Origin of the sequence: Nocardia sp. NPDC020380, from assembly GCF_044386975.1 — a bacterium.
Classification (GTDB): domain Bacteria; phylum Actinomycetota; class Actinomycetes; order Mycobacteriales; family Mycobacteriaceae; genus Nocardia.
Genome location: NZ_JBIRVQ010000008.1, coordinates 285719 through 341894 on the forward strand (window position 1 = coordinate 285719; position 56176 = coordinate 341894).

54 protein-coding genes, 1 tRNA gene and 1 pseudogene (2 of these 56 cut by a window edge) are annotated in these 56176 nt (G+C 68.6%); 29 read left to right on the forward strand and 27 right to left on the reverse strand.

Going from position 1 to position 56176, the window contains the following annotated elements; translation table 11 throughout:
- The 3 genes from ACH438_RS23790 to ACH438_RS23800 all read left to right on the forward strand — a co-directional run.
- Positions 1-859, forward strand: the 3' portion of a protein-coding gene (locus ACH438_RS23790) for a condensation domain-containing protein (protein WP_397008717.1). It extends 650 nt beyond the left edge of the window; 859 of the gene's 1509 nt are visible here — the last part of the coding sequence; its start codon lies off the left edge, out of view; the stop codon is at positions 857-859.
- 3 nt (positions 860-862) lie between these two features.
- Complete coding sequence (locus tag ACH438_RS23795) at positions 863-1093, forward strand: hypothetical protein (protein WP_397008719.1); 231 nt, start codon at positions 863-865, stop codon at positions 1091-1093.
- 66 nt (positions 1094-1159) lie between these two features.
- Positions 1160-2584, forward strand: coding sequence for a sensor histidine kinase (locus ACH438_RS23800; RefSeq protein WP_397009154.1), 1425 nt, complete (start codon positions 1160-1162; stop codon positions 2582-2584).
- Here ACH438_RS23800 and ACH438_RS23805 read toward each other — a convergent pair.
- The gene (locus ACH438_RS23805; protein ID WP_397008721.1) at positions 2498-3223 is read right to left on the reverse strand and encodes a response regulator transcription factor; all 726 of its coding nucleotides are present in this window, start codon (positions 3221-3223) and stop codon (positions 2498-2500) included. The two genes, ACH438_RS23800 and ACH438_RS23805, sit on opposite strands and share 87 nt — an antisense overlap.
- 89 nt (positions 3224-3312) lie before the next feature.
- Here ACH438_RS23805 and ACH438_RS23810 point away from each other — a divergent pair, with 89 nt between their 5' ends.
- Positions 3313-4017 carry a phosphatase PAP2 family protein gene (locus ACH438_RS23810; RefSeq protein WP_397008723.1) on the forward strand — a complete coding sequence of 235 codons (705 nt, stop codon included), beginning with the start codon at positions 3313-3315 and terminating at the stop codon, positions 4015-4017.
- On the opposite strand, the gene ACH438_RS23815 is transcribed toward ACH438_RS23810, so the two are convergent.
- From ACH438_RS23815 to ACH438_RS23825, 3 genes are read right to left on the reverse strand one after another with little or no spacing between them, the layout of a single operon-like run.
- Positions 3965-4876, reverse strand: coding sequence for an alpha/beta fold hydrolase (locus tag ACH438_RS23815; RefSeq protein WP_397008725.1), 912 nt, complete (start codon positions 4874-4876; stop codon positions 3965-3967). The two genes, ACH438_RS23810 and ACH438_RS23815, sit on opposite strands and share 53 nt — an antisense overlap.
- Before the next feature lie 42 nt (positions 4877-4918).
- Complete coding sequence (locus tag ACH438_RS23820; RefSeq protein WP_397008727.1) at positions 4919-5998, reverse strand: amidohydrolase family protein; 1080 nt, start codon at positions 5996-5998, stop codon at positions 4919-4921.
- A gap of 2 nt (positions 5999-6000) precedes the next feature.
- Positions 6001-6855 (reverse strand): alpha/beta fold hydrolase, encoded by an 855-nt coding sequence (locus ACH438_RS23825; protein WP_397008729.1) that lies wholly within the window; start codon positions 6853-6855, stop codon positions 6001-6003.
- Between the two features lie 84 nt (positions 6856-6939).
- Here ACH438_RS23825 and ACH438_RS23830 point away from each other — a divergent pair, with 84 nt between their 5' ends.
- Complete coding sequence (locus ACH438_RS23830; protein WP_397008731.1) at positions 6940-7518, forward strand: TetR/AcrR family transcriptional regulator; 579 nt, start codon at positions 6940-6942, stop codon at positions 7516-7518.
- 30 nt (positions 7519-7548) lie between these two features.
- Here ACH438_RS23830 and ACH438_RS23835 read toward each other — a convergent pair whose 3' ends face one another.
- The 3 genes from ACH438_RS23835 to ACH438_RS23845 form a co-directional block, all read right to left on the reverse strand.
- Positions 7549-8994: an FtsW/RodA/SpoVE family cell cycle protein gene (locus tag ACH438_RS23835; protein ID WP_397008733.1), complete on the reverse strand. Its 1446-nt coding sequence runs from the start codon at positions 8992-8994 to the stop codon at positions 7549-7551.
- Positions 8991-10040 carry a hypothetical protein gene (locus ACH438_RS23840; protein ID WP_397008735.1) on the reverse strand — a complete coding sequence of 350 codons (1050 nt, stop codon included), beginning with the start codon at positions 10038-10040 and terminating at the stop codon, positions 8991-8993. Before ACH438_RS23840 ends, ACH438_RS23835 begins: the two co-directional genes overlap by 4 nt.
- 70 nt (positions 10041-10110) lie before the next feature.
- The gene (locus ACH438_RS23845) at positions 10111-10473 is read right to left on the reverse strand and encodes an ArsR/SmtB family transcription factor (protein WP_397008737.1); all 363 of its coding nucleotides are present in this window, start codon (positions 10471-10473) and stop codon (positions 10111-10113) included.
- Between the two features lie 111 nt (positions 10474-10584).
- Here ACH438_RS23845 and ACH438_RS23850 point away from each other — a divergent pair, with 111 nt between their 5' ends.
- Entirely contained in the window at positions 10585-12585 is a 2001-nt protein-coding gene (locus ACH438_RS23850; RefSeq protein WP_397008739.1) for a heavy metal translocating P-type ATPase, read from the forward strand.
- Positions 12586-12709: 124 nt separating this feature from the next.
- Entirely contained in the window at positions 12710-13540 is an 831-nt protein-coding gene (locus ACH438_RS23855) for a DUF2254 family protein (protein WP_397008741.1), read from the forward strand.
- On the opposite strand, the gene ACH438_RS23860 is transcribed toward ACH438_RS23855, so the two are convergent.
- From ACH438_RS23860 to ACH438_RS23875, 4 genes are read right to left on the reverse strand one after another with little or no spacing between them, the layout of a single operon-like run.
- Complete coding sequence (locus ACH438_RS23860; protein WP_397008743.1) at positions 13494-15719, reverse strand: hypothetical protein; 2226 nt, start codon at positions 15717-15719, stop codon at positions 13494-13496. The two genes, ACH438_RS23855 and ACH438_RS23860, sit on opposite strands and share 47 nt — an antisense overlap.
- On the reverse strand, positions 15716-16993 hold the full coding sequence (locus ACH438_RS23865) for a hypothetical protein (protein ID WP_397008745.1): 1278 nt from the start codon (positions 16991-16993) through the stop codon (positions 15716-15718). The genes ACH438_RS23860 and ACH438_RS23865 overlap by 4 nt, the downstream gene beginning before the upstream one ends.
- A 1-nt stretch (position 16994) precedes the next feature.
- A complete protein-coding gene (locus ACH438_RS23870) occupies positions 16995-17141 on the reverse strand; it encodes a hypothetical protein (RefSeq protein WP_397008747.1) in 147 nt (48 codons plus the stop codon).
- Positions 17142-17147: 6 nt separating this feature from the next.
- Entirely contained in the window at positions 17148-18362 is a 1215-nt protein-coding gene (locus ACH438_RS23875; protein WP_397008749.1) for a protein kinase, read from the reverse strand.
- Between the two features lie 174 nt (positions 18363-18536).
- Between ACH438_RS23875 and ACH438_RS23880 the strand changes: the two genes are divergently transcribed.
- Positions 18537-18612 (forward strand) — tRNA-Ala (locus ACH438_RS23880).
- Positions 18613-18804: 192 nt separating this feature from the next.
- Here ACH438_RS23880 and ACH438_RS23885 read toward each other — a convergent pair.
- Positions 18805-19251 (reverse strand): excisionase family DNA-binding protein, encoded by a 447-nt coding sequence (locus tag ACH438_RS23885; protein WP_397008751.1) that lies wholly within the window; start codon positions 19249-19251, stop codon positions 18805-18807.
- Positions 19252-19761: 510 nt separating this feature from the next.
- On the opposite strand from ACH438_RS23885, the gene ACH438_RS23890 reads away from it, so the two are divergent.
- A complete protein-coding gene (locus tag ACH438_RS23890) occupies positions 19762-20640 on the forward strand; it encodes an oxaloacetate decarboxylase (protein ID WP_397008753.1) in 879 nt (292 codons plus the stop codon).
- Positions 20640-21626 carry a bile acid:sodium symporter family protein gene (locus tag ACH438_RS23895; protein WP_397008755.1) on the forward strand — a complete coding sequence of 329 codons (987 nt, stop codon included), beginning with the start codon at positions 20640-20642 and terminating at the stop codon, positions 21624-21626. The genes ACH438_RS23890 and ACH438_RS23895 overlap by 1 nt, the downstream gene beginning before the upstream one ends.
- 31 nt (positions 21627-21657) lie before the next feature.
- Here ACH438_RS23895 and ACH438_RS23900 read toward each other — a convergent pair whose 3' ends face one another.
- The gene (locus ACH438_RS23900; RefSeq protein WP_397008757.1) at positions 21658-21858 is read right to left on the reverse strand and encodes a hypothetical protein; all 201 of its coding nucleotides are present in this window, start codon (positions 21856-21858) and stop codon (positions 21658-21660) included.
- Between the two features lie 112 nt (positions 21859-21970).
- Complete coding sequence (locus tag ACH438_RS23905; protein WP_397008759.1) at positions 21971-23353, reverse strand: sensor histidine kinase; 1383 nt, start codon at positions 23351-23353, stop codon at positions 21971-21973.
- Between the two features lie 162 nt (positions 23354-23515).
- On the opposite strand from ACH438_RS23905, the gene ACH438_RS23910 reads away from it, so the two are divergent.
- The 5 genes from ACH438_RS23910 (at position 23516) to ACH438_RS23930 (ending at position 28928) form a co-directional block, all read left to right on the forward strand.
- Positions 23516-24124, forward strand: a complete 609-nt coding sequence (locus tag ACH438_RS23910) for a hypothetical protein (RefSeq protein WP_397008761.1) — start codon at positions 23516-23518, stop codon at positions 24122-24124.
- Complete coding sequence (locus tag ACH438_RS23915) at positions 24085-24798, forward strand: ABC transporter ATP-binding protein (RefSeq protein ID WP_397008763.1); 714 nt, start codon at positions 24085-24087, stop codon at positions 24796-24798. The genes ACH438_RS23910 and ACH438_RS23915 overlap by 40 nt, the downstream gene beginning before the upstream one ends.
- Positions 24795-25502, forward strand: coding sequence for an ABC transporter ATP-binding protein (locus tag ACH438_RS23920; RefSeq protein WP_397008765.1), 708 nt, complete (start codon positions 24795-24797; stop codon positions 25500-25502). Before ACH438_RS23915 ends, ACH438_RS23920 begins: the two co-directional genes overlap by 4 nt.
- Positions 25496-28156 (forward strand): FtsX-like permease family protein, encoded by a 2661-nt coding sequence (locus tag ACH438_RS23925; RefSeq protein ID WP_397008767.1) that lies wholly within the window; start codon positions 25496-25498, stop codon positions 28154-28156. The genes ACH438_RS23920 and ACH438_RS23925 overlap by 7 nt, the downstream gene beginning before the upstream one ends.
- An 82-nt stretch (positions 28157-28238) precedes the next feature.
- Positions 28239-28928, forward strand: coding sequence for a response regulator transcription factor (locus ACH438_RS23930; protein WP_397008769.1), 690 nt, complete (start codon positions 28239-28241; stop codon positions 28926-28928).
- Positions 28929-29169: 241 nt separating this feature from the next.
- On the opposite strand, the gene pstA is transcribed toward ACH438_RS23930, so the two are convergent.
- From pstA to ACH438_RS23955, 5 genes and pseudogenes are all read right to left on the reverse strand, one after another.
- Positions 29170-30051: a phosphate ABC transporter permease PstA gene (gene pstA, locus ACH438_RS23935; protein WP_397008771.1), complete on the reverse strand. Its 882-nt coding sequence runs from the start codon at positions 30049-30051 to the stop codon at positions 29170-29172.
- A 1-nt stretch (position 30052) separates the two neighbouring features.
- Positions 30053-31123: a phosphate ABC transporter permease subunit PstC gene (gene pstC / locus ACH438_RS23940; RefSeq protein ID WP_397008773.1), complete on the reverse strand. Its 1071-nt coding sequence runs from the start codon at positions 31121-31123 to the stop codon at positions 30053-30055.
- 73 nt (positions 31124-31196) lie between these two features.
- Positions 31197-31588: pseudogene (locus tag ACH438_RS23945) on the reverse strand (substrate-binding domain-containing protein); the annotation flags it as partial.
- 62 nt (positions 31589-31650) lie between these two features.
- Positions 31651-32436: a phosphate ABC transporter ATP-binding protein gene (locus ACH438_RS23950; protein ID WP_397008775.1), complete on the reverse strand. Its 786-nt coding sequence runs from the start codon at positions 32434-32436 to the stop codon at positions 31651-31653.
- Between the two features lie 261 nt (positions 32437-32697).
- Complete coding sequence (locus ACH438_RS23955) at positions 32698-33609, reverse strand: alkaline phosphatase family protein (RefSeq protein WP_397008777.1); 912 nt, start codon at positions 33607-33609, stop codon at positions 32698-32700.
- Between the two features lie 365 nt (positions 33610-33974).
- On the opposite strand from ACH438_RS23955, the gene ACH438_RS23960 reads away from it, so the two are divergent.
- From ACH438_RS23960 to ACH438_RS23980, 5 genes are read left to right on the forward strand one after another with little or no spacing between them, the layout of a single operon-like run.
- On the forward strand, positions 33975-35030 hold the full coding sequence (locus tag ACH438_RS23960) for an ABC transporter substrate-binding protein (protein WP_397008779.1): 1056 nt from the start codon (positions 33975-33977) through the stop codon (positions 35028-35030).
- A 2-nt stretch (positions 35031-35032) separates the two neighbouring features.
- Complete coding sequence (locus ACH438_RS23965; protein ID WP_397009156.1) at positions 35033-36793, forward strand: ABC transporter permease; 1761 nt, start codon at positions 35033-35035, stop codon at positions 36791-36793.
- Positions 36790-37923, forward strand: coding sequence for an ABC transporter ATP-binding protein (locus ACH438_RS23970; protein ID WP_397008781.1), 1134 nt, complete (start codon positions 36790-36792; stop codon positions 37921-37923). The genes ACH438_RS23965 and ACH438_RS23970 overlap by 4 nt, the downstream gene beginning before the upstream one ends.
- A 40-nt stretch (positions 37924-37963) precedes the next feature.
- Entirely contained in the window at positions 37964-38728 is a 765-nt protein-coding gene (locus tag ACH438_RS23975) for a COG4280 domain-containing protein (RefSeq protein ID WP_397008783.1), read from the forward strand.
- Entirely contained in the window at positions 38725-38922 is a 198-nt protein-coding gene (locus ACH438_RS23980) for a hypothetical protein (protein ID WP_397008785.1), read from the forward strand. The genes ACH438_RS23975 and ACH438_RS23980 overlap by 4 nt, the downstream gene beginning before the upstream one ends.
- A 75-nt stretch (positions 38923-38997) precedes the next feature.
- On the opposite strand, the gene ACH438_RS23985 is transcribed toward ACH438_RS23980, so the two are convergent.
- Positions 38998-39552 (reverse strand): Chromate resistance protein ChrB, encoded by a 555-nt coding sequence (locus tag ACH438_RS23985; protein WP_397008787.1) that lies wholly within the window; start codon positions 39550-39552, stop codon positions 38998-39000.
- Positions 39553-40541: 989 nt separating this feature from the next.
- On the opposite strand from ACH438_RS23985, the gene ACH438_RS23990 reads away from it, so the two are divergent.
- Positions 40542-41099: a hypothetical protein gene (locus ACH438_RS23990; protein ID WP_397008789.1), complete on the forward strand. Its 558-nt coding sequence runs from the start codon at positions 40542-40544 to the stop codon at positions 41097-41099.
- Entirely contained in the window at positions 41096-41305 is a 210-nt protein-coding gene (locus ACH438_RS23995) for a transcriptional regulator (protein WP_397008791.1), read from the forward strand. The genes ACH438_RS23990 and ACH438_RS23995 overlap by 4 nt, the downstream gene beginning before the upstream one ends.
- An 86-nt stretch (positions 41306-41391) precedes the next feature.
- On the opposite strand, the gene ACH438_RS24000 is transcribed toward ACH438_RS23995, so the two are convergent.
- Together ACH438_RS24000 and ACH438_RS24005 are read right to left on the reverse strand one after the other, a co-directional pair.
- The gene (locus tag ACH438_RS24000; protein ID WP_397008793.1) at positions 41392-42180 is read right to left on the reverse strand and encodes a BTAD domain-containing putative transcriptional regulator; all 789 of its coding nucleotides are present in this window, start codon (positions 42178-42180) and stop codon (positions 41392-41394) included.
- Between the two features lie 83 nt (positions 42181-42263).
- Positions 42264-42650 carry a hypothetical protein gene (locus ACH438_RS24005; RefSeq protein ID WP_397008795.1) on the reverse strand — a complete coding sequence of 129 codons (387 nt, stop codon included), beginning with the start codon at positions 42648-42650 and terminating at the stop codon, positions 42264-42266.
- A 299-nt stretch (positions 42651-42949) separates the two neighbouring features.
- Here ACH438_RS24005 and ACH438_RS24010 point away from each other — a divergent pair, with 299 nt between their 5' ends.
- On the forward strand, positions 42950-44071 hold the full coding sequence (locus tag ACH438_RS24010) for a sensor histidine kinase (protein ID WP_397008797.1): 1122 nt from the start codon (positions 42950-42952) through the stop codon (positions 44069-44071).
- The gene (locus ACH438_RS24015) at positions 44068-44754 is read left to right on the forward strand and encodes a response regulator (RefSeq protein WP_397008799.1); all 687 of its coding nucleotides are present in this window, start codon (positions 44068-44070) and stop codon (positions 44752-44754) included. Before ACH438_RS24010 ends, ACH438_RS24015 begins: the two co-directional genes overlap by 4 nt.
- Here the strand turns inward: ACH438_RS24015 and ACH438_RS24020 are convergent.
- Positions 44725-45453 (reverse strand): SDR family NAD(P)-dependent oxidoreductase, encoded by a 729-nt coding sequence (locus ACH438_RS24020; protein WP_397008801.1) that lies wholly within the window; start codon positions 45451-45453, stop codon positions 44725-44727. The genes ACH438_RS24015 and ACH438_RS24020 overlap by 30 nt on opposite strands.
- A gap of 359 nt (positions 45454-45812) precedes the next feature.
- Between ACH438_RS24020 and ACH438_RS24025 the strand changes: the two genes are divergently transcribed.
- Positions 45813-46640, forward strand: a complete 828-nt coding sequence (locus ACH438_RS24025; protein ID WP_397008803.1) for a UbiA family prenyltransferase — start codon at positions 45813-45815, stop codon at positions 46638-46640.
- An 83-nt stretch (positions 46641-46723) separates the two neighbouring features.
- Here ACH438_RS24025 and ACH438_RS24030 read toward each other — a convergent pair whose 3' ends face one another.
- The 4 genes from ACH438_RS24030 to ACH438_RS24045 are packed head-to-tail and all read right to left on the reverse strand — an operon-like array spanning position 46724 to position 51911.
- Entirely contained in the window at positions 46724-47779 is a 1056-nt protein-coding gene (locus tag ACH438_RS24030) for a polyprenyl synthetase family protein (protein WP_397008805.1), read from the reverse strand.
- A gap of 34 nt (positions 47780-47813) precedes the next feature.
- On the reverse strand, positions 47814-49430 hold the full coding sequence (locus ACH438_RS24035) for an AMP-binding protein (RefSeq protein WP_397008808.1): 1617 nt from the start codon (positions 49428-49430) through the stop codon (positions 47814-47816).
- Positions 49427-50383: a UbiA family prenyltransferase gene (locus ACH438_RS24040; protein ID WP_397008810.1), complete on the reverse strand. Its 957-nt coding sequence runs from the start codon at positions 50381-50383 to the stop codon at positions 49427-49429. The genes ACH438_RS24035 and ACH438_RS24040 overlap by 4 nt, the downstream gene beginning before the upstream one ends.
- Positions 50373-51911 (reverse strand): AMP-binding protein, encoded by a 1539-nt coding sequence (locus ACH438_RS24045; RefSeq protein WP_397008812.1) that lies wholly within the window; start codon positions 51909-51911, stop codon positions 50373-50375. Before ACH438_RS24045 ends, ACH438_RS24040 begins: the two co-directional genes overlap by 11 nt.
- 204 nt (positions 51912-52115) lie before the next feature.
- Here ACH438_RS24045 and ACH438_RS24050 point away from each other — a divergent pair, with 204 nt between their 5' ends.
- The 4 genes in view from ACH438_RS24050 to ACH438_RS24065 are tightly spaced (at most 28 nt apart) and all read left to right on the forward strand, a layout consistent with a single transcriptional unit that may run on beyond the window.
- Entirely contained in the window at positions 52116-52904 is a 789-nt protein-coding gene (locus ACH438_RS24050; protein ID WP_397008814.1) for a 2,3-dihydro-2,3-dihydroxybenzoate dehydrogenase, read from the forward strand.
- A 28-nt stretch (positions 52905-52932) separates the two neighbouring features.
- Complete coding sequence (locus ACH438_RS24055; RefSeq protein WP_397008816.1) at positions 52933-53598, forward strand: isochorismatase family protein; 666 nt, start codon at positions 52933-52935, stop codon at positions 53596-53598.
- Between the two features lies 1 nt (position 53599).
- Positions 53600-55525: an anthranilate synthase family protein gene (locus tag ACH438_RS24060; RefSeq protein ID WP_397008818.1), complete on the forward strand. Its 1926-nt coding sequence runs from the start codon at positions 53600-53602 to the stop codon at positions 55523-55525.
- Positions 55518-56176, forward strand: the 5' portion of a protein-coding gene (locus ACH438_RS24065; protein ID WP_397008820.1) for an SDR family NAD(P)-dependent oxidoreductase. It continues 190 nt past the right edge of the window; only the first 659 of its 849 coding nucleotides appear in the window; it begins with the start codon at positions 55518-55520; the stop codon falls past the right edge of the window. The genes ACH438_RS24060 and ACH438_RS24065 overlap by 8 nt, the downstream gene beginning before the upstream one ends.

Sequence of the window (56176 nt, forward strand, 5' to 3'; positions counted from 1 at the left end):
TCTGGGCGCCTACGACGATCCGTGCAGCCGGGCCAGCACCCAATTGCGGTACTGGGCCAATAATCTGGTCGGACGGCCCACCCCGCTCGAATTCCCTTGCGACCCAGCATCGTCCGGTCGTTCCCCGGGGCACTACGTCGATGCCACCGGCGACAGCATCCCCGTGCGTTTCGACGCCGCCGTGCACCGCGGACTGCTCGTGCGGGCCCGGCAGGCGGGTGCGAGCCCGTTCATGGTGCTGCAGGCCGCCTTCGCCATCAGCGTGGCTACCTTCGCCGCCGCGGCCGACGTGACCGTGGCGACCGCGGTCTCGGGTCGTGACGATCCGCTGCTGGCCGATCTGGTCGGCAATCTGGCCGACGATGTGCTCATGCGCATCCGCCTGGACCGCGCCGGCGATATGGCCGATCTGCTCGAACAGGTGCGCCGCGTCGCGCTGGCGGCCTTCGCCAACCCCGACACCTCGAATCCGCGCCTGCAGCGCTGCCTCCCACAGGATCCCGGTCATCCGCTGTTTCAGGCCACCCTGATCCTGCAGCGCGACGACGCCGTACCCGCCGCCGACACCGGCGTGTCCGGTCTTGCGATCACCGCGATTCCTACCGGTGTCATCCGGGCCAAACACGATCTGGAGTTCAGCCTCGCCGAGCACTACGACCACACCGGCGCACCCACCGGGATCGACGGGCCTTTCCTGTACCCGACCGCGCGTTTCACCCGCGACACCGCCGAACGTTTCGTCGCGAAGTTCCGCGCCACGGTCGAGCTGATCGCGGGTGGATACGCAGGTCCGGTGGCCGCGCTGCTGGACGGCGCGTCGTGCCGCCGGGTGCGTCGCCCGAGCCGTTCACGTGGTTGATACATGATTCACAGCTGGAGAGGGTATTTTCCTTTCGTGGTTTTGGCTATAGCGCAGGATCCTGAGAAACGCGACCGGATTGAAGTCGTACGCGCGCTGGCGCATCGGGTCGGTGACGGCGTGTTCGACGTGGTCCATCCCTGGGCCGGACAAGCGACCGTTCCGGTGATGATGCTAATCCCGCTGCTGATCGTGCTGGCAGCGTGGCTGGTCGGACGTCACCTGCGGGTCTGACAGCCCGACGGGGGCACCGCCGGGGGATTGGCCCATGATGAGGGCGTGAATCGATTCCTGGCGTGGATGCGGCTCTCGCGGTGGGGGCTGCGTCTTTCGCATTGGGGTCCTTCCTACTGGGGGCTGCGGATACGATCCGCGATCGTCGCCGCACTGACCGTGGGGGCGGTACTACTCGTCGCGGCGGCGGCCATGTTGCTACTGCTGCATCGATCACTGCTGCGTGAGGTCGACACCGCCGCCGCCACCCGGGCCGATGCCATCGCCAGCGAACTGAGCCGCAGTACGGCCGCGGCCGTCCCGGCCGCGCTGCTGACGCCCGCGGGACAGGTCACCGTGGTTCAGGTGCTCGACCCCGAGGGGCGGATCGTGCGCTCCTCCGGCCCGGAACCCGATGTGCCGCTGCTGATTCCGGACACCGTGACCGGCTCGATCGATGCGGGGCGGGCACGCAACGGTTATGACGAGGACCTGCGGGTGTCCGCACGCATCGTCGCCACCGCGCAGGGCCGGTACCTGGTGCTGGTGGCGGCCGACAGCGAATCCTCCGAACACGCGGTGACGCGCGCCGCGGCGCTGGTCGCCGTGGGCGGGCCGATCGTGGCCGTCGCGGCGGCGCTGGCGACATATCTGCTGGTCGGGCGGTCGCTGCGTTCGGTCGAGGAGATCCGCAGCCGGGTGGCCGGGATCAGCGCGGCCCGGCTCTCCGAACGGGTGCCGGTGCCGGTGGCCCGCGACGAGATCGCCCGGCTGGCCGAGACCATGAACGATATGCTCGCCCGCATCGAGGCCGGGCACGCGGCGCAACGCCGGTTCGTCGGCGACGCCTCGCACGAACTGCGCTCCCCGCTGACCGCCGTCACCGCCGCCCTGGAACTGGCCCGCGACCGGCCCGAGACCCTGGACGCGGAACTCATCGACGGCACCCTGCTGCCGGAGGCCGAGCGCATGCGGCAGCTCATCGAAGACCTGCTCACCCTCGCCAAGGCCGACGAGAACGGGCTCGAATTACGCACCGGCGACGTGGATCTCGACGATCTGGCCGGAGCCGCGGCCGGTGCGCTGCGGGCGCGCGGTGACCGCACCGTGCGCACCGACATCCATCCGGCGCGGGTCGTCGGTGACAGCGTCACCCTGGCGCGCGCACTGCGCAATATCGTCGACAATGCCGCCGCGCACGCCCGCACGACGGTCGCGATCACGTCGTCCGGGAACGGATCCCGCGCCCGGGTCACGGTCGACGACGACGGCCCGGGCATTCCGGTGGCCGATCGGGAGCGGGTGTTCGGGCGCTTCGTGCGCCTGGAGGCCGACCGGGCCCGCGCCACCGGCGGTTCCGGACTCGGGCTGGCCATTGTCGCGGAAATTGCCGGGGCGCACGGCGGTTCGGTGACGGTCGCCGAATCACCCTTGGGTGGAGCGCGTTTCGTTCTCGACCTGCCCGTCACCGGTCCCGGCGGCATCGATCAGCCGATAGCCGACGCCCCGTAGCGTCTCGATGCTGTTGCGGCCGAACGGCGTATCGATCTTCTTGCGCAGATAGCCGACGTACACCTCGACCACGTTCTCCGGGCCGTCGTAGTGCGCGTCCCACACATTCCGCAGGATCTCGACCTTGGTCAGGGCCAGGCCCCGGTGCCGCAACAGGAATTCGAGCAGGCCGAATTCGCGCGGGGTCAGGGTGAGCGCGGTGGCGCCGCGGTGCACCGTGCGGCGGGCCGGATCCAGCACCAGATCGCCGGCGCTGAGCAGGGCCGGCTGCTGCGGCGCGGCCCGGCGGCGCAGCAGGGCGCGCAGCCGGGCGATGAGCACCACGAACGAGAAGGGCTTGGTGAGGTAGTCGTCGGCGCCCAGATCCAGGGCGTCGGCCTGCTCGTAATCGCCGTCCTTGGCGGTGAGCATGAGCACCGGCGTGGTCACGTCGCGGGCGCGTAGGCGGCGCAGCACCTCGTAGCCGCTCAGCTCCGGCAGCATGATGTCGAGCACGATCACATCGAAGGTCTCCTCGAGCGCCCGCCACAGTCCGTCCGCGCCCGTGTGCGCGAGCTGGACCACGAATCCCTCCAGCTCGAGGCCCCGCCGCAGGGTGTGGGCCAGCCGTTCCTCGTCCTCGACCACCAGCACTCGCACCGGTCCAGCATGCCGTAACCGGTCCGGGTGATCGCGGGCCGGGCGGGCTTCTCAACGTTCTCTCAGCGTGGTTGTGTCAGGGTCGGAGCATGGTGTCCACTCTCCCCGACGAACAGGAAAAAGCCACGAGCGAGCGGCAGCCGCGATCTCCGGAGCTCTCCGTACCCGGCGTCCTGACAACGCTGGTCCTCGCCGCGGCCGTCATCGTGCTCACCGCCGTGGTGGTGTGGCACGGCGGTCCGGTCGGACCGGACGCCTCGTGGCTGCACTGGTTCATCGACCACCGCACGCCGGCGTGGACGACTGTGGCCGAGACGATCAGCGCCATGGGCGACACCACCACGGTCGGCATTGTGGCGGTGGTGCTGATCGCGGTGCTGGCCTGGCGGCGGCGCTGGGAGGCCGCGGCCCTGCTCACGGTGACCATGGGTGGTGCGGGGGCGCTGATCGTGGTGGGCAAACAGCTGGTCGGGCGGGATCGGCCGCCGGTGATCGACCATCTGGTGGTCGAGACCAATCAGTCGTATCCCTCGGGACATGCGCTCGGCTCGACCGTGCTGGCCGGTGTGCTGGTCGCTCTGATACTGCCCTTGCTACGCCTCGTCTTTCGCGTGGCCGTGATCACGCTCGCCGCCTGCTTCGTGCTGGCGGTCGGCGTCTCCCGGCTCTACCTCGGCGTGCACTGGTCCAGCGATGTCCTGGCCGGATTCCTCTTCGGTGGCTGCTGGCTCGCCCTCTGCCTCACCCTCCGGCCGTATCTGAACCGGTTGATTGCGCTGCGTGCCGCTGAATGACCTCGTAGACGCGTTTGGGTTCTTCGATCTGCGGATAGTGGCCCAGGCCGGGCAGGCGGGTCAGCTCGGCCCGGGGGCGCAGTTTCAGTACCGCTTGCAGCACGGCCTCGGTGCAGATGGGATCGTCTCCGGCCCAGCCCAATTCGAGCCGGCCCGGCCAGTCGCGCAATGCGTGGTGCCAGCGGTCGGAGGTCGGCGGGGTGACGCGCTCGTGGTTGTAGTAGATGAGCTTGTCCAGCATGCGGTGGCCGTCGTTGCAGGCGAGTAGCGACCACTGGTCCGCGGCCTCGTCGGCGCTGAGCGGGTGTGCGGCGGAGAAGATTCCGCCGAAGGTGCGGCGGTAGGCGGCTTCGCCGGTCAGCCGGGTGAGGATCGGGCCGACGCGGCTCAGCAGCAGTTTCTGGCCGAGCAGCAGGCTGGCCTGTTCGCGAACCATGCTGGCGTTGAACAACAGTGCCGATCGCAGGGTGAAGGACAAGGTTCCGTCGAGATCGCGGGCGAGGATCTCGGTCGCGACGGAACTGCCCATATCGTGCGACACCATGACCACCGGCTCGCTCGCGTACCGTCGCGCCAGTTCCTCGGCGATGTCGGCCTGTATCCGCAGCGAGTACTGCACCTCGCGTGGCTTGTCGGACAGGCCGTAGCCGAGGAAGTCGAAGGTGAGCAGGCGGTGGCCGTCGAGCAGGTCGAAGGAATCCCGCCAGTCGTAGGAGCTGGACGGGTAGCCGTGCAGCAGGAGCACCGGCGGGAGATCCGGATCGCCCGCGCGCTCGCGCACGAAGATCCGATGACCTCCCACCTGCTCATAGGTGCCCGATCGCTGCCAGGTGGCGACCCGTGGGGTCAGCTTTGCCATATCGCCACCGTAACAAATTGCACTGATGATGCAAATAGTTGATCAGCTCGCCGGGAGCGGCTGCTCGACTCCCGCGCACCAGACGGTACGGATCGCGCGGGTTGCGGTGATATCGCTGGTCGGATCACCCTCCACCAGAACGAGATCCGCGCGCAGGCCGGGCGCGATGGCGCCGCGATCGGTCAGGCCGAAGTACTCGGCGGGCAGGATGGTGGCGGCATTGAGGGCGGCGACGGGCGAGAGACCGGCCTTGACCAGGAGTTCCAGCTCGTGATGCAGGCTGGCGCCGTAGGCCGGGCAGAACGGAATGCCCGGCGTCGCATTGGCATCCGTGCCGGCCAGGACGGGAACGCCCGCCGTGTGCAGGGCGCCGGTGCTCTCCAGTGCGGCCGCGAACGCCTCGCCGATACCCCTGGCCTCCGCGATGCCCTCCATCATCGTCAAGGTGGGCACCACGATTCGGGCCTCGGCGGCCAGGCGCTCGACATCGTGCTTCGTCAGGACCGCGCCGAGCGGGATGTGGGTGATGATGTCCACGCCCGCGTCGAGCGCCATGGCGTACGCGCCGGGGGCTGCCGCGTGCGCGATGACCAGCAGGTTCTGTGCATGTGCCGCGGCCACAACGGCTTTCGCGCTCGCTGCGTCCGGGCCGCCCTCGCCCGGCGCCTCCAGCACCAGCTTGAGATAGTCCGAGCCGTCGGCGATGCGCTGCGCCACCGCGGCTTCGGCCTGCTCGGGGCCGTGGATGACGGTGGAGGCGTCGAGGACCTGCGCGTGCAGTCCGCCGCCGCCGATCACCGGATTGCCGGCGCTGCGGATATCGGTGGCGCCCCGGGCATTCCGGCTCGCGCGCGCGAGATCGGGCGCGGCGGCCATATCGAGCCCGGTGGTGACGCCGTATGCCGCCAGCTGCCGCGGGGTGTCCGCGTCGTTCAGATGGAAGTGCGCATCGATGAATCCGGGCAGCAGGGTCGCGCCCCGGCCGTCGACAATGGTCGCGCCGGTCGCATCGGCGCCGATGACCGAGCCGTCGATGACGACCGTGGTGGGTGCGGTCAGCTTCTCGCCGTCGAAGACTCGGACATCGGTCAGTGCGATACGCGCGTTCGAGGTTGCAGTCACCCCTACAGCTTGCTCTCGTTCCCCGGCGCGGGCACCGAAGTCGACGCGACGAACGGTGTCACCAGGTCCAGGAATTTCTCGGGCTCACTGGCGAACACGACATGTCCGGTGGGCAGGGTGCGGAAGACGGCGTGCGGCAGCCGCTTGCGGACCAGATGGCCGTAGGGGAGGGCGGCCACGATGTCCCGGCTGCCCCAGACGATGAGGGTCGGCGTGCGCAGTTCGGCCGCGCGGGGGTTCAGATCCGCGGCCGGGGTGGTGAAGCTGCGCCACAGCGCGGTGGCGACGGCGGTGCCCTCGGCGGTCCGGGCGCGGGCGCTCACGCGGTCGGAAATGGCGCGGTCGTGGGCATTCCGCGGCTGCATGTAGCCGCGGACCAGCGCCGGCAGCACGCGGCGGCTGATCGCCGGATTGCCCATCAGGCGGAAGACGCCCCGGGTGATCGGGTTGAGCGGTGCGAAACCGCCGGTGTTCACCAGGACCAGTCCCGCGACCCGGTCCGGCCGGTTCAGCGCGAGCCGGGTGGCGGCGAAGCCGCCCACCGAATTGCCGATCAGCACAGCGGGTTCCAGGTCGAGGCCGTCGACGATGTCCTCGAGGGTATCGGCGAGCAGGGGCGCGGTGACCTCGGCCGGTGCGCCCGAATCGGCGCGGGGTGTCTCGGAGTTGCCGTGTCCGGGCCAGTCGATCGCGATGACCCGATGCTGTTCGGCCAGTGGCCCGATGAGCGGGTCGAAGTCGTGGCTGTCGTGCAGGTTGGCGTGCAGCAGCAGGATGGGCCGTCCGGTTCCGGTGTCCCGGTAGGAGACTCGGCCGCCGCGGGTTGCTATCGAACCGTCCATTGCGGTTCCCTTCATGATTGCAAGGACCATGATTTCATTGACCATCCGGTCGGTCAATGAAACGATACATCGAATCCACAATCGTGGGAAGGAGTTTCGATGCCGGCATCACCGGTCCGCGGCACCCAGCGCGCCGCGGCGGCCGCACGGACCCGGGAAGCGCTCATCGCCGCCGGTTTCCGGCTGGCCGAGGACACCCCATTGCAGAAGCTCAGCGCGAACGTGGTGGTGGCGGAGGCGGGAGTGTCGAAGGGCACCTTCTTCCACCATTTCCCCACGCGCGCGGACTATCTCGTCGCCCTGCACGCGAGCTTCCACGACCGGCTGGAACAGGAGATCACCGAGGCCATCGGCGCCCTGCCGCCGGGCACGGACCGCTTGATCGAAGGCTCGGCCGTCTATCTGGATGTGTGCCTGCGGGATCGGGGCGTGCGCGCGCTGCTGGCCGAGGCGCGCGCCGAACCCGGCGTGGTGGCCGCCGCGCAACAGCGTTCGGAGCAGACCGCCGAACTCTGCGTGGCCGACTTCGAGCAGCTGGCCGCGACCCAGCCGCGCGAGAGCGCGCGACTATGGGTGCGGCTGGTCGCCGAGGTAGCCCTGCTGGAGGTCGCCGCGGGCGGCCGCGTGGACACGCTCCGCATCGCGCTCACCGAGTTCGTGCGGCGACCGCAGCGCTGAACCCCGAAACCGGTAGCCGCAGCGCCCGATTCACTTCCCCCGGCGCGGTAGCAGGCGGCGCGAGACGTGCTCGGTCATGGCCTCGGCCAGCGGCGGCGCGGGCCGTGGCGGGGCGGCCGGGGCCGAGCGGGCATCGTGCGAAATGCGGATCAGCAGCGCCACGATCACATAGTTGGCCAGCAGCGACGAGCCGCCGTACGACATGAACGGCGTGGTGAGACCGGTCAGCGGAATGAGTTTCGTGACACCGCCGACCACCACGAACAGCTGCCAGCCGATCGAGAACGCCAGCCCGCCGCCGAGCAGCTTGCCGAAGGCGTCCCGGGTGGTCAGCGCGGCGCTGAAGCCGCGGATGGTGAGAATCGCGAACAGCGCCAGCACGGCGGCCAGGCCGAACAGGCCGAGTTCCTCGCCGATGGTGGAGATGATGAAGTCGGTCTTGGCGAACGGCACGTCCTGCGGTCGCCCGCCGCCGATGCCGGTGCCCAGCAGACCGCCGGTGCCCATACCGAACAGGCCCTGCGAGATCTGATATCCGGTCGTGTAATAGGTGGCGAACGGATCCCGCCACACCTCGACGCGCACCCGCACGTGCCCGAACAGTTCGTAGGCGATGATCGAGCCCACCGCGAACATGGCGAGCCCGATGAACAGCCAGCTCACGCGTCCGGTGGCGATGTACATCATGGCCAGCACGGTGCCGAAGACCAGCAGCGAGAAGCCCAGGTTCTTCTCGTAGACGAGCACTAGCACCGAGACGAAGGTGACCAGCAGCAGCGGTGCCAGGTCGCGTAAACGCGGAAAGGTTGTGCCGAGAAAGCGTTTGCCCGCGCTGGTGAACAGTTCGCGGTTCGCCACCAGGAAGGCGGCCACGAAGATGATGAGCAGCACCTTGGCGAATTCGCCCGGCTGAATCGAGAAGCCGCTGATGCGGATCCAGCTCTTACCGCCGTTGACCTCACTGAATCGGGAGGGCAGCAGGGCCGGGACCATCAGGGCGACCAGACCGGCGAGGCCACACGTGTAGCCGTAGCGCGCGGGCCGCGTGTGATCGGAGACCAGGATCAGCATGCCGATGAACAACGCCATGCCGAGCCCGGTCCACACCAGCTGATGGGCGGCGTCGGAGGACGGTGCGGCGGCGCCGGCATTGGCCGCGGTGGCGGCCTCGGCGCGATCGAGCCGATCGATGAGTACCAGCCCCAGGCCGTTCAGGAGGACCACGCAGGGCAGCATCACCGGATCCGCCGCGGGCGCCCAGCGTCGCACCGCGACGTGGGTGACCAGCACGAATGCCGTGAATACGCTCAGTGTCAGGGTGATATTGCCGTCGAAACCGGTGCCGGTGGCCGCGCCCATCGCCAGAAAGGCGAAACCCGTCAGGAACAGGGCCCCGACGCAGAGCAGCAGTTCCGCATTGCGCGGAACACGCCCACCCGACTTGGCCACCGGAGGGCTGTGCCGAAATGCGCTCACACCGAACAGTATCGCGTGCGGTACCGGATGAGGAGCCAAAGCAGTAGCGCTTCGGCTATGGCAGTGAACACGGTCAGGAACTGGCTGAAATAACTCGCCAGCACATTCACCACGGTCAGCGACAGGATGCTGGACCAGATTCCGAGCCGCACACCGATTTCGACGTGTCCGCGCAGCCAGGCGCCCGCACCGATCGCGCAGCCCAGCCCGACCAGTACCTCGGCGCCGGCGGCGATGGCCAAGCCCACCAAGGCTTTATCGCCGTGATGCTGATAGTGGTCGAGGAAGTGATTCAGGACCGGCCACGGTGACCTGCGGCCGGTGAACGCGACGATGGCGAGTACGAGCCGCAGCAGGGTCCAGAGGGCGTGGAAGATCAGCACGGTGATGAGCACGCCGGCCAGCGCGCGCCGCGGCAGCAGGTCGTCGAGGACCCGGTCGGCGACCGCGCGGAGGCGGGTCAGGCGGGAGGGGAGGGTGTCCTCGTGGGTGGTGCGCAGGTACGACTCGAGGGCGTCGTACAGCTGCACCCTGTCGGGGCTGAAGCCGCTGCGGTCCAGATTGTCGAGGCGGTTGAGCAGTTCGTTGCGCTGGTCCACGCGGATCGGCTTGCCGACGCTGAGCCCGACCTCCTCGGTGACGTCGGCGAGGATCAGCGCCGGCGGGCGCGGGCGGGAATGCGCGGCCCAGCGGGCGACCAGCACGATCAGCAGGAAGGCCAGGTAGATGATGGGCGCGGCGAGCGGGAAGAAGTAGTTGTTGTTGGTGGTGATGAACTTCCCGACCTCGTCGATGAACAGGCCGAGCCCGACGCCGGACAGCACGGCCGCGGTGGTGATGGTCCCGCGACTGGCGAACAGGAACATGATCAGGCACGAGATCACCAGCAGCAGACCGCCGAAGAGGGCGTGCGCGATGTGATAGGTGCTGCCGCCGATCTTGGGATACCCGGAGGCCATCAGGTACAGCCGGGTGATCACCACCGTCATGCCGAAGCAGACGGCCATGATCGTCACCAGTCGCCCGGACCCGGGCCGCCACCTCATCTTCGCTATGTGATCGCCGAACACGTCGTCCACCGTGACACACAACCCGGGTGACCGCCCAATGATCGGTTCAGCCTGCGGCGCCCGGCCGGTCCGAGAGTCCGAGGCGGAGATGCTCGCTGTGATAGATGGCCTCGTCGAGCAGCTGGGCGACGTGATTGTCGTAGAGGCTGTAGACGATGCTGCGGCCGGTGCGGGCGCCGACCACCAAGCCGAGATTTCGCAAGAGCCGCAACTGATGTGAGACCGCGGACTGTTCCATGCCGACGGCCGTGGCGAGCTCGGTGACGGGCAGCGGGCCCTGCCGCAGCTGGGTCAGGATGAGCAGCCGGCTGGGGGTGGCGAGGGCCTGCAGCGTGTTCGCGACATGGGCAGCGGCCTCCGCGTCCAGCTGCTTGACCGGGCGATCCCGGCCTTCCACGCCATGTCCCATAACCGTGGAGATTACCTTGAGCGGTGGTTCAGGTGAGATCTATGGATGAAGACATGTTCATATGTTCTGCTATTGTGGCCTGGATTCAACGGCTCGTTCCGGAGGTAGGTCATGGCTGTCCCGACGCTCGCACCGTCCCCCACGGCGGGGGTTCCGGTCGTACCCGCGCGCCGGACCGCACTGTTCGCGCTACCGGAAATGCGCTGGGCCGCAGTCGCACTGGGGTTGTTCCTGCTCGGGCTGGTGGCGCAGGTGGCGGGTACGCCGCACTGGCTGTGGTGGGCGCTGTACCTGGCCTGCTACGCGGCCGGCGGGTGGGAACCGGGCCTCGCCGGGCTGCAGGCTTTGCGGGAGAAGACCCTTGACGTGGACCTGCTCATGGTCGTCGCCGCGGTCGGCGCGGCCGCGATCGGGCAGATCACCGATGGAGCCTTGCTCATCGTCATCTTCGCCACCTCCGGGGCGCTGGAGGCGCTGGCCACCGCACGCACCGAGGATTCCGTGCGCGGCCTGCTGGACCTGGCGCCGGATACCGCGATCCGGCTCACCGCCGACGGTTCCGAGGAAACGGTGCGCGCGGCCGATCTCGAGGTCGGTGATGTCCTGATGGTTCGCCCCGGGGAGCGAATCGCGGCCGACGCCACCGTGATCGACGGCGGCAGCGAGGTCGATCAGGCCACCATCACCGGTGAACCTCTGCCCGTGGACAAGACCGCCGGTGACGAGGTCTTCGCAGGAACCCTGAACGGCACCGGAGCCCTGCGTCTCCGCGTCGACCGCCGCGCCGAGGATTCGGTGGTCGCCCGCATCGCGGAATTGGTCGCACAGGCGAGCCGGACCAAGGCGCGCACACAGCTTTTCATCGAGAAGGTCGAACAGCGCTACTCGCTGGGCATGGTCGCGGCCACCCTCGCCGTCTTCCTGATCCCGCTGCTACTGGGCGATCCGCTGCAGCGGGCCCTGTTGCGCGCCATGACATTCATGATCGTCGCCTCACCCTGCGCAGTCGTCCTGGCCACCATGCCGCCCCTGCTGGCCGCCATCGCCAATGCCGGCCGCCACGGCGTGCTCGTCAAATCCGCCGTGGTCATGGAACAACTCGGCGCGACGACCCGCATCGCCTTCGACAAAACCGGCACCCTCACCCGCGGGACGCCCGAGCTGACCGAAGTCCGCTGCCTGGATGAAGAATTCACGGAGCAAGAGGTGCTGCGCGCGGCGGCAGCGGCGGAACACGGCAGTGAGCACCCCTTGGCCGCGGCCATCGTGCGCGCCGCGCGGGCCATGGACCTGGCGCTGCCCGCCGCTACCGAGTTCACGGCCCGGCCGGGGCGCGGCGTCAGCGCGCGCATCGATGGCCGGACGGTCCAGGTCGGATCGCCGACGGCGCTGCTCCCGGCCATCCATCACGATGCGGCAGCGGCGAATTCGCACGGGCTCACCGATGTCGGCGCGGCGGCGTGGGTGTCGGTGGACGAGTTGCAGCGGAAGGGACTCACCGCGGTCGTCGTCCTGGTCGAGGGGCGGCCGGTTGGTGTGCCGGCAATCGGTGATCAGCTGCGCTCGGAGGCCGCGACGGCTGTCGGCTTCGCGGAGCGGATCACCGGCGCTGCACCGGTTCTCGTGACCGGCGACAGTGCGCATGCCGCCGCCCGGCTCGCCGCTCAGGTCGGTATCACCGGGGTGTATGCCGGGCTGCTGCCCGAGGGCAAGGTCGGCGTGGTCCGGGAACTGCAGGCGGGCGGCGGGCGGATCGCGTTCGTCGGTGACGGGATCAATGACGCGCCTGCGCTGGCGGCCGCCGACAGTGGAATCGCCATGGGCGGGGCTGGGTCCGACTTGACGATGCAGACCGCGGACGCCGTGGTGGTGCGGGACGATCTGACTGCCGTACCCGCTGTGATCGCGTTGTCGCGGCGGGCACGGCGAGTGGTGGTGGCGAATCTCATCATCGCGGCGACTTTCATTGCGGCGCTGGTGGTCTGGGATCTGGCGGGGACGTTGCCGTTGCCGTTGGGGGTGGCCGGGCACGAGGGGTCGACCGTGATCGTCGGGCTGAACGGGTTGCGGTTGTTGCGGCGGGCGGCGTGGCAGCAGGCCGGGCGGGTGTGAGCATCGGTCGTACTGCGTACAACCGGGCGGGCTAGACTCGTCGCACGTCCGGGAGGGATTCCGGGCCGGTGCGCCGGGAAGTCTGGTCGGCAGTAATGCTGATCGACCTCAGGAGGCGTACGCCGTGGCCGGGATTGTGCTGGAATCCGATCGCCGCCGGGAGGCTTTGCGGACCAATCTGTGGTTCATGCCGACGGTGGAAGTGCTGGCGGCGGTGGGACTGTTCGTCGTCACCGATGCGCTGGATCGCGCGGTGTATCACGGGGAGCTGGGGATACCGAACTGGGTGACCTTCGGGACGCCGGATTCGGCGCGGCAGGTGCTCACCGCGATCGCGGCGGCCATCATCACGGTGGTGGGCGTGGTCTTCTCGATCACGATCGTGGCCTTGACGCTGGCGTCCACGCAGTTCGGGCCGCGCATGCTGCGGACCTTCATCCGGGATCGGGGTACGCAGGTCACGCTGGGGACCTTCGTGGCGAGTTTCGTGTACGCGACGGCCGCGCTGGTGTCGATCGGATCGGAGTTCGTGCCGCACATCTCGATCACGGTGTCGATCGCGTCGATGGTGCTGGATCTGGCGGTGCTGATCTTCTTCATCAATCACATCGCCAATGCGATCCAGTTGCCGAATGTGATCGCGGAGATCGCCGGTGAGGTGTCGGTGGCCATCGAATCGCAGCGGGACCGCGGGCCGGTGGACGCGCAGTTCGGGCCGTCCGCGGAGGAACTGCTGGCGCAGCTGACGACCGGCGGTGGGGAAGTGCGGGTGACGGCAGCTGATCGATGCCGAACGAGATGTCCTGGGTCTCGAGGACGTGCTGCGTCGCTACGAGGCATTGGCCGGTCCGCAGGACGCGCTGCCGGCGGAACCGCGGGTGGCTCCGGCGCCCCAGCCGACACCGGCGTCAGCGCCAGAACTGCCAGCTGCGGCGGGTGTCGTCGATGCGGGTGAGGGGGCGCAGGCGGTCGGGGAGAGCGGCTTTCGCGTCCAGGGCGAGCAGGGGCGCGATGGTCTGCGGCAGGTCGAGGCGGGTGCGCAGCCAGAGCCAGCCATTGTCGAGGGCGGTGACGAGACCGTCCGGATCGAGGCCGAGGGCGGCAACGGCGCGCAACAGCGTGTGGTGGTCGAGGTCCCACTGCTGGGCGCAGGCGGTGACCAGATCGGGTAGCCGATCCTCGGGGGCGACGGCGAGCATCCGGTGCAGAATCGCGGCGCCGGAGGCGGTGCGGGCGGCCTCGGCCAGGCGCGCCACCACGAATTCGAGATCGGAACGCATTGCCGCGGCGAAGATTTCGCTGTTCTCCTCGATGGTCAGCGGATCGTCGGCGGCGAGTTCGAGGAGGTGGGTCACCTCTTCGCGGGTCCAGCCGCCTTGCCGGCCTTTGCGGAAACCCTTGCGGGGCAGGCGTAGTCCATTGCGCCGGGCATCCTCGTCGGCGGCCGCGGCGTCGAGGACCACCAGATTCTCGATGGGTTCGGGCAGGCGCAGGGCCTTGCGGAGTTCCCGCCAGGCGGGGCGCAGCGCCTCCACCAGTTCGGCGGGGCCGGAGCGGGTGATGGTGACGGCGCGCATGAGTTCGGCGCCGCTGACCGCGGGATAGCGGGTGCATTCGGCGATCAGCTCCGGCAGCCGGTCGGCGGGCGCGCAGCTCATGATCTGTTCCAGCGCGTAGCGGTCGTGGCTGCCGAGGCAGATATTGACGACGAGTTGCGCGACGATCGGCAGGTTCGCGTACATGGCGTTGTGCAGCAGCCGGCTGCTGCCGGTATGCACGCCGCGGTCGTCGAGTTCGGCGCTGAGGGTCGCGTAGACCAGGGCCCGGTCGCGCGAGCCGACCGCGAATTCGCGCAGGGCTCGATGTCGTTTCAGGTAGTCGGCGACGGTGCCGCGGGCGACGGAATCGCCGGTCTCCCAGGTCTGCTGGACGCGGGGCCAGACGATCTCGGCATCACCCGAGGCGAGCTGGCCGCCGTCGAGGCGGCGCCAGGCGTCGGTGATCAGGACCTCGGTGAGGTCGAAGCCGAGCTGCCGCGCGACCTGGGTGGTGCGGTCGCGGCCGCGGGTGTCGGTCAGGATGCGGTCGATGAGCGCCTGCTCGAAGGCGGCTCGTGCGCTCGGCCTATGGTCTATGCGCGCGAGAGCCCTTGCGATGCTGGGCTTCTGGACGGCCAGCCGGATGGCGCGGTCGGCCACGGCCGTCCCGTTGAACCAGGCCGGATCGAGTTCCGGATCAGTGATGACGGTGGCCAGCTGGGTGTCGTCGAGCTGCGCGGGTTGCAGGGAGCGCAGGTGCCGGTGGTAGCACCATTCGCTGATCGCCTGCGCGGAGTCGAGTGAATCCGGCAGGGCCACACCGAGTTTGCGGTTCTCCACAATGGCGTGGCCGAGGTCGAGGAAGGCTTCGGGGAGGTCCGCGCTGCGGCTCTCGGGGGTGATGACGCAGCGGTCGGCGGGTATGGCGGGCTGCCCGTCGCCGATCACGGCGGTGATGGCGGGCGCCCCGGCGGACAGTGGCCGGTTGGTGGTGAAGGTCAGGTCCCACAGGGTTTTTCGGGGCAGCATCCCGTACAGGGTGCGCAGCATGGTGACGGCGTCTTCGAGGTCCGCCGCCCGCAGTACCAGTCCCGGCCCCTGCCCGCCGAGATAGGCGAGGACGGCGCCGAGCAGGACGGGCAGCCAGGGCTCGTCGAGGCAGCTGTCGACCGCCGCGCTGAGCTCCGGGCCCTCTGGCGGGGCGGACAGCGGCGGCCACTGATCGGTCGGGTAGAACGAATCATCCAGTGTGGTGCGGAAATTCGCGGAGTGATAGAGCCGCAGTGCGGTGGCGCCGTCGAGTAGTCCGCGTTCGCCCGCCACCAGGTGTGCCACGCAGGTGCCTGGCCGGGCATTGGACGGGGTCTTCATGGCGGCCACGGCCACGCCGCGGATGATGCTGAACTCGAGGACGAACGGGTCGCGGGTGGGCGGCATGCCGTTCTCGGTCAGGGATATCAGCGGCCCGAGTTCGCGGGTGGTGAATCCCAGTGCGGGGGGCCAGTTTCCGGAGTGCGCGACCACGCCCACGCCGGTGCCGGAGGATTCCAGGGTGACCACCGACCACCCGCACAACAACTGCGGAAATTCGGTCATCGATCGGCCCACAGTTCGTCGAAGAGGTCGAGCATGAAGATCATCGGGTCGACGGCCGCGTACGGCTTGAACACCGGATAGGAGTTGTCGCTGCGCTTCCCGCAGCCGACGGCGGACACCGGGAAGTACCGGTTCCACGGGAAGTGGATGGACAGCGTGGAGTCCACGGCCGGGAAGAGTTTGCGCACCAGGCTTCGGGTGGCGTCGGAGCGGTAGTCGATCTGGGCGCGCTGGTACAGGTTTCCGCCGCCATTGCTGCTGAACGGGGTGTCGGCCCAGTCGGCGGGCGGGGCGACGATGCCGGTCTCGGGCAGGTTGATCAGGGACAGCAGATCGGATTTGGCGACGATGGTCGAGACGTGCAGGCGCGGCGGTTCGATCGGCAGGTGGAGGGGATAGGCATTGGCCTCGCGCCAGAGTTTGGCGATCTGGTCGATCATCATGTTGGTGCGGCCGACGGTCTGTGAATGCTCGACGGCATTGTGCAGGCTGTCCTCGTTGGCGGCATTGGCGTGCTGCTGCATGATGGCCAGGTACTGCTTGTTCAGGGTCGAGGGCACCACGAACCAGATGAAGTCGGCGACCGCGAGGTGCGGGCTGACCTTGGCGGCGATCTCGGCGTCGGCCACGTCCTCACCGGCTACGTCGACGAAGGCGAGATTCACCGTGCGCCTGGTGCTCAGCGAGGTGACCTTCACGACGATGGGGGTGCGCGGCTGCCAGCCGCTCCAGGCGTGCGCCTGGCCCGGGACGCCGGGCGCGCGTTGCGTCTGGACGCCGGGCAGCTGCCGGACCGGCGGCGCCGGAATGCGCTGTCCCTGGGGACGATTCATGCCGGGCGCGCCGATGGCGCTGTCCATGGTCTGCCTCTGATTGCCGGCGTAGCCGCGTTTCTGCGTGTAGCCGATGGCCTGCCGGTTGCTGAGCTGATTCTCCAGGGCGGCAAGCATTTTCGTCGACTTGCGGGACGGGATGATGGACCATTCGCGGGCCAGCACCGGATCGTTCATGATCGAGTACAGCATCGAGGCGATGAGATGCGTTTTGGACGAGGCGGATTCGCCGACGAAGCCGATCACCCGGGTCGGGTAGTCGAGCATCTCCTCGTCGATCTCGCAGCCGTTGGGGCAGCGCCGGTCGACCTTGTTCGAGTAGTCGGCGACGCGGGTGGCGAAGGCGCCGTTCTGCTGCCGCAGCACCCACACCCAGGAGCGGCGGGAACGGTCGAATTTGAACTCGGCCAGGCAGTTCAGGCAGATGATGCGCACGGTCACCTCACGCCAGCACGGTGTAGGTCAGCCAGACCACGGTGCACACGAAGCCCGCCGCGCCGAGCCCGGCCGCCACCCGCAGCCAGTGCCACGCGCGCGATCCCGCGTACACGTACTGCTGCCAGGCCAGGCCCGCCCGTTGGTGTTTCATGAGACCTCACAGATGGTTGAAGACCGTCACCACGAGCCAGGTGAACAGCAGGAAGACGAGGAATCCGGCGGCGATCCCGGCCAGTACGGCGCCGGCCAGCACGCCGCCGACGTAGCGAGGGTCGTCCCGGCTGAGGCCGGCCAGCACCCGCTGCCGGAATTCGAGGGTGGGGCGCACGAAGATGCCCCACCAGGCGGTGGCGGGCATATCGACCGGGAGCGGTTCGGCTGTGCGCGTGGGGATATTGCCGTGCGTGAGCATGCTGGTGTGGGCCGGGCCGACGGCTTGGGGGACGCGTTCGGTGCGTTGAATGCGTTCGGTCTGTTCGGTGGCCGGGGTGCGCGCGGTCTGTGGGGCGTGCGCTGCTTGTGGAATGCGCTCGGCCTGCGGAACTCGTTGGGGCTCTGGGGCGCGTTCGGGTTGCGGGGCGCGTTCCTGGCGGCGGACGGGTGTGGTGATGGCCTGCCGGAAGAAGTGCTGGAATTCGGTGGCGGACTGGTAGCGCCCGCGCGGGTCCTGGGCGAGGGCCTTGTCCAGCACGGCTTTCAGCGGTGGTGGCAGCGGGTCGGGCGCATACGCGTGTTCGAGCACTTCGGTGCACACCACGGCGAACGAATACACATCGCTGAGCTGAGTGAACTTTCCGTACCGCAGGTATTCCGGTGCGGCATAAGGCTGTGTGCCCAGCGCGTGGTGTTCGCGGGTGAGCCGGTTGAAGTTCTCCCGCATTTCGATGGCGATCCCGAAATCGGCGAGCTTGGCGCTGCCGTCGCGGCAGATCATGATGTTCTCGGGTTTGATATCCCGGTGCACGATCTCTTTCGAGTGCGCGTAGGTGAGTCCGTCCAGCGCGTCGGCCAGTATCCGCAGCAGCGGTGGCGCGTACCAGTTCTCGGGTGACCGCATGTGCTGCCGGAGATTTTCGCCCAGTATGAATTCCATCACCAGGAACGGTGACCGGCGTCCGTTCTCCACGAAAACCCCGGCGTCGTGCACCATCACGATGCGCGGACTGTTCATCCGGGCGGCGATGAGCGCCTCCCGCTCGAACCGTTCCTGTGACCGCAACTCGTCCTGCTCGAGGGTGGGCAGACTGCCGGCGTCCAGCACCTTGACGGCAACCTGCCGCCGCAGCCGCCGGTCCCAGGCCTCCCAGACCTCGGCCATACCCCCCTTGCCGACGAGTTCACGCAACTCATACCGGCCATTGATCAGCCTCAATTGCGATCGATCCCTTCAAGCCAGGCAACGTCTTACAGATCCGCCCACCCCGCCCCGCCACGAACCATGCCCGAGTCTACGCGCGCCCCACCATGCCTTTCCCTTGCGATTTGCTTAACAACCACCCCCATGTGTACCTTCTCCCAGGCGATCGCTGACACCGACCGCACATCCGGGGCTATGGCGCAGCTGGTAGCGCACCACACTGGCAGTGTGGGGGTCAGGGGTTCGAGTCCCCTTAGCTCCACCAATCGTGCCATTGCACGAACCGACTCCATTGGGGGCTGGTACCGCACAAGCGGTACCAGCCCCAATGTCGTTAACGATCGGTATCGCCACAAGAGCGCACCCCAGGGAAAATTGTCTTGTCCCTGGGGCTTTGGATATGGTCGTGGCGGTGCGCGAAACGCGCCCACGCCTGTCGTCGTCGGGGCGTGGCTCGCTACGCCTGCTGCTCTACTCGGCTGATACCGATGACCTCGGCCGACCACCTCGATCCCGCCACTGAGCGCGGTTCGTCTGGGACATCGTCGTAGAGTCCTAGATCCTCGGAAATCCTTGTCAGTTCTGACAATCCGGCGGCCCGCTCGGCACGCCGAAACTCCCGAAAGGCGAGTACGTCGGTCAGCCGCACGCGCCGATGCCGACCCGGCCGGGTGAACGGGATCGCACGCGAATCCAACAGCTTCACCAACGTCGGCCTGCTCATGCCGAGCAACTCGGCCGCCTCCTGCGTCGTCAGTGTGGTGTGCAACGGCGCCACCGTCACAGCCTTACCCTCCGACAACGCTTGAGCTACCAATCGCAGAGCCTCGACCACCTCGGCAGGCAGCGCGACGACGTCCCCTTCGGAAGACCGCACAATAGAGGCTTCGACAGTGTCCGGCATGGCGTCGAGAAACCTCTGTAGCGCGGCAAGCTGGTCCGGATGCGCCGACGAGGGTGGTGAGCATCAGCCACCACGGTGACAGGATCGCGCTCAGCAGGGCGCTGAGCAGGATGAGTGCGCCGGCCAGGGCCGGAACCAGCCGGGTGATGGTCCAATCCGTGCGGGCGGGGCGGGTAGTGCCATCGGAGGGAATCTCTTCGGTGTGGTCCCGGCCACGGTGTGCCCGAGGTTTCCGGAACCTCGGTCCCAAGGCGGTGGCATGTGCGCGTCGGCGAATCGGTCGGTGCATGTCTCGGCGTGTCGCGCTCTCAGTGTCCTCTCAGCGGTGAGAGCGCATGCTGCACAGTGTGGTTCCCCGTGCCACGCCGCGAGGGCGGTACTGCCCGGTCGCATTCCGCACCATTTCACGGGGGTGATCGAACGTCGAAGTGTTCCACCTGATTGTCAGCCACCATGTCGGGCGCCCGTTCTCCTGAGTCGTGCGCCCGCGACGACGGAAGGCAGTAGATCATGAGGTACGGCACAGCGTTGCGCGAGGAGATCGGCCGTGGCGGGGTCACCCCGCTGATCGGGATCTACGACATGTACTCGGCGTCGCTGGCGGCGCAGCACTACGACGGAATGTTCGTGTCGGGCTTCGGTTTCGCCGCGTCGTATTACGGGCTACCCGATATCGGGTTCATCGCCTGGCCGGACATGGTCGGGTTCGTGCAGCGGTTGCGGCTGGCGTTCCCGGAGCAGCATCTGCTGGTCGACATCGACGACGGGTATGTGGATGCGGAGGTGGCCTGTCATGTGGTCGAGCAACTGGAGTTGATCGGCGCGTCGGGGGTGATCCTGGAGGATCAGCAGCGGCCACGCCGGTGCGGGCACGCAGCGGGCAAGCGGATTCTGCCGCTGGAGCAGTATCTGGAGAAGCTGGATCTGGTGCTCGAGACGCGCTCCGATCTGCTGGTCGTGGCACGTACCGACGCCACCGAGGAGAGCGAGATCCTGCGTCGCGCCGAGGCTTTGGCCGCCACCGATGCCGACGTGCTGCTGGTCGACGGGGTGCGCGATGTCGAGTGGATTCGGCGGGTGCGGGCGGTGGCCGGGTCGAAGCCGTTGTTGTTCAACCAGATCGCCGGCGGGCTCTCGCCGCGGTTGTCGCTGACCGAGCTAGAGGATCTCGGGGTGGACGTGGCGATCTATTCGACCCCGTGTTTGTTCGCGGCGCATGCGGCGATGGCCGAGATGTTGGAGAAGTTGCGCACCAACGACGGCCGTCTGGCCGAGGCCGGTGACAGCGGGGTGGGGGTGGCGTCATCGACGGCGTTGCTGGAGGCCAACATCTCCCGCCATCATCCGCGGCGCGCGGATCTCGCGCCCCGGATGGGTTCGCGGCGGTGATGCGGCGGGCACGGATCGATCCTTATGTCGCGGCACTGCTGGCCACGGTAATGGTTGCCTCGATCACGCCCGTGCGTGGTGAGCCGGCGGTGGATCTGCACCGGCTCACCACGGTGGCGATCGGACTGCTGTTCTTCCTCTACGGCGTCCGGTTGTCGGCGGGTGCGGCGGTGCGGGGTCTGCGGCATTGGCGGTTGCACGCAGTGGTGTTCGCGGCGACGTTCGTCGCGTTCCCGCTGCTGGGCGTGGCGTGCCGGGCGCTGACCACGCCGGTGCTGGGGCCACAGCTGAGTGTCGGAGTGCTGTTTCTGTGCTGTCTACCCTCCACGGTGCAGTCCTCGATCGCGTTCACCTCGCTGGCCCGCGGCAATGTCGCGGCGGCGATATGCAGTGCGTCGGTGTCGAATCTGCTCGGCATCGCGCTCACCCCGATCCTGGTGGCGCTGCTGCTGGCCACCGGCAGCGGCGGCGGGGTGTCGGTGGATGCGGTGGCCGCCATCGTGATCCAGTTGCTTGCGCCATTCATGGCCGGGCAGTTGTCGCGCAGGTGGATCGGAGAGTTCGTGGCGCGGCACAGTGTGGTGCTCGGCTATCTGGATCGGGCCTCGATACTGCTGGTCGTCTACGCTGCGTTCAGCACGAGTGTCACGGCGGGGATCTGGGGTCGGATCAGTATGTCCACGCTGGCGTGGTTGCTCGTGGTCGACGCCGTGATCCTCGGAATCCTGCTGGCGGGCACGACGATCGCCGCTCGCCGACTGCGGTTCGACACCGCCGACGAGATCGCGATCGTGTTCTGTGGCTCCAAGAAATCACTGGCCAGCGGGCTGCCGATGGCGGGGGTGTTGTTCCCCGCCGCCGCGGCCGGATCGGTGGTGCTGCCGCTGATGCTGTTCCACCAGATGCAGTTGATGGTGTGCGCCTGGCTGGCTCGCCGCTACGGCAACCGGTCCGAGCCGGTGGCCGGCGGCGATCCGATCGAGTGAGGACGGTGACCGGATTGCCGGTGCGGTCCGGTCACCGCCGCAGCGCGGGGTCCTGGTGGCGTGGGCTTTCCTGAAGGGGTTGCTGCACATCGGATTCGGTGACGGCCAGGTAGGTGACCAGGGCTAGGATGAGCAGGCCCGGCACGGCCACGACGGGGGTGCCGAAGACGCCGACCATGACTACCGTCGGCCAGTACGCCCACGCGTTGTAGCGGCCGAGGCGCAGCCGCACGTGAGGGCCGCGGCGAAGGCGAGGAAACCCAGGGTGACCCCGGAATTCGGGACTCCGGCCGGGCGCTCGCAGCCGGATTGGACAATCCGCCAAGGTGATTCGGCCAGGACGATTATCTCCCAACCTGCGGACCGGACTCCGAATCATTGCGGTCCCCGGTCGGCAGGAGCAGCCCGAACACCGGGTTGGGCGCTGCCCGGCGCAGCAGGAGGCGTCCTCCCTCCGCTTCGGCGAGTGACCGTGCCAGCGCCAGACCGATGCCATGCGTGCCCGCACGCTCCTGGGGGCGTTGCGCGAATACGGCTTCGGGATCGCTCACCCCGGTTCCGTGGTCGCAGATCTCGATGAGTAGGCCATCTCCGGTTGTCTCCGCGGTGACGGTCGTTTCGCCCGCGCCGTGCATCAGGGCGTTGTCGACCAGGACGTCCACGATGTGACGAATCGCGGTGGCCGACACCCGAACCGGCGGAATATCGGAGGCGATGCGCACGTGGAAGGGGCGGCCCCGCTCGGTGAAGGCGGCGTGCCAGCGGTCGTGGACGGCTCCGAGCAGGGAGTCGATGTGTACCGGGGGCACCGTGTGCGAGCGGGGGGCGCGGGCCAGCCGCAGCAGGTCTTCGATGGTGTCGTCGAGTTGATGGCCGCGGCGCACCGCCGTCTGTATCGCCTCCCGCAGGTCCGCGCCGGGCCGTTCCAGCGCCGATTCCAAGCCGAGCAGCAGGGCGGTGAGCGGGGTGCGCAATTGGTGGGACGCCTGGGTGGTGAAGGCGCGTTCGCGTTCGAGCAGCCCGCCCAGGCGGTCCGCGGTGGCCTCGAGGGCGTCGGCGAGAGCGTCGGCTTCGCTGATGCGGGATGGCTGTGGGTGAATGGTGAAATCGCCGTCGCCCAGGGCGCGTGCGGCCTCGGTCAACCGTTCCAGTGGGCCGGCGATGCGTCGGCCTTGGTATCGGGCCAGCAGCGCGGCGACGCCGATCACCATGAGGCCGAGGACGGTCATGATCGCCCACGTGCGCAGCGTCCGATCGGTGACCCGCCGGTCGGGGACCGCGACGCGGACGGTGGCGGAGACATCGCGGTCGGAGGGGACGGGCGCCGACACCGCCAGATCCGGGCCCTCGACCACGACGTGAATGCGGCCGTCGGCCGCGGCGGCCGCCGAATTCGATGTGGCGGGCCCGCTTTCGCGAATCAGGCGACCGGTGGCGGTGTAGACGCCGACGGTCAGGCCCGCGGGCAGGCCGCTGGGCAGCTGTACCGGGCCGCCGTCGGAGGCGATCGTATCGGGCACGACCGCGGCGACGCGTACGGCGTCACGCTGCAGTTCCGTGACGGTGGCCGCGCGGTCCATGCGCTGCACCGCCACCGCCAGGGGCACGGCGAACAACAGCACGGCCAGCGCGGCGACCATGACGATCGACAGCCGCACGTGGGCGCGCAGGGAGCGTGTGCGCTTCGGCCGGCCGGGCCGCACCGCGGCCGCCTCGGTCGGGAGCATGCGCCTCCTCATACTCGCGCCGTTCGTTTCACGGTGCCCATACTGCGCCTCGAAAGGTAAACGCTGTTATTGCCTTCCGCTGCCCGGCCGATAACCCGCCGGTTCCTAGCGTCGTTCTCAGCTCTTGTGATCAAGGAGGTCGGAACGGCAATGATTCGAACGATGCGATGGATCGCGATCGGTGCGGCGATGCTCGCCGCGGCCACCGCCTGCGGCACTGGCCCGAGCGGGCCGGTGAGCGCGAGCGGAGGAAGCCCGAGTGCCGGGAGTACGACCGCGGGGAGCGCCGCGCCGGAGGTCAACCCGCAGGGCGACATACCCGACAGCACCGTGTACGTCCCCTACAGTTATGCCGCCGGTCATTTCACGGTCAAGGTACCGCAGGGCTGGGCTCGCTCGAACCAGGGCGCGGCGGTCGTGTTCACCGACAAGCTGAACTCGGTCCGGCTGGAGGCCGCGCCCGCGACGCAGGCTCCGACGGTCGAATCCGCCCGGGCCACCGAGGTTCCGGCGATCCAGGCCGCCGCGGGCAATATCCATGTCGACGGCGTCACGTCCGTGCAGCGGGCCGGTGGCACGGTCGTGCGGATCTCGTACTCCGCCGACAGTCCTCCCGATGCGGTCACCGGCAAGGTGGTGCGCGACGCCGTCGAACGCTACGAGTACTTCCACAACGGCACCGAGGCGATCGTGACGCTGTCCGGTCCGGTCGGAGCCGACAACGTCGACCCGTGGCAGACGGTCTCCGACTCGCTGGGGTGGGCGTCGTGACCGTGCCCGCATTGCGCGCCGAGCGTCTGTACCGGTTCTACCGCTCCGGGGAAGAGGAGACGATGGCGCTGCGCGGCGTCAGCCTCGCGATCGACGCGGGTGAGCTGGTCGTGGTGGCCGGGCCGTCCGGGTCGGGGAAGTCCACGCTGCTGGCGTGCCTGTCCGGGCTGGACGAACCCGATGGCGGCTTCGTTCATGTCGGCGCCGACCGGATCAGTCATCGCGCCGAACGCGATCGTGCGGCCCTGCGCGCCGGCAGAATCGGTGTCCTGCTGCAGACCGGCAATCTGCTGCCGCATTTGAGCGTCGCGCAGAATATTGAACTGGCCCAACGGCTTTCCGGTCGCGGGACCCGGCCCTCGCCCACGCGACTGCTGGATTCGCTCGGAATGGCCGATCGAGCCGCCGCGCGGCCGGGCAGCCTGTCGGGCGGTGAATCGATCCGGGCCGGACTGGCGGTCGCGCTCGCCAACGCGCCGACCGTGCTGCTGGCCGACGAGCCGACCGGGGAGCTGGACGACGACACCGAATCCCTGGTGCTCGCGCTGCTGCGCCGCCGAGCCGACGAAGGGTGCGCGGTCCTGGTCGTCTCGCACAGCGCGGCCGTCGCGCATCGGGCTGACCGGGTGCTGCGGCTGCACGACGGGCTCATCGAAGCCGGGGAGGCGGCATGATCGACGCGATGGCGCCCGCGGTGGTGGACTGCCGGGGCGTCGGCCGCAGGTACGGTCGAGGGCGCGCCGCCGTGTCCGCACTGTGTGAGATCGATTGCCAAGTGCGCGAAGGGGATCGGATCGCCGTCACGGGCCGGTCCGGGTCGGGTAAATCGACGCTGCTGCACCTGATGGGCGGATTGGACACTCCGTCTACGGGGACGGTGTCGTGGCCTGCCCTCGGCGGGAGCCCGGACCGGCCCGGCGCGATCGGATTCGTGTTCCAGGCGCCCAGTCTCATCCCGCCGTTGGATGCCGTCGAAAACGTCGCGCTCCCTTTGGTGATCGCCGGCATGACCGAATCCGAGGCGCGAGCACGCGCGATGGACGCGTTGTCCGCGCTGGGCATCACCGATCTGGCCGACCGGCTGCCCGGTGAGCTGTCCGGCGGGCAGGCCCAGCGCGTGGCGGTGGCCCGTGTGCTGGCCGCCCGGGTCCGCCTCGTGCTGGCCGACGAGCCCACCGCACGCTTGGACCCGGTTCACCGTGACCAGGTGATCGAGACTCTCCTGGCGATCTCTGTGCACTCGGGCGCGGCCGTCGTGGTCTCCACCCACGACACGGCGGTCGCGGCCCGCTTCGAGCGCCGCTGGCGGCTCGACGACGGCCGCTTGATCGAGGACGCCACGACAAGCCCTGTCCGGCAGGAGGATCCGGCATGCTGACCCTGCTCTGGCTACGCGGCTTGATCCGGCTGCGCTCGGGCCGCCTGCTCGGGGTCGCCGCCGGGATAGCGGTGGCCGTCGCACTGCTCGCGACGCTGGGCAGCTTCTTGTCCGCGTCGAAGGCCACCATGACACAGCGCTCGATCCAGCGGGTCGCGGTGGATTGGCAGATCCAGGTGCAGCCCGGGACCGATCCGGCCGCCGTGCAATCGGCCGCGACCGCCGATCCCGCTGTGGCGCACACGCTTCCGGTCGAGTTCGGCACCACCACCGGGCTGCGTCACGCCACCGGCACCAGCACCGCGGCCACCGGACCCGGCCAGATCCTCGGCCTGCCCGCCGATTACGCCGCCACGTTCCCGGCCCAGATGCGCTACCTCGTCGGTGCCCGGCAAGGCGTGCTGCTGGCCCAGCAGACCGCGGCGAACCTGCACGCCGGCCCCGGCGACACGTTCACCGTGGACCTGCAGGGACTGCCGCCGGTCACGCTGACGGTCGCGGGCATCGTCGATCTACCCCACGCGGACAGCCTGTTCCAACACGTCGGCACACCGATCGGTGCACAACCGGCCGCACCGCCGGACAATGTGGTGCTGCTGCCCGCCGACCAGTGGCACCGTGTCTTCGACCCGTTGGCGGCGGCGCATCCCGACCAGGTCGGCGTCCAAATCCACGCCCGGCTGCACCACGATCTCCCCGCCGATCCCGCACAGGCGTACACGCGGCTGACCCGCGCCGCCAATCACCTCGACGCGACGCTGGCCGGCAGCGGCCTGGTCGGCGACAACCTCGGCGCCGCACTCGGTTCCGCCCGCTCGGACGCCCTCTACGCGCAAGTGCTGTTCCTGTTCCTGGGAGCGCCCGCCGCCGTGCTCGCCGCGTGGCTGACGGCGACCATCGCGGGAAGTGGCGCGCACCGGCGGCGAGCCGAACAAGCCCTGCTGCGGACGCGCGGAGCCGGTACCCGGCAACTGCTGCGCCTGGCAGGCGCCGAGGCCATGGCCGTCGGCGTCACCGGTGCGCTGCTGGGCGTGGGACTGGCGGCCGTGCTGGGACGGTCGGTGTTCGGGTCCGCCCGATTCGGCGCGGGTTCCACCGACGCGGTGATCTGGCCGGTCGCCGCGGCGCTCGCCGGTGTGGTGATCGCCCTCGTCACCGTGTTCGTTCCGGCGCGGCGCGACCTGCTCATGCCCGCCGCCGTCGCGCTGCAGGGCCTCGACCGCCGGAAGTCGCCGCGCTGGCTGCGCTGGGGCCTGGACTGCTGGTTGCTGGCCGGGTCCGCCGTGGCCTGGTGGGCGACCCGCCGCAACGGATATCAGCTCGTGCTCGCACCCGAGGGCGTGCCGCAGATCTCGGTCAGCTACTGGGCCTTCGCCGCGCCCGCCCTGCTGTGGCTGGGAACCGGGCTGCTGTCCTGGCGGTTGACGATCCTGCTGTTGCGGTCGGGCCGACCGGTGTTGGAGCGTCTCGTGCGTCCACTCACCGGTCCGCTGTCCGGCACCGCCGTGGCCCTGATGTCACGCCAGTCCCGCACGATCGCCCGCACGGTGGTCCTGGTGACGATGGCCATCGTCTTCGCCGCGTCGACCGCGATCTTCAACGCCACCTATCACCGGCAGGCCGAAATGGACGCTCAGCTCACCAACGGCGCCGACGTCACCGTCGGCGAACCGCCCACCGCGGTCGTCCCGCCTTCGGCCGCGGGCGATCTGGCGCGCGTGCCCGGCGTCGGAGCCGTGGAGCCGATGCAACACCGCTTCGCCTACGTGGGCCCCGACCTCCAGGATCTCTACGGCGTCCAGCCGAGCACCATCGCCGAGCACGTGCGGCTGTCGGACGCCTACTTCGCCGGTGGCACCGCACGACAGCTGCTCGACCGGCTGGCCCGGCACCCCGACAACATCCTGGTCAGCGCCGAGACCGTCACCGACTTCCAGCTGCATCTCGGCGACACCCTGCGGCTGCGGCTGGTCGACGGGCGCACTCACCAGCAGATCACGGTGCCCTTCCACTACGCCGGTGTGGTCAAGGAATTCCCCACCGCGCCCAAGGACAGCTTCCTGGTCGCCAACGCCTCCTATATCGCGACGGCGACGGGCAGTCCCGCGGTGGGCGAATTCCTCGTCACCGCGAGCGGCGCGACTCCCCGCGCCGTGGCTGAAAACCTGCGCGCCGCACTGGGACCCGGCCCGACCATCACCGACATCCAGACCACGCGGACCGTGGTCGGCTCCAGCCTCACCGCCGTCGACCTGACCGGGCTCACCGAACTCGAACTCGGCTTCGCCGTGGCACTGGGTGCCGCGGCCACCGGACTGCAGTTGCTGCTGGGCTTCACCGAACGACGACGGACGTTCGCCTTGACCAGACTGCTCGGCGCCCGGCCCCGCCAACTGGCGGGGCTGGTGTGGGCGGAGATCGCGGTGACCGTCACCGCCGCACTCGTGCTGGGTACGACGATCGGCTGGGTGCTGACCGAGTTGCTGGTCGCCGTGCTCACCGGCGTCTTCGATCCGCCACCGACCGCGCTGACCGTCCCCTGGGGCTATCTGGGTGTGGTGGCGATCGTCGCGATCACCGCGACCGTGGGAGCGGCGGCGTACGCGATCGCGGCCGCTCGGCGGCCCGCGCTGGAAATGCTGCGCGACCTGTGATCGGCGGACCACGGCCGGGCTCATCGGACACCTCGGTCCGATGGGCTCGGCCTACCGCGCCGCGGACCCTAGGATCGTGAAGGTGGGATCAGCGCAGCTACTGGTCGTGGAGGACGATCCGGACATCGGGAGCGAACTGCAGCAGGCGCTCGCCGGGTACGGGTTCGCCGTGGACTGGGCCGCCACCGCGGCGGACGCCGAACAGCTCGCGTCGCAACGCGATCCAGACCTGATCCTGCTCGATCTGGGTTTGCCCGACCGGGACGGGGTGGCGTTGTGCCGGACGCTGCGCGCCGCGCTGCCCGGCACCGTCATCGTCGTCCTGACCGCACGCACCCAGGAATTCGAAGTGGTCGTAGCCTTGGACGCGGGTGCGGACGACTATCTGACCAAGCCGTTCCGGCTCACCGAGCTGCTCGCGCGGCTGCGGGCGCATCTGCGCCGCCGTTCTGCCACCATCGGCACGCCCGCTCTCACCGCGGGCCGGGTCCGGGTCGATCCGTACGCCCGCCGCGCCTGGGTCGGTGCGACGGAACTCTCGTTGCGGCCCAAGGAATTCGACGTCTTGCATCTGCTGATGGAGCATGCCGGCGAGGTGGTCACCCGCGACACTCTCATGGCAACGGTGTGGGACGAGCACTGGTACGGGCCGACCAAGACCCTCGACGTTCACGTCTCGGCCCTGCGCCGCAGACTCGCCGAGCACGGCGAGGACCCCTATCGGATCACCACCGTCCGAGGTCGCGGCTACCGCTTCGAAACAGAGTCCTGACGACGCCCACCGCGGTTCCGGCACGGAACGCGGTGGGCGTGGCAGTCCAACAGTTTGCGAGGGTTACTGTCCCGGCGCGGCAAGAAGATTCGTGAGCGCCTGAGTTTCGCTCGCCGGGTCCGGGGTCTTCGCGCGCAGAGCTTTCGGCGCTTTGTCGACCTGGCCGTCGAGCACGCTCCACCCGGACTCGTTCATCGGCTGCCCAGTGTGAACGGGCAGCGGACGCTTCGAGACGGAAACCCTATTCGGAGTAGCGGCGTGTATACCAGGTGACCGCCCGGCCGATGACGATCAGGAGCAGCACGAAGACCATCAACAGCAGTGCGGCGTCATAGGACAGCGCGTGCGCGGAGGCCGAGGGCTGGTTGTAGAAGGTCCAGATCGGGTAGGTCAGGTAGCCGACGGGAGAGTTGGTGAGCTTGCCGGTGGGCGCGGTATCCGACCATCCCGCAGTATAGAGCAGAGGCGCGGTTTCGCCGACGGCCAGCGCCAGCGCCACCAGCAGGCCGGTGACGATGCCGGGAATCGCGGATTTCAGCACGATCTTGCGCAGCGTCCAGCCCAGCGGCAGTCCGAGCGCTTCGGCACCCTCGCGGTAGGCCGTCGGCACCTGTTCGAGCGATGCCTCGGTGGCCTTGGCGATGTAGGGGATGCTCATGATCGACAGCACCAGCACCCCCGCGGCGAGCGAGAAACCCCAGTGGAAGAAGACGACGAGCGCGAGGTAGCCGACGTAGCCGAGCACGATGGAAGGAATGCCCGACAACACCTCGTAGGCGCCACGCAGTACGGAACGTCTTCTGCCGGAGGCGAATTCGGAGAGGTAGATGCCGGTGAGCACACTGACCGTGCCGCCGACCACCATCACCCCGCCGCCGATCACGACGGTGCCGATGATGGCGTTGCGCAGTCCGCCGCCGCTGCCCTGAGTGTTGTATATCAGCACATCCCAGTGGAAGACCGGCAGCGCCCGCGTCAGCACGCCGATCAGCATCCACAGTGTCGGGCCGACGACCACCGCCAAACAGCCGAAGCAGGCGGCCCAGAACACCGCGTTGGCGATCTTGCGGCGGACATCGATCGAACGTCGTTGCGCGGCGAGCGTTGTCGTTCGGTCGGCCATTTCAGACTCCTCGTCCGACCGGCAGTGCCGTGGTGGACACCCGCCGCACCAAGGCGCGCGCGAGGATGTTCGTCAGCAGTGTGATGACCATCAGTACCAGGCTGGCTTCGGCCAGGGTCTCGACCGCGAAGTTGCTCGAGTCGGTGAGTGCCGAATCCAGCTGGGAGACAACGGTCGCCGCGATGGTGGACATGGTCGAGTAGATGGTGGTGGGCATCGTGCCCAGGACCGCGCCCGAGACCATGGCGACGGCCATGGTCTCACCGAGCGCTCGGCCCAGACCGAGCACGACCGCGCCGATGATGCCCTTGGAGACCCAGGGCAGCGTGACCCGCCGGGCGCACTCCCAGTCCGACATGCCCAGCGCGGTGGCGCCCTCCCGGGGCAGCAGCGGCACCGTCCGGATCAGGTCGCGGGTGGTGCTGGCGACGATCGGGATGACCATGACGGCCAGCACCAAACCCGACACCAGCAGACCCTCGCCGTTGCCGGGGTCGCCGCGAAAATAGCTCAGCACCGGCACATCCGGCGCATTACGAGCGATCACGGGGGCGATGTGGTGGGCGATGAACGGCCCGAAGGTCAGTGCGCCCCACAGCCCGACGATCACGCTGGGAATGCCGGCGAGCAGTTCCAGCACCATGCCGATCAGCCACGCGATCCGCTTCGGCAGCCGCTCGACGATCACCAGCGCGGCGCCGATCGAGACCGGAACCGCGATGATCAAGGCGATCACGGAGGTCGCCACGGTGCCGACGATCAATGGCAACGCGCCGTAGGAGGCGCCGACCGGGTGCTCGACCCCGTCGGTGATCTCGGTGTCGCCGTACGTATTGCCGGGCTTCCAGTCGGTGCCGGTGAAGAAATGCGTGCCGTTGAGCTTGATCGCCCCGTACGCCTCCAATATCAGCGTGACGAGTACGAATATCAGTGCCAGCAGCGGGATTGCGGCGCCGATGCCGCCGATCCATCGAATCGCCTCGCCCTGGCGGATCGACCGGCGAACCCGGCCGGGCAGCAGCCGGGCCGCCGCGAAGCGTCCCGGCCGCGGCCCTACCTCGGTGGTGGTCATATCAGCTCGAGATCTTGGCGATCTGCGCGTCCGACAGCTTCACCACCGGCGCCGGAAGCGGCTGGAAGCGCACCTTCGCGGAGATCGCCAGCGGAATATTCAGCAGCCCGGGGTTTTCTCGACATCACCCTTGGACAGGTAGGCGTCGGACGCGCCGATGTTCACCGCTCCGGCGGTCGCCTGCGAGATGCCGGTGCCCGACCCGGTGCCCTGCGCGGTCACGGTGACGTTCGAATACTTCTGGTGGTACGCGGGATCCCACAGATTGAACAGCGGGTACAGCAGGGTGCTGCCGGTCTCCGACAGCGCGACCGCGGAGGTCGCGGGCGCGGTCGCGACCGACCCGGTGCTCGGTGACGACGAGCTGTTCGAGCTGTTCGAACTACTCGAGCCACATGCCGCGGCGGCCAGCACCAACGGCAGGGCGGCCGCTACGGCCACCGTCGAACGCAATCGAATCTTCACTTACCTCATCCTTTTCGATACGAGAACCTCCGGCGCCGGCGACACCGAGGAGCATGGGAGGGTCAGCCGAACCGTCCGGCGACATAGCGAACGGTCTCCTCGTGCTGGGGGGAAGAGAAGAGCTCCTCGGTCGATCCGTACTCGACCAATCGCCCGTCGAAGAAGAACGCGGTGGTGTCCGCGACCCGGGCGGCCTGGGCGAGATTGTGCGTCACGATGATCACCGTCAGCCGGTCGAGCAGCGACCGGATCAGTGCCTCGATCTTCTCGGTCGTGGCGGGATCCAGCGACGAGGTGGGCTCGTCGAGCAGCAATATCCGCGGCTCCACCGCCAGCGCGCGAGCCAGGCACAGCAGTTGCTGCTGGCCACCGGAGAGCCGGAACGGTGAGTCGCCGAGGCGATCTCGCACCGCGTCCCACAGGCCGACCTCCCGCAGCCGGGCCTCCACCAGGTCTCCGAAGTCCCGGCGGGGCGCCAGCCGATGGGCCCGCACCCCGGCGATCACGTTGTCCGCGATCGACATCGGAAACGGGTTGGGGCGCTGGAACATCATGCCGACGGTGCGCCGCAGTCGCATCGGTTCGTAGGAGCCGTCGAAGATGCTTCGCGTGCCCAATATGACGTCGCCGGTGCGGTGGAACCCGGCGACCTTGTCGTTCATTCGATTCAGCGTGCGCAGAAACGTCGTTTTACCCGAGCCGGTCGGGCCGAGCAGTGCCGTCACCGAACGATGGGGGAAATCGAGACTCACGTTCTCGAGAACGGTCGTGGTCCCGAAGCTCAACGTCAGATCGACAGCCCGGATAGCGGCGACATCAGTTCCCGCGCTGGACTGTTCGGTATCCATCAACAAGCCGCACTTCCTCACACAGTGACGAGACGCCCGGTCCCCCGCGACCCGAGCCGACTCTCTCACTTTGTAAGAACCCGGAACGACCTGCGGGTGAACGCCGCGATAAAAGGATCAGCGGCCAACACGAACAACGTGCGACATGCATTACCGTGTGGAAACACCCTGTGTCGCGGGTCGTCGAACGCGGCGTCCACCGCTCGGTCGACGGTCGATGCCTCGTGAACGATCAGCGGTGCCGCGCCGGTGCGGTGCCGTTCACCGCTGCCAGATATCGGTGATCGGCGTACGTTTCGCGGCCTCGCCTACCGGGGAGAGGCCATACATCGTGGTCAGCGTACGCAGGGCCCGGTAATGGTCCAGAAGTTCGGGGTATCGGCCAGGCTTGACGCCGGCGCCCGTGATGATGGTCGGGATGTGGTTGTCCGCGCCGTTGTCGTCCTCGTCCCAGGTGACGACGAGCAGGCTGTCGTGGGTTGGCGCCCAGGTCGCGTAGTCGGAGAGGTGGGCGCGCAACCAGTCGTCACCGGCGCGGACGGTGCCGTTGTGCATATCGTGGGCGAGGTTCGGGATGACGAACGACACCGTCGGCAGCGCGGTGTAATCGTGCGGGAAGTCGGCCCAGGTACGGTTCGTGTCGGCCGGAAGGGCGGGGAAGTTCGACCACGGGTTGTGCTTGCGGGCGTAATCGCCGCTGCCGCAGCCGGTGTAGCCGGTGGACGGCATCGATTCGGAGTATCCGGTGAAACCGAGTCCGCCCGCGAGGAGTTCGGAGCCGAGGTTCGATCCGGTGAAGGTGTGCGGGCAGGAGTCACCGGTCAGGCCCTGGGTGGAACCGGAGAACAACGCGAGGTAATTGGGTTCGCTCGGGTGCGCGACGGCGTACGACGCGGTGAACAGCGCCCCTCGCCCGGCCAGAGTGTTCAGAAACGGCGCATCGGAACTGCCGATAACGTCGGCGTAGGAGTGGTTCTCCTCGACCACCACGACCACGTGCGCAGGGTGGGGCAGCTCGCCTGCGCTCGGCGCGCTCCCGGACGAACTTGCTTGCGCCGCAAGTGAGTTCACGACATCCGACGGCTCGGACGGTCCTCCGGACGAGCACCCGGCAAGGGGCAGCACCAGGAGCGAGGCGGCGATGACGCCGCCGGTAGCTCGGGTCGCGGCCATCCGGATCAGCATCGAAGGTCCCGGAACATGAGGCTCAGTCTGCCTCACCCCAACGGCGACAGTGACGACACTGTCGCGAATGCTGCGTCCGAACCCCGGTCGTCGGCAGGGAGATTCGGACGTCCAGCGCACGTGGCCGACGGTTCGCGTTCACCGCGATGTCAGCCGGTCGTCGCCATCGTCGCCCCGATCTTCGTCACGGTCGCGCCGGGTGACCGAGAAGGCGGACACGGGTGCTGCTCCCGTTGTGCTCGCGCCGTCTTCTGCAGTCGTTCATGTGCACGCCACTCGTTGTCATCCGTGATGTATCGATTGTCATGCACGGTTTCTAACGGTCGTTACTTTTCACAGGTCATGGAGCGGACATGAACGGCATAACAACCACGCGTCTTCGGCGAACGGTCGCAATCGCGTTCGCGCTGTCCCTGGCCGCGGGCGCCGCGGCGGGCTGTGGGACGGGCGGGAATTCGACGGCCGACGGATCGGCGCCGCTGGTCGTCTACTCCGCGCAGGGCTACGACAAACCGATGGTGGAAGCATTCCAGAAGGCGACGGGCATCCCCACCAAGCTGGTCGACGACAGCACCGGCCCACTGCTGGCCCGAATCCAGGCGGAACGGGCCAATCCGCAATGGGGCGTGCTGTGGGTCGACGGCGATGAGGCGTTCGCAAGCCTGGACAGCCAGAAGATGCTGGTGCAGAACATCGATCCACAGGTGTCGTACAACCAGCTCGGTCAGGCGCTGCGGCCCAAGGATCACAGCTACGTGCCGACGGGCGTGACCGCCACCGAAGCGCTGGTGTACAAGGCGGGCACCATCGCGGCGCCGCCGACCGGCTGGCAGGACCTGTTGACTCCGGCATGGAAAGACGCCGTCGGAATGCCCAACCCGTCGGTGTCCGGCCCGGCCTATCCGTTCGTGGCGGGCATGTTCGCGCAACTCGGCGGCGACGAGCAGGGTAAACAGTACTTCCAGGCACTCAAGAACAACGGCCTGCACGTCTACGACACGAACGCCCCACTGCTGCACGGCCTTCAGATCGGCGAGGTGAAGGTCGCGTTGTTGCAGAGCTCGGCCGGGATAGCCGCCGCGCTGAAGGATCCGACCCTGAAGGTGGCGTATCTGCCCAAGGTCACCGCGCTGCCCAGCGTCATAGGCATCGACGCGAAGGCGTCCGCCGCCGTGCAGAACGAAGCGAAGAAGTTCGCCGATTTCGTGCTCGGCCGGCCGGGTCAGCAGGTGATGCTGCAGGGCGACGCGGGCGGGGATTCGCTGTACTGGCCGGTCGTCGCCGGCATCGATGCCAATTCCGGTATGCCCAGGCTGGATTCGGTGCCGACCCAGACCATCGACCCGTATGTGTGGGGACCGAAGGAAGGTGAGATCAACAGTTGGTTCACCAAGACGATCGCGCATTGAGCATGTCCCTCGATTCGACCGCTGCCACTGCGCTCCGACATGAGGGGGAACGCAGCGGCAGGTATCGCTCGGCCGCCATCGCCGTCCTGCGCATACTGGCCGGTGGTGGCGGCTGGGCACTGTTCGCCGCCGTACTGCTGGTGCCCGTCCTGGGATTTCTGTCGGTCGCGGTCAGTCCGCGCTTGTTCGATCAGGGCGATGCCTGGTTCACCCTCGATACGCTGCGATCGGTGTGCTCCGGCTGGACCGCGCGCGCTCTGGTCGACACCTTCCTGGTCGGGGTGTGCGCCGCGGCCGTGGCGGTGGTCGTGGGCGGGTGGCTGGCCTGGGTGCTGGAGCGCACCACGTTGCCGGGCCGGCCGCTGTTCCGGCTGCTGTTGTGGGCGCTGCTGCTCGCGCCGTCGTATCTGGAATCGTTGGGCTGGACCTGGCTGGTGGAAAAGTACGGAGTCCTCGAGAAACTGACCGGCCAGGATCTGCACGCCGTGCGCGCGGTGGTCCTCGGTCCGGCCGGAGTGAGCTGGGTGCTGGCCACCCGCGGCATTCCCTTTGCCGTGCTGTCGATCTCGGCGATGCTGCGCAGTATGGGCCGCGAGTACACCGATGCCGCGCGGACGCACGGCGCCGGTCGGCTGGCCGCGGCTCGCACGGTGCTGCCGATCCTCGCGCCCGCGCTGTGGGCCGGGTTCGCCATCGTCTTCGCCGAGTCCATCAGCGATTACGGCGTGGCGGCCACCATGGGCACCGCCGCACACTTCCCGCTGGCGACAGCGGCGATGTATCAGGCGATCGGAACGTTCCCCGCCGATTTCGGGACCGCGGCGGCGGTGGGCTGGCTACTGATGGCGCTGGTCGCACTGGCGATCGCGGTGCAGCGGCGCGCCACCCGCACCGGAAGTTACGCGGTGCTGTCCGGGCGCACCCGACCGGCGACGCGGGTCCGTTTGCGTGGACCGGCGGCGGCCGGGGCACTGGCGGCGACCTCGCTCGTTTTCCTTCTCGCCGTGGGTGTTCCGGTGCTCGGCGCGGTGCTGGCCTCGTTTCTGCCCTCGGGCCCGGGGGCCGGAGCGTCGGTCTCACTGGCGAACTACCGGCATGTGCTGGCGGGCGACTCGTTGTGGGCCCCGCTGCGCTATTCGGCCGAACTGGCCGCGGTGGTGGCTTGTGCGGCGGTGGTTTTCGGGTCGATCGCCGGGCGCAGCCTCGCACGAGGTTCCGCACGACTGCTCGACCTGCTGCTGCTCGCGGCCATCGCCCTGCCCTCGGTGCTGCTGGCCAGCGGGTACATCTTCACCTACGACCTGCCGCAGGTCGCCGCGCTGGGACTCGACATCTACGGCACCGTCTGGCTACTGATGCTGGGCTACCTCGCCGGAGCGCTGCCCAAAAGCGCGCGACTGCTGTCGGCGGCCATGAGCCAGATCAACGACAACATCGTGACGGCCGCCCGGGTGCACGGCGCCGCACCGGTGACGGCCTGGGTGCGCGGAGTGCTGCCACTGCTGGCCACGCCATTGCTGTGGGTGTGGCTGGTGACGTTCGCGGACACGGTGTTCGAGTTCCCGATCTCGCAGATGCTCGCTCCGCCCGGCGGGCGGCCGTTGTCGGTCGAGATCACCCGTCATCTGGAGGGCTACGACTTCGGCGGGGGCGGTGCGCTCACCGTGCTGGCGATGGGGATCGTGCTGTTGTTGATCGGTGCGGTACTGATCGGCGCGCGACTCGTGCTGCCGACCGGCCGCGGCTTGGAAGGATTGCGATGACCGAACTCACCCTGCGGGTCGATTCGCTCACGAAGAACTACGCGGACACCGCGGCGCTCACCGACGTCACCTTCACCCTGGAACCGGGCCGGTTCCTGGTGCTGCTCGGTCCGTCCGGATCGGGCAAGAGCACGTTGCTGCGCTGCCTGGCCGGCATCGACCGCCCCGACTCCGGTGAAATTCGTTTCGGCTCAGCGCTGTTCACCGGCCGCCGCCGCCACGAGTTTCTGCCGCCGGAACGCCGGGAGTTGGCGATGGTCTTTCAGGACTACGCCCTGTGGCCGCACAAGACCGCCCGCGACAATGTCGCTTTCGCATTGCGGCGCACCGGATTACGCGGCAACCAGATGCGTGAGCGGGCCGCACGGATGCTGGAGCGAGTGGGGCTGCTCGAGCGCGCCGATCACTTCCCGCACCAGCTGTCAGGTGGTGAGCAGCAGCGTGTCGCCTTGGCGCGAGCGCTGGTGGCCGAACCGCGCCTGCTGCTGTTCGACGAGCCGCTGTCCAACCTCGACGCCGACCTGCGTGAGCGGCTGCGTGTCGAAATCGCCACTCTCACACGAGAATCGGGAGCTACGGTCGTCTATATCACCCATGACCAGGCCGAAGCGCTGGCCCTGGCCGACGAAATCGGCATCATGCGCGAGGGGCGGCTGGTGCAATACGGACTCCCACAAGACGTGTATCACCGTCCCGCCTCCCCGTTCGTCGCCCGATTCACCGGCCTGGCAGGCGAATTGGCGGGCCGGGTCGAATCGATCACCGGCCACGACGTGCGAGTGCGAGTCGGCGAACAGGTCATCGGCACGGTCACCACCGAGCGACTGGCCGTCGGCGCGGCCGTCCGAGTGCTGGTGCGGCCGACCGCGACCACGCTCGCCGCACCGGAATCCGGCTGCGGCATCGCCGGTTCGATCCGTGATACGGCCTATCGCGGCCGTGGTTACGACCATGTCGTCGAACTCGCCTGCGGAACCCGATTCACCGGAGTGTTCGACGTGCACCCGCGGCGGCGCGGCGACAATGTGCGACTGGCCTTGGAACCCGCCGGATGCTTGACATTCGGCGGCGCCGACACCGCCTCGCGCACCACGAATTCCACCGAACCATCGATCGAGGAGGTCGCATGAATGACCCGCAGCATTCCACCCGCCAGGACGGAGGCGGCCGATGAACGGCGGCGGTTACGCCCTTGTGCTCACCGTCTTCCTGGCCTGTGCGGTGGAGGCGGTCGAAGCATTGACCATCGTCTTGGCGGCCGGCACCAGCCGTGGATGGCGATCGACCATGCAGGGGCTGGGCGCCGCGCTCGTGACCCTCGCCGTGGTGGTCGCGGTGCTCGGCCCGGCGATCCGGTACGTGCCGCTGACGGGACTGCGCCTGGTGGTCGGCGCCTTGCTGCTGATCTTCGGATTGCAATGGCTGCGCAAGGCCGTGCTGCGCGGGTCGGGATACAAGGCGCTGCACGATGAGGACGCCGCCTACCGGGAGGAGCTCGCCGCCGCCACCTCCGCGCCGACCGGCGGCCGCGGCATGGTCGCCGACTGGTACGCGTTCACGCTGTCGTTCAAGGGCGTGTTCCTGGAAGGGCTCGAAGTGGTGTTCATCGTGATCACCTTCGGCGCGAACCAGCACGACGTCCCGCTCGCCGCACTCGGCGCGGCGATCGCGGTACTGGCCGTCGCGCTCGTCGGTATCGGCGTGCGCGCACCGTTGGCACGCGTTCCGGAGAACACCATGAAATTCGTTGTGGGCGTGATGCTCACCGCGTTCGGCCTGTTCTGGTCGGGCGAGGGCGCCGGTGTCGAATGGCCGCACACGGACGCGGCGCTGCTGGCGTTGGTGCCGATCGTCGCGGCGGCCGCGCTCGCCGCGACCTTCCTGCTCAAACAGGCACGCGCCACTGCGCTGCGGACAGCGGAGGTCGGATCGTGAACGGTCTCAAGGCTTTTCTCGCGTTCTGGTACGACTTCGTCGTCGGCGACGATTGGGTCGCCGCGGTCGGCGTCGTCACCGGGCTGGCGGTGACGACCACGCTGGTCCACCTGGGCGTGAACGCCTGGTGGCTGCTGCCGGTGCTGGTGGCGGCGGTGTTCGCGTTGTCGTTGCGGCGCGCGATCACCGCTTGACCCGCACACGCACGAGACCCGTGCACCACTCTGTTCCCCGCCGGATCTGCCATCGGCGGGGAACGGTCCGGGCCGCTATTTCTCACCCTCTTCGGCGTATACGCGTGCGGCGTACTCCTCGAGCACTTCCTCGCACCGGCTCAATGCCCCCGCGACGGCTTCACGCCCGGTCGCCGAGAGGACATCCCGCGCCCGCACCTTGTCGAACCAATTGCGCAGCTTGGTCAGATCCTCGTCGTTCTCCTCGAGTTCGGCGTAGGTGAAGTGCTCGGCGTCGTACTCCTTCTGAATCTGCGCCAGGAAGTCATTGCACTTGTCGAGGATCTCCTCATACTCGTCGTCGCGCGCGGCGTTGAACTGATTCTCGATATCGACCTCGCCGGCCAGTACCTCGGTGATCAGCAACTGCGCGGTGCCACCCATGTCGACGATCTCCTTGCGGAGGGTACGGAACGCACGCTCCGCGCCGGGCGCATGCGGCCGCGCCGCCACCGAATTCTGCAGGTAAATCGCCCCGAGCCCCTTGATCCTCCGCCACACCGCCGCCCGCAGCCGGGTAGGTTCGGACGGCACTCGATAGATCAGCACCAACCACTGGCGCCGCCCCTCGGCCTGCTGCTCGTCCGCCACCTGTCCTCCTCGACGCGTCCAGTCCCCGGAATCCGACCTGACGACCCTAGTAGCCGCCGGTGAACAACATGCGTTGCGTGAGGAGGTGGGGCTGCAGCAGCCCGTCATCTCCCACGAGGGCGACAGTTACCCGCACGCTGGCAATTCCCTGAGGGGCGTGCTGGATTGTGATCCTCGAGGATCGGCTCGCCGAGGCGCAGCCCCTCGACACCCTGCAAGGTGCCCTCGACCAGCACGAAGCCCGCGACTCGGGGCGCTGATCCCCACCCTATTCGTGGTGCGGCCGGTCGTGATGCCGATGGACGCCTGGCGCGACGGCGACGAGTCCCCGGGGCCGATCTCGCGACCTGGGCGCGGGCCCCCTGGCGACCCGGACCCGGTGTCGACCCGATTCGACGATCGTGAGTATGGCAGGAGGTGATGCCAGTTCCCCTACAGCACAACCGATTCCGCGCGGGCGGCGCGACGTGTCGACCCCCGAGCCTGCACCGGCACACCTGCGACCGGCCGGGAACTGTTCCGGCGGCGCGCGCACAGCCCCTTGACGGGGCATCACAGGCAGGCGCGTCATCCCCGCCCCCGCGGGGCTTGTTTCACAACACCGCGTCAGATTCCTTCCGTCGACGGGTGCGCCCGGTCAGCCAGCGTCTTCCGGGCTCACCCGGCCCCTCGAATTCCCACTGTCCGGCGTTACGGACCGCCACGTGGAGCGGTCCCGATCATCCGATACCGCCGATCGAGCCCGGCCGGACCTGACCGGTTTCGTTTCCGGGTGGGGGGCTTTCGTTGCGCTATCGCGGGGGGACATGCGGGGGATAGCAGGGGAATACGGGGGGCTGTGAGAGTGGGGGAAGACTGGATGACAGCGTCAGGAGGAGCGACCGATGTCCCAGGCATTTTGCGAGAATTCCTACTGCTCAGGGCTTGTGGTGAACGATTTGCCGCGGGCTGAGATATCGGGGGACGAGGCGCGGGTTTGCGCTGAGTGTTTGGAACGGTTTGCCGAGACCTTGCTGCAGCTGCCGGTGCTGTACAGCCGGTGCGGGGAGCTGTTGCAGGGGGAGCGCACTCGTGCGTTGCGGTGGGCGCATGGGGGGCGGGGGGAGGGGATCGTGTTGTCGGATGCGCTGGTCGAGGCGCGTTCGGAGCTCATCGGGTTGGCGGTGTCGTGGGCGGCGCTGGTGGTGGACGAGGCTCGGCCGCCGCGGCGGCCGCGGCGGACCGTTCCCGCACTGGTGGATTTCCTGCTGCAGCATCTGGATTGGCTGGGGGCGCATCCGGCGGTGGTGGATGCCATCGACGAGTTCGGTGAGGTTGCCGATCTGGCTCGGCGTGCCATCGAGCCGGTGCCGCAACTGATCGAGGTCGGGCGGTGTGATCGGCCGGGGTGCGGGCACATGGTTTATGCGCAGCTGGCTACGTCGGGGCCGGGGAGCCGGTTGGTGAGTTGCCCGGCGGGACACAGTTGGAAGCCGCATCAGTGGCTGGCCTTGCATCAGCGGCTCGGGCAGCGGCGTCCGGTGCGGCGCGGGGAGCCGGTGGCATGAGCGCCGGGGTGGCCGAGCGGCGGCTGGTGCCCACGGAACTCGCGGCGCTCGCCGCGGGCGTCAAACCGGAGACCATCCGGAAGTGGGCCAGCCGGGGGAAATTGACCCGGTACGGCCGGCCGGGGCGGGCCGAGTACGACCTGGCGGAACTGCTCGCCGTGCTCGGTGGGCGGCAGCCGCTCCCCGTTGACACTGCGGCACGGTAGCGATAATGCGGCACGGCAGCCCTTTCCGGGGCTGCCGTGCCGGCGTCGAGGGGGACACCGCGAGCGGGGCCCGCGGTGCCGGATGGTCATCCGGCACGCCGGGCCGGTTCGAACAGGGAGGGCCGGGGCAGGTTGGCACCGCCTTCGAGGATGGCCCGCTCCAGAATGCGCAGTTCCTCGGAGGGTTCGAGGCCGACCTGCTGGATCAGGGTGGCCCGCGCTCGGCGGTACACCTCGAGCGCCTCGGCCGAGCGGCCGCAGCGGTGCAGGGCGAGCATCAGATAGCCGTAGGCCTCCTCCCAGAGTGGATGAGTATCCACGTGGGCTTGCAGGTCGGGGATGATCTCCCGGGCCCGGCCGAGGACGAGTTCGATACGGAAGCGCGATAATTCGGCCGCCACCCGCCGCTCGGTCAGCTGGTAGGCGATGCGCTGGATGCGGCTGCTGGGTACATCGGCCAGCGTGGTGCCGCGCCACAATCCCAGGGCCAGGCGCAGGGCCCCCAGCGCGCCGGTGAGATTTCCGCTGTTCTCGTAGGTGCGCGCCTGGGCCACCAGTTCGTCGAATCGTGCGCTGTCGAGCGCGGATTCGCCGATTACCAGCCGGTATCCGGAGGCGCGGGTTTCGATGGCGGCCGGGCAGCCGCTACCGGTGATGATGCGGCGCAATGCCGAAACACAGATCTGGATCTGCGATCGTGCCGTCGCCGGTGGTTCGCCGTCCCATACCGCGTCGGTCAGGCTCTCCATCGGCGTGACGCGGTCCGCGTTCAATGCGAGTAATCCCAGGACCGCGCGCTGCCGGTACGAGTCGAGCCGCGGCATGCCCTGGTGTCCTTCGATCTCCAACGGACCGAGAATTCTGATCCCATCCATGCTGTCCATCCATATCGGCCGAACTTCCGAAGCGACGCCTTTGTTGCTTCCTCACTGGAGTTCTGTTGCTGCTCCACTGGAGATCAAAGTCGACGATGATCGCCGGGGGAATTCATCCTGTGAGAGCGGGGTGCGTCGAAAGTGGTAGTGCCGATGGGCAGTTCGATGACGACCAGGACCAGATTCCGATCCCCGAGATTGGCGAAACGGCAGGGCAGCGGCAGTGCGTCGCGGCCGAGTACGTGCCCGGTCAGCAGCCGGGTGCCGCCGCACACCCGGTCCTGTTCGTCGATTATCTCCACGGGCGCGCCCGCGAGTACCAGCGTGATCGACGGATATCGGTGCGGCACACCGGAACTCCCGGGTGGAATGCGTTCGGTCCAGCAGGTCACGCCGTCCTGGCGGACCAGGACCATGCGGCGCGCGGGGTCCGGCGGAGCCGTGACCGTCCGAATATTCTTCGACATCATGTCCAATCCGAGATAGGTGAGATAGTCCGTCGGCCCGATAATTTCCCCGACTCCCCGCTTCGATCGCAGCATGTAGGATGCCGCCGGACAACACTCCTGCACCCAAAGAGAGTTCGACTGCTCCCAAGGGATTGTCCGCCGTTCGGCGGGGAATCCGCCGAACTTCTTGCGCACCAAAACCTTTCCGGCCAGAGTTTCAGCAAGTCCCCTGGACGCTCGGGTAGGATTCCTCGGAGTTCTAAGCCGGCCAGGGATTCTGGGACCCGGGACGGCGCAGGCGAGACAGGGGTGACGGTGGGATGGACAGGGAAACGAAGGCACGATCGGAGCTGTCGGATGCTTTCTCGGACCTGTTCGCCGCCCGGATTCCGGAGCTGATCGAGCAGTATCGGGCGCGGCTCGGTGAGATCGGCAGCCCGCTGGTCGCCAGCGCGGAAGCCTGGGAGCAGTGCGAATTGCAGGCGCGGCGGATCTTCGCCGACTGCGCGGGCAGTCTCGCGGCCGGCAGCACCACCATCACGCACATCACCGATGTGGTGGATCTGGGCAGTGAGCGGGTTCGCCAGGGCGCCCACCTCATTCATTCGGTGCGGGCCGGCGGCATCCTGTCCGATCTGGCCACCACCGCCATCGCCGAGTGCGCCGACGAACTCGGCGCGCCGCAGCCCCAGCTCATCGCCGCCATGCGCGCGCTGCAGCAGGGTATCGGGTTGCGGCTGGAGTCCGGGACCATCGGCTACGACGCCTTCCTCTTGCAGCGGGTGCGGGAGGTGCACGATCAGAGCCAGCGCCGCCTGGCCCGCGAAATCCACGATCACATCGGTAATTCCGTCAGTCTGGCGCTGCGTCAGATCGAACTGTACGAACTGGAATGCGAACGGGCGGCAATGGATTCAGGGGGTGCCGCGGCGCCCGAGATATCCGGCCGGGTGCAGCAGGCCAAGGCCGCGATCCTGGAAACCATCGCGCGCAGCCGGGAACTGGTGAGCGAGCTGCGCCGGCCCGATGTCACCGGGTCGCTGGAGACCGCGCTGCGTGGTTTCGCCGCGTCGCTCGGGCAGAGCGGTACGCCGTTGCAGATGTGGGTGCGCGGCAGCGACACCTGGATTCCCGCCGCGGTGGCCGAGGAGCTGTTCATCATGGTGCGCGAATGCCTGCGCAATGCCTATTCGCATGCGGGCGCGGGCAATGTGGTCGTGCACATCGATATCGCACCGCACGAGGTGCATGCCGAAATCATCGACAACGGAAAGGGTTTCGATGTGGAGTCCTTGCGTGCCACCGGCGGCGGCAACGGCCTGCTCATCCTGCAGGAGCGTTCGGACCTGGTCGGTGGCACCGTGAACATCGACTCCGCCCCGGGCCGGGGCACCCGCGTGACCCTATGGATCCCGATCGTCCAGGAGCGTCCCACCGCATGAGCCAGAGCCCGATCCGCATTCTCGTCGCCGACGACCACACGCTGCTCCGCGAGGCCCTGTGCGATCTGCTGCGGGCCGAGCCCGATTTCGACATCGTGGCCCAGTCCAGCACCGGCACCAGCACGATCCAGCTGGCCGGTGAGCACGAACCGGATGTGCTGCTGCTGGATCTCGAAATGCCCGAGAGCGATCCGCCGGAGACGGTGCGCCGCCTGCTGGCCCAGGACCCCGCGCTGCGGATCATCGTGCTGAGCATGCACGACGAGCAGCAGCTGGTGCAGCAGTTGCTGTCCCTGGGGGTCCGGGGCTACCTGCACAAGGGCGCCGGACGGCACACCCTGACCTCGGCCATCCGGCAGTCGGTGGGCGACGGTCAGCAGACCGTCACCCTGTCGGTGTCGACGCAGAGCCTGCGCGCCCGCGCGGAGGAGCCGGAGGATGCCGCCGGAACACTGTCCGCCCGGGAGCGGGAGGTGCTGATGCTGGTGGCCGAGGCGCTGAGCAACCGGCAGATCGCGACCCGGCTCGGTGTCACCGAGGCCACGGTGAAGCGGCACCTGCGCAATATCTTCACCAAGCTGGAGGCCGTCTCCCGCATCGACGCCGTCAACCGGGCGGTCGAGCGGGCGCTGATCACACGGAAGAAGACCGGGTCACCGGAGAGTGCTCGCGCCTGGCGGTGATTCCGGCGCCGGATGCCGGGCCTCGATCATCCGCCCGGTGATGCCGTCGTCCGCCTCGACGGCGAGGAACTCCACCATGGCCGCGGTCTCGTTCACGACGGCCAGGCAACAGTCCGCCCGGGATCCGGCTCCGTCGGGCGCCGGGTTCGCGCAGTTCAACTCGGCGACAACGGTATTCACCAGCACGCCGTGCGGTGCGAGTTCCTGGGAGAGGGTTTCGGTCAGCGCGTGCAGGGTCTCCCGCACCACCAGATCATCCGGCCGGCGCGCGGCGAGGCCGGTCTGCGCCACCGTGATGATGCGGCCGCCGGTCTCCGTCAGATAGCGTTCGGCGGCCCGGCTGACCAGCAGCGGTGCGCGTAACCGGGCCTGCACCAGGGATTCCCAGTCCGGTAGATCCGGGGCGAGGTCGGCGCGTCCCGGGAACGGCGCGTTCACGATCACCGTCGGCGGCCCCAGTGTTTCGGCGACCCGGGTCACGGCCGCCTCCGCCTCGTGCAGAAAACTCAGATCCGCACCGAATGTCCACAGGCCGGCCTGCCGCGGCCCGGCCGTATCCCATGCGGTGTCGCACCACGAGGCGCGCAGATCGATTGCCGCGACGATGAATTCGCGTGCCGCCAATCTCCGCACGACGGCCGCCCCGATGCCGCCACCCGCGCCGGTCACCAGGGCGACCCGGCTGCCCCCACTGGTCATGCGAAACTCCTCTCGAATTGGAATCTGTCGAATCCCGCTCAGTACCACCCGACTTCGCGTGACTGTTCGATCGCGCGTGAGCGCCTACCCTACGCCGTCGCTGCGGGCGGGTCGCCGGTCAGCGGCGAAGATGCTGCGAAAGTAGCATTCCGGACCGCTATCGATACTCCTTTCAATACACTGGATCCACCTTTTCGGTCCGAGGGAGTACCGGTTCGGGGAATATCCGACAAATCGGCAACAGAATAGCGTTGTGCAACATGCAGATGGGTATCGCAGCAGTTGAATTTCCCGCCGATAAAAGAATTTCCATCGCCACTCATTACGTCAGGGACTTTCTGCAGGAATCCCGTATCTCGGTGCAGATCATCTTCCTGATCCGCTTCGCCACCGCGGCCGCGCTGGGCACTTCCGCGCTCGGCGGCCAGGTCTGGATCGCCGCGGTGGCATGGCTGCTCGCCACGCTCGCCGCCTATGTGTTCAACGGCGTCATGGACGTCACCGAGGATCGGGCGAACGGTTCGACCCGCCCGATCAGCCGCGGCGCCCTGCCCGTCCCGGTCGCGGCCGGCGGAGTCGTGGTGGCCGGTGCGCTGGCGCTGGCCATCGGCGGCATCGTCGATGCGGGCGGACTGCTGCCGGTACTCATCCTGGCCCATCTGGCCTGCGGTTACGCCTATTCCGGCGCGCCCTTCTACGGTAAGCGCCGCGGCAGTACGGCCGCGCTGCTGGTGCTGGGCATGGGCGTGCTCACCTATGCCGCCGGCTGGCAGGCCGCCGGTGAGCAGGGCGGGGTGCCGGTGCTGCTGCTCGGTATCGCCATGTCGCTGTGGATGGCCGGTGTCGGCGCGGTGTCGAAGGATCTCTCCGATGCCGAGGGTGACGCGGCCGGCGGCCGCAAGACCCCGGTGGTGATCTGGGGTGATCGCCGGGTGCGCATCCTTGTGAGCCTCAATGCGGTGCTCATCGCGGCCGGATATCTGGTTGCCGCAACGCTTTTCGCGCCGACCCTGGTGCCCTCCGCGATCGTGCTCGGCGCCGGTGCGGTGGCCGTGTGCGTACTGTCCGCGACCACTCGCGGCGCCACCACTCGCGGTGGCCGCCGGGCCCCGTACCGGGCCTTCATGGTCACCCAGTACGGCGTGCACGTCGCGGTGCTCGGCACTCTCCTGCTCGCCGGTCTGTAGTTCCGGCTCTCGATTCGGCTTTCGATTCTGCGGCACCGGGTGCCCCTCCGCGGAGGGGCACCCGGTGGCATTTCCGCGTGGATTCACTTGTCCCGGTACGCGACCGAGTGCGCCAGGGCGATGAGCTCGGCCTGCCAGCCGGGTTCCAGATCCGCCCCGGCGAGGGCGGTGCCACCCGCCACGACCAGGCCCGCAATGTGCTTCTCCACCTCGGCGGCCATCTCGGAGGCGAGCAGCGAGCGCTGCAACCCATCGGCTTCCGCCTCCGGCCGCTCCACCAGTTCCCGCACCGCGGGATCCCGCTCGATGGCCAGCGACAGCAGCAGGGTCATCTTGTGCCGTTCGAGGTCCAGCTGCGCGGGCTTGCCGAGAGTGTCGGTGTCGCCGAACATGTCGAGCAGGTCGTCGCGCAGCTGGAAGGCCTCGCCGACCGCCAGGCCGTAGGTCTCGAACGCCGCGGCCAGGTCGGGCCGGCCCGCCAGGATCGCGCCGATGAGCAGCGGGCGGTGGATCGTGTAGTTCCCGGACTTCAGCTGTGCGATGGTGCGTGAGAGTTTCGGATCACCGGCGAACCGGGCCGCCGCCACCACGTCCAGGTGCTGGCCGATCTGCAGTTCGGTGCGCATCTCGGTCCAGGCGGCGAGCACGGAGGGGCGTGCGCCTGCGGCCTCGGACAGGAAGGCGTCGGCGTAGCCGAGGGCGAGATCCCCGGCCAGGATGGCCACGCTCTCGCCGAATCGGTCCGCGTCACCGCGCCAGCCGTTGTCCCGATGCCGGGTCGCGTATTTCACGTGTGCGGCGGGGGCGCCGCGGCGAATCGCGGATTCGTCGAACACATCGTCGTGAATGAGCGCACTGGTGTGCAGCAACTCCACCGCCACCGCGGCCGCGATGATCGATTCGTCCTGCGGATCGCCGCCGGCCGCGAGAAATCCGCTGAGGCAGAATTCCGGCCGGATCCGTTTGCCGCCCGAGCGCATCAGCGCGGCAATCGTTTCGATGGTGGCGCCGGCCTCGCGGTCCAATGCGGACCAGCGGGCATGTTCCTGTTCCAGAAAGTCCAGCGCCGATTTCTCGACGCGGTGCATCATGTCATTGCGAATGTCGCGGAGCGAGTCTGTTCCGATTACCGATGTCATGTCTCGCATTACCTTTCGGGGAATCCGGGGGAGCTCAGGCGATCAGGCTGAGTTGGGCGCGCACGATCTTGCCGGTGGGATTCCGCGGAATCTCCGGCACGATGACCACATCGCGCGGCACCTTGTAGCGGGCCAGCTGGGATTTGACGTGCAGGCGGATCTCGTCGGCATCGAGTTCGGCGCCCGGCTGCGCCACCACGAACGCCCGCAAGCGCTGGCCGAAGTCCGGGTCGTCCACGCCGATCACCGCGGCGTCGGCGATATCGTCCCGGTCGACGAGCAGATTCTCCACCTCGACGGGGTAGACGTTCTCGCCGCCGGAGACGATCATGTCGTCGCTGCGGCCGTCGAGGAACAGCAGCCCGGAGTGATCGAAGTGGCCGACATCGCCGGTGGAGATCATGCCCGCGCGGCGGTCCTTGTCCCGGCCGTCGGTGTAGCCGCCGAAGCTCATGCCATTGGCGACGAAAATGATGCCGGGACTGCCGGGTTCGGTGACCTCGCGGCCGTCCGGATCGAACAGGGCCACCCGCACACCCACCGGCGGGCGCCCGACCGTGCCCGGCGCCCGGCGCAGTTCCTCCGGGGTGGCCACCGAGACGGCGGCGACCTCGGTGGCGCCGTAGTTGTTGTAGAGCACATCGCCGAACGCCGCGGCGGTGCGGGCGCTGAGGCCGGGCGAGATCGCCGAGCCGCCGCTGGCGATGATCCGCAGCGACGAGACATCGTACCGGGCAAGGATTTCCGGGCCTAGATCCAGCATCCGGGTCAGCATGGTGGGCACCACGATGAGGGTGTCGGCACGATGCCCGGCCACCGCGGCGAGCGTCGCCTCGGCGTCGAACTTGCCGCGGCCGAACACCACGGTCTTGCCCAGCGCCAGCGCGAGGGTGAACTGTCCCAGGCCGGTGGCGTGGAACAGGGGCGCGGCGATCATCATGACGCCGCCGGGGGTGAGCGGAACCCGGTCCAGCAGCTGCGCGGACTGCAGCGGCGAGATGCGCTTGCGCGCCGCGCCTTTCGGCGTGCCGGTGGTGCCGCTGGTGAGCAGCACCAGTCCGCCGGATTCGGCCGGCAGCGGCAGCGGGTCGGAGGTATTGGCGGCGATCAGATCGTCGACCAGGCGCGCCGCCCCGTTCGGGCGCGGGTCGTCGGCCCAGGTCCGGAAGCGCCGCACGCTGTCGGGGAGATCGGCTGCCGCGGTGGCGAACTCGTCGTCGTGGAACAAGACGGTTATGCCTTCGCGGGCGGCGACGTCGCGCAACTGCGGTCCGGCGAAACCGGTGTTCATGATGACCAGTCGCACCCCGAGCTTGCCGGTGGCGATCATGGTCGCCACCATGCCTCGATGGTCGCGGGCCAGCACGGCGGCCGTATCACCGGGGCCGATGCCGGCCGCGGCGAGCCCACGGGCCAGCGCGTTCGAGTCGCGCTCCAGCGCACCGAAAGTGACGCCGCCGCGGCGGTCGATGATGGCGGTGCGGTCCGGATCGTAGTGGGCCGTGTAGCTGATCATGGCGGGGAAGGGCCCGCAGCGGCCGGCGATCTTCGCCGAGCGCAGATCCGCTCCGAAGCGGCGCGGGTGGATGAATCCGCGCCGGACGAGCACGGCCAGCGAGCTGAGCACCGATGCGGTGCGCCGCAGGCTCATGACAGCACCAGCGCGAGCGCGAGACCCAGACCCAGGGCGTCGGTGCTGCGGAAGCCGAGCACGACCGCGCGCTGCACCTGATCCTGCACCAGCCCGGCACGAATCTGCTTGACCCGCAGCACGATCGCGGGCACCACGCAGATCACCAGCAGCGGGTTCAGCGAGCCGAAGAAGAACGGCGCCACCAGCAGTGCCAGGCTCACCACCGACAGCACCGCGATGAGCGCCCGGTAGATCGAGGGCGGGACGACGGCGGCGAGGGTGCGCCGGCCGGCCGCCAGATCGCCGACCCGGTCACCGAAGTTGGCGTACGACACCACCAGCAGCATGGAGACGCCGACCAGCGGGCCGATCAGGATGGAGTCGGCGGTCCAGTGCCGGGCGATGAGCCAGTAGGGTCCGAGCACCTCGGCCACATTGACGAGGAAGATCACGAACTCCAGCCCGCCGGGCCGGTAGCTGAACTGGTACAGCCAGGAGTACTGCACGGCGATGGCGACCACCGCGAACCAGATGGCCAGGAACGGCAGCGGCACATTGCCGCCGAGCGGAAGCAGCAGCGCCACACCGGATCCGAGCGCGATGAGCCCGGTGACGATGCCGAAGACGATGGCCTCGCGCTCACTGAGCCGGCCGGACAGCAGCGGCTTGTTGGACTTCGGGAGGTGACCGCCGTCGGCGTAGTTCTTGGCGTCGGAGCCGTCCCGGAAGCCGACGACATCGTCGGCGGCGCAGGTGGCGATCTTCATGGCGAACATGCCGACCAGCACCAGCAGCAGCGCGACGGCCATACCGGACCGGCTGATGCCCTCGTGCGCCAGCAGCAGCACGGCCAGCAGCCAGGCGTAGACGTGGTGGTAGACCCGCATCTTGCCGAGGCGGAAGTAGGCGGTGGCCTTGTCGCCCAGGCTGAGCCGGGCGGGGCGCACGAATGCGGAGGTTTCAGTGGTCATGGTGAATTCCTGTGATCTGCTGGGCGAGCGCGGAGCGGCGGATCTTGCCGGTCGCCGTGCGGGGGAAGGCGTCGTAGTCCAGGACGATCGGCGGGGCCATCGGCGGCAGGCCGGAAACCGCTGTCCGCCAGGCGTTCTGCTCGAAGGCCCGGTCGCGGACGGCGACCACCGGCTGGACGCGTCCGTCCTGTTCCAGCGCGATGGCTTCGAGCAGCCACGGCATGCGGGTCAGCAGCACGTCTTCCAGGGCGATGGCGCTCGGAATGGTGGTCATCCGCTCGATCTGGCGATCGATGAGGATGAGCCGGCCGAAGCGGGTCTTCCTGCCGTAATCGCCGGTGTCCCACCAGCCTTCGGCGTCGAGATTGGCGGCGGCCGCCTCGGGCCGGTTGATGTAGGTCTGGAACTGTCCCTCGGAGCGCACCTGGATCCGGCCGGGTGTGCCGGCGGGCACCGGGCGGCCGTCCGGTCCGACGATGCGGGCCTCCGAGTAGCCGGGCGCGGTCCATCCGGTGGAATGCCCGCCCAGGCCGAGACCCCAGCGGGAGCGCCGGCCGGTGAACCCCTTGAGATGCACCTTGGCCGAGATACCGCCCAGCTCGGACTGCCCGTACGCCTCGAAGAACGAGGCGAAGCGGTAGCGGCTGCCCGCGAGCAGCCGGCTCACGGTGCCGGGGTGGATGACGTCGAAGGTGCTCACGTAGTGGCGTACCGAGGCGAGAGTTCCATTGTCTGCCAGGTGTTCCCACTGCATGAGGGTGTTGGGGTGGGCCTCCAGATAGATCGGCTGCCAGCGCCGCACATAGCGCGCCACCGACTCGGCGGAGTGATCCGCCAGCACGATCAGCGGCACATTGCGGCGCAGCGCGCAGAGCAGGCCGGACACGGTGCGGAAGTGCACGGGTGACACGGCCACGGCGGCGTATCCGCGCAACCGGCCCAGGATGGCCGGCACCTCCTGCGCATAGCCCTGGTGATCGGCGGCTTTCCTGGTGTACTGCACCAGTTTCGGCACGCCGGTGGTCCCGGAGGTGTGGGTGACGACGTAGGGGGCCGAGCCCGGCATGGAGACCGCCGAGGTACGCCGCGGGGGCGTAACGGGCAGCCGGCCGGCGAGTTCGGCCCAGTCGTCGACCTGTGTGAGGGTCTGGACCTGTTCGCATTTGGCCAGGCGGTCGAAGGTGGTGACGATGCGGGTGATCGTCACGGGTTCCAGCATGCGGGCCAGGGTTTCGGCATCGAGGGCGGGACTGATCAGCACCGGGACGCCGCCGACCGCGCTGAGCGCGGCGATGACGATCATGATGTCCAGCGGGGCGTCCAGCCAGACCGCGCAGTAGTCGCCGGGCCGGATGCCGGTCTCCTCGAACAGCGTCGCGGCGCGCGCGGCGGCGTCGGCGATATCGGTGAGTTGCACGCGGTCGTCGACCACGGGGACCGCGGCCGAGCCGTGATCGCTGATCCAGGGCCGGGAATCCGGTGCGATCTCGATCAGCTGATCGTAGATGAGTTGATGATTACGAGTCATACCGTCAACCAATTTTCGTGTGGTTCCAACGCGTGGTTCGATCGTATGAATCGCCGGCCGCGAATTCGATGACAAGGTGCCCGGACGGCATTGACAACATCCTGTCCGGCAGCTTCCTGCTATATCCGCGCACAATCGGCCCGGGCTAACTTTCTCTCGACCAGGTGAATTCTCGGAATTTATGACGTAAGTGTGGTGATTCGAATGAGCGGACCGCAGCGAGGCACGGATTCGGAGGTGTCGCGGATCGCGCTGGTGACCGGTGCGGCCGGTGGGATCGGCCAGCGGATCGTGCACCGGCTGGCCGGACAGGGCACGACCGTCGTGGCGGTCGATCTGGCGGCCGACACCTCGAAGGACCTGCGATCGATCCCCGGCCGGGTGGCGATCGTGCAGGGTGACATCACCGACCCGGCGGATATCGAACGCATCGTCGCCGATACCGAACTCGACATCGGCCCGATCGACTATCTGGTCAACGCGGTCGGCATCCTGCGCGTCGGCGAGGTCGTCCAGCTGGCCCAGGCCGACTGGGACGAGATGTTCGCGGTCAATACGACCGGCGTGTTCCGGATGATTCGCGAGGTCGTGCCCCGCATGATCGCGCGCCGCCGCGGCGCCATCGTGACCGTTTCCTCCAATGCCGCCCGCACCCCGCGCGCGTCCATGTCGGCCTACTCGGCGTCCAAGGCGGCGGCGACCATGCTGGCCAAGTGCGCGGCGCTGGAGGTCGCGAAGTACGGCATCCGCTGCAATGTGGTCTCCCCGGGCTCGACCCGCACCGAGATGCTGCGGACCAGCTGGGAGCACGAGGACCGCGCCGAGGCCACCATCGCCGGCGTGCCCGAGCAGTTCCGGCTCGGCATTCCGCTGGGCCGCATCGCCGATCCCGACGACATTGTCGACGCCGTGGAATTCCTGCTGTCCGACCGGGCCCGGCACATCACGATGCAGGAGCTCACCGTGGACGGCGGCGCCACGCTCGGTAGTTGAGCGCCGAATTTCTACACACAGAGGAGTAATGATGTTCGGTGGAATTCCCGACGTCATTTCGTATGACATGCCCACCTCGGCGGAATTGCCGGAGAACGTCGTCGACTGGACCGTGGAACCGCATCGCGCGGTTCTGCTGATCCACGATATGCAGAATTATTTCCTGCGCCCGCTGCGGGCCGGCGGCTCACCCTATTCGGAATTGGTCGGCAATATCGCCCGGCTGCGCGCGGCCTGCCTGCGCGCGGGCGTGGCCGTCGCCTATACCGCGCAACCCGGCGGCATGACGCCCAGCGAGCGGGGTCTGCTCCGCGACCTGTGGGGGCCCGGCATGACCACCGACGAGACCGATCGCGCCGTCGTGGCCGAGCTGACCCCCGGGCCGGACGATCAGGTGTACACCAAGTGGCGCTACAGCGCCTTCCACGAATCCGGTCTGCTGGCACGACTCCGCGCCGACGGCCGCGACCAGATGATCGTCACCGGCGTGTACGCCCATGTCGGCGTGCTGGTCACGGCCACCGAGTCGTATTCGCGCGATATCGAGACCTTCCTGGCCGCCGATGCCATCGCCGACTTCTCCGCCGCCGATCACCGGCTGACCCTCGACTACGCGGCCGGACGGTGCGCCATGGTGCGTACCACCGCGGACCTGCTGGCCGACCTGACGGCCGGCGCCCGGGTGGGGATCTGACATGGGCGGCAAGGACATTCGCGGCAGAGATACCGGCGGTGGGCTGCTCCATCGCTTACTCAGCGGGCCGCGGCAGCCGTTCGCGCTGGTGCAGCGGTCCGGCGGCGAAATCGACGTACTGGCGGGCGAATTCGCCGAACTCGGCGAACTGAACCAGGTGACCGCGGCCGCCGAGCAGGCGGAGCTCCTGGTCCTGGTGCCGTATCGGCAGATCGCCGAACGCGGCTTCCCGTGCAACGACGATCACGCGCCGCTGCTGGCGATGTCGGTGCGCGAGCACGAGATCGCCGATGCGGACGTGGTGAGCGCGGCCCTCGCGCCGTTCGGTCCCGCGCAGATCGACACCGCCGGTTTCCGTTTCGACGTCTCCGACGCCGACTATCGCGCCATCGTCCGCGCGGTGATCGACGACGAGATCGGCACCGGCGCCGGATCGAACTTCGTGATCAGCCGCGCCCTGGTCGGCTCGTTCGGGGTCGACCCGCTGCGCACCGCGCTGGGTCTCTTCGACCGCCTGCTGCGCGGCGAACGCGGCGCCTACTGGACCTATGTCGTGTACACGGGCACGCGGATCTTCGTGGGCGCCAGCCCCGAAGCGCACGCGCAGCTGGAGCACGGGATCGTGTCGATGAACCCGATCAGCGGCACCTACCGCTATCCCGCGGACGGGCCGACCGTGCCCGGACTGCTGGCCTTCCTCGGCGATGCCAAGGAGAACGGCGAGCTGTTCATGGTCGTGGACGAGGAACTCAAGATGATGTCCGCGCTCTGCCCCGCGGGCGGCACGGTCACCGGGCCGTATCTGAAGGAGATGGCGCACCTGGCCCATACCGAGTACCTGCTGAGCGGCCGCACCGACGCCGGCGTCGCGGAAGTATTGCGCGCCACCATGTTCGCGCCGACGGTGGTCGGCTCGCCGCTGGAGAGCGCCACCGACGTGGTCGCGCGCTACGAGGCGGGCGGCCGCGGGTACTACAGCGGCGTCATCGCCTATATCGACCGGGATGCGCGCGGCGCGGCGCGGATGGATTCGGCGATTCTGATCCGCACCGCGGTGGTGGACGCCGACGGGACTGCTCGCATCGGCGTCGGCTCGACGCTGGTGCGGGATTCGGATCCGGTGGGGGAGATGCACGAAACCCGCGCCAAGGCAGCGGGTCTGCTGCACGGCCGGGTCGCGGCGCATCCGCCCGCCCTGGCCACGACCCCCGCCGTCACGGCCGCGCTGCGCAGCCGCAATGCGCTCGCCTCCGGTTTCTGGTTCGCCGAGGCCGGCTCCCGCCGGATCGGTTCGGCGGCGCGGGGCAGCGGTTCGATCCTGCTGATCGACGCCGCCGACAACTTCACCACCATGCTGGCCAGCATGCTGCGCTCGCTCGGATTCGCGCTCACCATCGCGCGATTCGACGAGGAGGTGGACTTCCGCGACCACGATCTGGTGCTGCTCGGCCCCGGGCCCGGTGATCCGCTCGCGCTCGGGGATCCGCGCATCACCGCCATGCGGGAGCGGCTGAAGACACTGCTGGCCACCGGCCTGCCGTTCGCGGCGGTCTGCCTGAGTCATCAGATCCTGTGCACCGCACTGGGTCTCGGCATCGATCGGCTGGAGCGGCCGAATCAGGGTGTGGCCCGGGAGATCACGCTGTTCGGCACCCGGGTGCGGGCGGGCTTCTACAACACCTTCGTGGCCCGCAGCGCCGTCGACGCGTTCGACTCCGTGGTCGGTCGGGTGGAGGTGAGCCGCGATCCGGTCACCGGGGAGGTGTACGCGCTGCGCGGCGAGCGGTTCGCCTCGGTGCAGTTCCACGCCGAATCGGTGCTGTCCCAGGACGGTCCGGCGGTGCTGGCCGCCATGGTCGGCCGGCTGCTCGAACTGCCGGGCCGGGCGCCCGCGCTCGCCGGGGAGGGAGTGAGCGCCCATGGCTAGGCGCGTCCTCCGGGCGGCCGCGCGGCTCGCGGATGTGCTGAACCAGCCGGCGCCGGTGCGGCACAAGGGAATCGACGAGCCCATATCGGGCAAGCGGATTCTCATCACCGGGGCGTCCTCGGGTATCGGCCGGGCCGCGGCGGTCGCCGCGGCCGCGGCCGGCGCGGAGGTCGTGCTGGTGGCGCGCCGCGAACCCGAACTGGCCCTGCTGCGCGACGAGATTCGCGCGGCCGGTGGCCGGGCGGTGCATCGCGCCTGCGATCTCACCGACGACGCCGAGATCGACGGCCTGCTGCGGTGGGTGGATGCGGAGGTCGGCGCGGTCGATGTGCTGGTCAACAATGCGGGCCGGTCCATCCGGCGCCCGGTGACCGAATCCTTCGACCGCATACACGATTTCCGCCGCACCATGAACATCAACTACTTCGGCCCGGTCCGGCTCACCATCGGATTGCTGCCCGCCATGCTGGAATCCGGCCGCGGTCACATCGTGAATGTCGGCACCTGGACCGTCCCCACCGGTACGTCGCCGCGCTTCTCGGCCTATCACAGTTCGAAGCTGGCGCTGAGCGGATTCGGCCGGTGCCTGGACGCCGAACTGTCCGGTCGCGGTGTGGCGGTGACCGAGGTGCACTACCCGCTGGTGCACAC

Bases quoted from the DNA above. Each gene is read 5' to 3' on its own strand.
- ACH438_RS23795 (WP_397008719.1), top strand. From the start codon at position 863: ATGATTCACAGCTGGAGAGGGTATTTTCCTTTCGTGGTTTTGGCTATA.
- ACH438_RS23800 (WP_397009154.1), top strand. From the start codon at position 1,160: ATGCGGCTCTCGCGGTGGGGGCTGCGTCTTTCGCATTGGGGTCCTTCC.
- ACH438_RS23810 (WP_397008723.1), top strand. From the start codon at position 3,313: ATGGTGTCCACTCTCCCCGACGAACAGGAAAAAGCCACGAGCGAGCGG.
- ACH438_RS23815 (WP_397008725.1), bottom strand. From the start codon at position 4,876: ATGGCAAAGCTGACCCCACGGGTCGCCACCTGGCAGCGATCGGGCACC.
- ACH438_RS23825 (WP_397008729.1), bottom strand. From the start codon at position 6,855: ATGAAGGGAACCGCAATGGACGGTTCGATAGCAACCCGCGGCGGCCGA.
- ACH438_RS23830 (WP_397008731.1), top strand. From the start codon at position 6,940: ATGCCGGCATCACCGGTCCGCGGCACCCAGCGCGCCGCGGCGGCCGCA.
- ACH438_RS23840 (WP_397008735.1), bottom strand. From the start codon at position 10,040: ATGAGGTGGCGGCCCGGGTCCGGGCGACTGGTGACGATCATGGCCGTC.
- ACH438_RS23845 (WP_397008737.1), bottom strand. From the start codon at position 10,473: ATGGGACATGGCGTGGAAGGCCGGGATCGCCCGGTCAAGCAGCTGGAC.
- ACH438_RS23850 (WP_397008739.1), top strand. From the start codon at position 10,585: ATGGCTGTCCCGACGCTCGCACCGTCCCCCACGGCGGGGGTTCCGGTC.
- ACH438_RS23860 (WP_397008743.1), bottom strand. From the start codon at position 15,719: ATGACCGAATTTCCGCAGTTGTTGTGCGGGTGGTCGGTGGTCACCCTG.
- ACH438_RS23870 (WP_397008747.1), bottom strand. From the start codon at position 17,141: ATGAAACACCAACGGGCGGGCCTGGCCTGGCAGCAGTACGTGTACGCG.
- ACH438_RS23885 (WP_397008751.1), bottom strand. From the start codon at position 19,251: ATGCCGGACACTGTCGAAGCCTCTATTGTGCGGTCTTCCGAAGGGGAC.
- ACH438_RS23890 (WP_397008753.1), top strand. From the start codon at position 19,762: ATGAGGTACGGCACAGCGTTGCGCGAGGAGATCGGCCGTGGCGGGGTC.
- ACH438_RS23895 (WP_397008755.1), top strand. From the start codon at position 20,640: ATGCGGCGGGCACGGATCGATCCTTATGTCGCGGCACTGCTGGCCACG.
- ACH438_RS23905 (WP_397008759.1), bottom strand. From the start codon at position 23,353: ATGCTCCCGACCGAGGCGGCCGCGGTGCGGCCCGGCCGGCCGAAGCGC.
- ACH438_RS23910 (WP_397008761.1), top strand. From the start codon at position 23,516: ATGCGATGGATCGCGATCGGTGCGGCGATGCTCGCCGCGGCCACCGCC.
- ACH438_RS23920 (WP_397008765.1), top strand. From the start codon at position 24,795: ATGATCGACGCGATGGCGCCCGCGGTGGTGGACTGCCGGGGCGTCGGC.
- ACH438_RS23925 (WP_397008767.1), top strand. From the start codon at position 25,496: ATGCTGACCCTGCTCTGGCTACGCGGCTTGATCCGGCTGCGCTCGGGC.
- pstA (WP_397008771.1), bottom strand. From the start codon at position 30,051: ATGGCCGACCGAACGACAACGCTCGCCGCGCAACGACGTTCGATCGAT.
- pstC (WP_397008773.1), bottom strand. From the start codon at position 31,123: ATGACCACCACCGAGGTAGGGCCGCGGCCGGGACGCTTCGCGGCGGCC.
- ACH438_RS23950 (WP_397008775.1), bottom strand. From the start codon at position 32,436: ATGGATACCGAACAGTCCAGCGCGGGAACTGATGTCGCCGCTATCCGG.
- ACH438_RS23955 (WP_397008777.1), bottom strand. From the start codon at position 33,609: ATGGCCGCGACCCGAGCTACCGGCGGCGTCATCGCCGCCTCGCTCCTG.
- ACH438_RS23960 (WP_397008779.1), top strand. From the start codon at position 33,975: ATGAACGGCATAACAACCACGCGTCTTCGGCGAACGGTCGCAATCGCG.
- ACH438_RS23965 (WP_397009156.1), top strand. From the start codon at position 35,033: ATGTCCCTCGATTCGACCGCTGCCACTGCGCTCCGACATGAGGGGGAA.
- ACH438_RS23970 (WP_397008781.1), top strand. From the start codon at position 36,790: ATGACCGAACTCACCCTGCGGGTCGATTCGCTCACGAAGAACTACGCG.
- ACH438_RS23975 (WP_397008783.1), top strand. From the start codon at position 37,964: ATGAACGGCGGCGGTTACGCCCTTGTGCTCACCGTCTTCCTGGCCTGT.
- ACH438_RS23995 (WP_397008791.1), top strand. From the start codon at position 41,096: ATGAGCGCCGGGGTGGCCGAGCGGCGGCTGGTGCCCACGGAACTCGCG.
- ACH438_RS24000 (WP_397008793.1), bottom strand. From the start codon at position 42,180: ATGGATGGGATCAGAATTCTCGGTCCGTTGGAGATCGAAGGACACCAG.
- ACH438_RS24005 (WP_397008795.1), bottom strand. From the start codon at position 42,650: ATGATGTCGAAGAATATTCGGACGGTCACGGCTCCGCCGGACCCCGCG.
- ACH438_RS24010 (WP_397008797.1), top strand. From the start codon at position 42,950: ATGGACAGGGAAACGAAGGCACGATCGGAGCTGTCGGATGCTTTCTCG.
- ACH438_RS24015 (WP_397008799.1), top strand. From the start codon at position 44,068: ATGAGCCAGAGCCCGATCCGCATTCTCGTCGCCGACGACCACACGCTG.
- ACH438_RS24020 (WP_397008801.1), bottom strand. From the start codon at position 45,453: ATGACCAGTGGGGGCAGCCGGGTCGCCCTGGTGACCGGCGCGGGTGGC.
- ACH438_RS24030 (WP_397008805.1), bottom strand. From the start codon at position 47,779: ATGACATCGGTAATCGGAACAGACTCGCTCCGCGACATTCGCAATGAC.
- ACH438_RS24035 (WP_397008808.1), bottom strand. From the start codon at position 49,430: ATGAGCCTGCGGCGCACCGCATCGGTGCTCAGCTCGCTGGCCGTGCTC.
- ACH438_RS24040 (WP_397008810.1), bottom strand. From the start codon at position 50,383: ATGACCACTGAAACCTCCGCATTCGTGCGCCCCGCCCGGCTCAGCCTG.
- ACH438_RS24045 (WP_397008812.1), bottom strand. From the start codon at position 51,911: ATGACTCGTAATCATCAACTCATCTACGATCAGCTGATCGAGATCGCA.
- ACH438_RS24050 (WP_397008814.1), top strand. From the start codon at position 52,116: ATGAGCGGACCGCAGCGAGGCACGGATTCGGAGGTGTCGCGGATCGCG.
- ACH438_RS24055 (WP_397008816.1), top strand. From the start codon at position 52,933: ATGATGTTCGGTGGAATTCCCGACGTCATTTCGTATGACATGCCCACC.
- ACH438_RS24060 (WP_397008818.1), top strand. From the start codon at position 53,600: ATGGGCGGCAAGGACATTCGCGGCAGAGATACCGGCGGTGGGCTGCTC.